The sequence below is a fragment of the Bacteroidales bacterium genome (assembly GCA_016707785.1).
Lineage (GTDB): Bacteria > Bacteroidota > Bacteroidia > Bacteroidales > UBA4417 > UBA4417.
On record JADJGZ010000017.1, the window covers coordinates 1 to 57,671 of the forward strand.

At 41.7% G+C, this 57,671-nt stretch carries 45 protein-coding genes and 1 pseudogene (1 of these 46 running past the window's edge); 30 read left to right on the forward strand and 16 right to left on the reverse strand.

Translation table 11 applies throughout. The features are described from left to right. Positions 1-117 precede the first annotated feature (117 nt). Both IPH84_11020 and IPH84_11025 read left to right on the forward strand, forming a co-directional pair. Complete coding sequence (locus IPH84_11020; GenBank protein MBK7173740.1) at positions 118-591, forward strand: AAA family ATPase; 474 nt, start codon at positions 118-120, stop codon at positions 589-591. After that, positions 572-1,189, forward strand: coding sequence for a DUF4143 domain-containing protein (locus tag IPH84_11025; GenBank protein ID MBK7173741.1), 618 nt, complete (start codon positions 572-574; stop codon positions 1,187-1,189). Before IPH84_11020 ends, IPH84_11025 begins: the two co-directional genes overlap by 20 nt. Positions 1,190-1,250: 61 nt before the next feature. On the opposite strand, the gene IPH84_11030 is transcribed toward IPH84_11025, so the two are convergent. The 5 genes from IPH84_11030 to IPH84_11050 all read right to left on the reverse strand — a co-directional run bounded on the left by IPH84_11030 (position 1,251) and on the right by IPH84_11050 (position 8,065). Then, positions 1,251-1,928 carry a WD40 repeat domain-containing protein gene (locus tag IPH84_11030; GenBank protein MBK7173742.1) on the reverse strand — a complete coding sequence of 226 codons (678 nt, stop codon included), beginning with the start codon at positions 1,926-1,928 and terminating at the stop codon, positions 1,251-1,253. Between the two features lie 259 nt (positions 1,929-2,187). Then, positions 2,188-4,389 (reverse strand): hypothetical protein, encoded by a 2,202-nt coding sequence (locus IPH84_11035; GenBank protein ID MBK7173743.1) that lies wholly within the window; start codon positions 4,387-4,389, stop codon positions 2,188-2,190. A gap of 49 nt (positions 4,390-4,438) precedes the next feature. After that, the gene (locus IPH84_11040) at positions 4,439-5,347 is read right to left on the reverse strand and encodes a MoxR family ATPase (GenBank protein MBK7173744.1); all 909 of its coding nucleotides are present in this window, start codon (positions 5,345-5,347) and stop codon (positions 4,439-4,441) included. A gap of 11 nt (positions 5,348-5,358) precedes the next feature. After that, the gene (locus IPH84_11045) at positions 5,359-6,651 is read right to left on the reverse strand and encodes a PQQ-binding-like beta-propeller repeat protein (protein ID MBK7173745.1); all 1,293 of its coding nucleotides are present in this window, start codon (positions 6,649-6,651) and stop codon (positions 5,359-5,361) included. A gap of 34 nt (positions 6,652-6,685) precedes the next feature. Beyond that, a complete protein-coding gene (locus tag IPH84_11050; protein ID MBK7173746.1) occupies positions 6,686-8,065 on the reverse strand; it encodes a hypothetical protein in 1,380 nt (459 codons plus the stop codon). 405 nt (positions 8,066-8,470) lie between these two features. On the opposite strand from IPH84_11050, the gene IPH84_11055 reads away from it, so the two are divergent. Further along, positions 8,471-10,144: a sigma-54-dependent Fis family transcriptional regulator gene (locus tag IPH84_11055; GenBank protein MBK7173747.1), complete on the forward strand. Its 1,674-nt coding sequence runs from the start codon at positions 8,471-8,473 to the stop codon at positions 10,142-10,144. A gap of 220 nt (positions 10,145-10,364) precedes the next feature. On the opposite strand, the gene IPH84_11060 is transcribed toward IPH84_11055, so the two are convergent. Continuing rightward, positions 10,365-12,323: a TetM/TetW/TetO/TetS family tetracycline resistance ribosomal protection protein gene (locus IPH84_11060; protein ID MBK7173748.1), complete on the reverse strand. Its 1,959-nt coding sequence runs from the start codon at positions 12,321-12,323 to the stop codon at positions 10,365-10,367. 231 nt (positions 12,324-12,554) lie between these two features. Between IPH84_11060 and IPH84_11065 the strand changes: the two genes are divergently transcribed. From IPH84_11065 to IPH84_11100, 8 genes are all read left to right on the forward strand, one after another. Beyond that, a complete protein-coding gene (locus IPH84_11065; GenBank protein MBK7173749.1) occupies positions 12,555-14,120 on the forward strand; it encodes a M20/M25/M40 family metallo-hydrolase in 1,566 nt (521 codons plus the stop codon). Positions 14,121-14,536: 416 nt separating this feature from the next. Beyond that, positions 14,537-14,992 carry an OsmC family protein gene (locus tag IPH84_11070; GenBank protein ID MBK7173750.1) on the forward strand — a complete coding sequence of 152 codons (456 nt, stop codon included), beginning with the start codon at positions 14,537-14,539 and terminating at the stop codon, positions 14,990-14,992. Between the two features lie 5 nt (positions 14,993-14,997). Continuing rightward, complete coding sequence (locus IPH84_11075) at positions 14,998-15,663, forward strand: hypothetical protein (GenBank protein MBK7173751.1); 666 nt, start codon at positions 14,998-15,000, stop codon at positions 15,661-15,663. 24 nt (positions 15,664-15,687) lie between these two features. Further along, positions 15,688-16,320: a YIP1 family protein gene (locus IPH84_11080; GenBank protein MBK7173752.1), complete on the forward strand. Its 633-nt coding sequence runs from the start codon at positions 15,688-15,690 to the stop codon at positions 16,318-16,320. 167 nt (positions 16,321-16,487) lie between these two features. Then, the gene (locus tag IPH84_11085; GenBank protein ID MBK7173753.1) at positions 16,488-19,055 is read left to right on the forward strand and encodes a PAS domain S-box protein; all 2,568 of its coding nucleotides are present in this window, start codon (positions 16,488-16,490) and stop codon (positions 19,053-19,055) included. Positions 19,056-19,090: 35 nt separating this feature from the next. Beyond that, positions 19,091-19,507, forward strand: a complete 417-nt coding sequence (locus IPH84_11090) for a response regulator (GenBank protein MBK7173754.1) — start codon at positions 19,091-19,093, stop codon at positions 19,505-19,507. A gap of 5 nt (positions 19,508-19,512) precedes the next feature. Beyond that, complete coding sequence (locus IPH84_11095) at positions 19,513-20,298, forward strand: response regulator transcription factor (protein MBK7173755.1); 786 nt, start codon at positions 19,513-19,515, stop codon at positions 20,296-20,298. Positions 20,299-20,604: 306 nt separating this feature from the next. After that, positions 20,605-22,734 (forward strand): elongation factor G, encoded by a 2,130-nt coding sequence (locus IPH84_11100; GenBank protein ID MBK7173756.1) that lies wholly within the window; start codon positions 20,605-20,607, stop codon positions 22,732-22,734. Positions 22,735-23,044: 310 nt separating this feature from the next. On the opposite strand, the gene IPH84_11105 is transcribed toward IPH84_11100, so the two are convergent. From IPH84_11105 to IPH84_11130, 6 genes are all read right to left on the reverse strand, one after another. Beyond that, entirely contained in the window at positions 23,045-23,338 is a 294-nt protein-coding gene (locus IPH84_11105; GenBank protein MBK7173757.1) for a GIY-YIG nuclease family protein, read from the reverse strand. Positions 23,339-23,638: 300 nt separating this feature from the next. After that, positions 23,639-29,680 (reverse strand): hypothetical protein, encoded by a 6,042-nt coding sequence (locus IPH84_11110; protein ID MBK7173758.1) that lies wholly within the window; start codon positions 29,678-29,680, stop codon positions 23,639-23,641. A gap of 414 nt (positions 29,681-30,094) precedes the next feature. Next, the gene (locus IPH84_11115) at positions 30,095-30,919 is read right to left on the reverse strand and encodes a DUF3108 domain-containing protein (GenBank protein MBK7173759.1); all 825 of its coding nucleotides are present in this window, start codon (positions 30,917-30,919) and stop codon (positions 30,095-30,097) included. Between the two features lie 494 nt (positions 30,920-31,413). After that, a complete protein-coding gene (locus IPH84_11120; protein ID MBK7173760.1) occupies positions 31,414-31,650 on the reverse strand; it encodes a (4Fe-4S)-binding protein in 237 nt (78 codons plus the stop codon). An 81-nt stretch (positions 31,651-31,731) separates the two neighbouring features. Then, positions 31,732-32,520: a (Fe-S)-binding protein gene (locus tag IPH84_11125; protein ID MBK7173761.1), complete on the reverse strand. Its 789-nt coding sequence runs from the start codon at positions 32,518-32,520 to the stop codon at positions 31,732-31,734. A 160-nt stretch (positions 32,521-32,680) separates the two neighbouring features. Beyond that, positions 32,681-33,145: a nucleoside deaminase gene (locus tag IPH84_11130; GenBank protein ID MBK7173762.1), complete on the reverse strand. Its 465-nt coding sequence runs from the start codon at positions 33,143-33,145 to the stop codon at positions 32,681-32,683. 300 nt (positions 33,146-33,445) lie between these two features. Here IPH84_11130 and atpB point away from each other — a divergent pair, with 300 nt between their 5' ends. The 7 genes from atpB to IPH84_11165 all read left to right on the forward strand — a co-directional run bounded on the left by atpB (position 33,446) and on the right by IPH84_11165 (position 39,550). Next, positions 33,446-34,555, forward strand: coding sequence for a F0F1 ATP synthase subunit A (gene atpB / locus IPH84_11135; protein MBK7173763.1), 1,110 nt, complete (start codon positions 33,446-33,448; stop codon positions 34,553-34,555). A gap of 40 nt (positions 34,556-34,595) precedes the next feature. Continuing rightward, on the forward strand, positions 34,596-34,859 hold the full coding sequence (gene atpE, locus IPH84_11140; protein ID MBK7173764.1) for an ATP synthase F0 subunit C: 264 nt from the start codon (positions 34,596-34,598) through the stop codon (positions 34,857-34,859). 127 nt (positions 34,860-34,986) lie between these two features. Next, positions 34,987-35,481: a F0F1 ATP synthase subunit B gene (atpF, locus tag IPH84_11145; GenBank protein ID MBK7173765.1), complete on the forward strand. Its 495-nt coding sequence runs from the start codon at positions 34,987-34,989 to the stop codon at positions 35,479-35,481. Positions 35,482-35,530: 49 nt separating this feature from the next. Continuing rightward, entirely contained in the window at positions 35,531-36,088 is a 558-nt protein-coding gene (gene atpH / locus IPH84_11150) for an ATP synthase F1 subunit delta (GenBank protein ID MBK7173766.1), read from the forward strand. Between the two features lie 65 nt (positions 36,089-36,153). Further along, a complete protein-coding gene (locus tag IPH84_11155; GenBank protein MBK7173767.1) occupies positions 36,154-37,737 on the forward strand; it encodes a F0F1 ATP synthase subunit alpha in 1,584 nt (527 codons plus the stop codon). A gap of 41 nt (positions 37,738-37,778) precedes the next feature. Next, on the forward strand, positions 37,779-38,678 hold the full coding sequence (gene atpG / locus IPH84_11160; GenBank protein MBK7173768.1) for an ATP synthase F1 subunit gamma: 900 nt from the start codon (positions 37,779-37,781) through the stop codon (positions 38,676-38,678). Positions 38,679-39,022: 344 nt separating this feature from the next. After that, positions 39,023-39,550, forward strand: coding sequence for a ferritin (locus IPH84_11165; protein ID MBK7173769.1), 528 nt, complete (start codon positions 39,023-39,025; stop codon positions 39,548-39,550). Between the two features lie 52 nt (positions 39,551-39,602). On the opposite strand, the pseudogene IPH84_11170 reads toward IPH84_11165, so the two are convergent. Beyond that, positions 39,603-40,162: pseudogene (locus IPH84_11170) on the reverse strand (DUF3109 family protein). A gap of 213 nt (positions 40,163-40,375) precedes the next feature. Between IPH84_11170 and IPH84_11175 the strand changes: the two are divergent. Continuing rightward, a complete protein-coding gene (locus IPH84_11175; GenBank protein ID MBK7173770.1) occupies positions 40,376-40,891 on the forward strand; it encodes an RNA polymerase sigma factor in 516 nt (171 codons plus the stop codon). Next, positions 40,884-41,435, forward strand: a complete 552-nt coding sequence (locus IPH84_11180) for a hypothetical protein (protein ID MBK7173771.1) — start codon at positions 40,884-40,886, stop codon at positions 41,433-41,435. The genes IPH84_11175 and IPH84_11180 overlap by 8 nt, the downstream gene beginning before the upstream one ends. Here IPH84_11180 and IPH84_11185 read toward each other — a convergent pair whose 3' ends face one another. Further along, complete coding sequence (locus IPH84_11185; protein MBK7173772.1) at positions 41,436-42,140, reverse strand: Crp/Fnr family transcriptional regulator; 705 nt, start codon at positions 42,138-42,140, stop codon at positions 41,436-41,438. Positions 42,141-42,398: 258 nt separating this feature from the next. On the opposite strand from IPH84_11185, the gene IPH84_11190 reads away from it, so the two are divergent. The 6 genes from IPH84_11190 (at position 42,399) to IPH84_11215 (ending at position 47,809) form a co-directional block, all read left to right on the forward strand. Then, positions 42,399-42,569, forward strand: coding sequence for a hypothetical protein (locus IPH84_11190; GenBank protein MBK7173773.1), 171 nt, complete (start codon positions 42,399-42,401; stop codon positions 42,567-42,569). Positions 42,570-42,584: 15 nt separating this feature from the next. Next, on the forward strand, positions 42,585-42,902 hold the full coding sequence (locus tag IPH84_11195) for a TusE/DsrC/DsvC family sulfur relay protein (GenBank protein ID MBK7173774.1): 318 nt from the start codon (positions 42,585-42,587) through the stop codon (positions 42,900-42,902). Then, positions 42,826-43,515, forward strand: a complete 690-nt coding sequence (locus IPH84_11200; protein ID MBK7173775.1) for a hypothetical protein — start codon at positions 42,826-42,828, stop codon at positions 43,513-43,515. Before IPH84_11195 ends, IPH84_11200 begins: the two co-directional genes overlap by 77 nt. Before the next feature lie 8 nt (positions 43,516-43,523). Beyond that, positions 43,524-44,813: a (Fe-S)-binding protein gene (locus tag IPH84_11205; GenBank protein ID MBK7173776.1), complete on the forward strand. Its 1,290-nt coding sequence runs from the start codon at positions 43,524-43,526 to the stop codon at positions 44,811-44,813. Positions 44,814-44,891: 78 nt separating this feature from the next. Next, the gene (locus tag IPH84_11210) at positions 44,892-46,055 is read left to right on the forward strand and encodes an aminotransferase class V-fold PLP-dependent enzyme (GenBank protein ID MBK7173777.1); all 1,164 of its coding nucleotides are present in this window, start codon (positions 44,892-44,894) and stop codon (positions 46,053-46,055) included. A gap of 233 nt (positions 46,056-46,288) precedes the next feature. Then, positions 46,289-47,809 (forward strand): glycine--tRNA ligase, encoded by a 1,521-nt coding sequence (locus IPH84_11215; protein ID MBK7173778.1) that lies wholly within the window; start codon positions 46,289-46,291, stop codon positions 47,807-47,809. 44 nt (positions 47,810-47,853) lie between these two features. Here the strand turns inward: IPH84_11215 and IPH84_11220 are convergent, their stop codons facing one another. Continuing rightward, positions 47,854-48,906, reverse strand: coding sequence for an ATP-binding protein (locus IPH84_11220; protein ID MBK7173779.1), 1,053 nt, complete (start codon positions 48,904-48,906; stop codon positions 47,854-47,856). A gap of 490 nt (positions 48,907-49,396) precedes the next feature. Between IPH84_11220 and IPH84_11225 the strand changes: the two genes are divergently transcribed. The 3 genes from IPH84_11225 to IPH84_11235 all read left to right on the forward strand — a co-directional run bounded on the left by IPH84_11225 (position 49,397) and on the right by IPH84_11235 (position 54,914). After that, entirely contained in the window at positions 49,397-51,853 is a 2,457-nt protein-coding gene (locus IPH84_11225; GenBank protein MBK7173780.1) for a glycyl radical protein, read from the forward strand. Positions 51,854-51,861: 8 nt separating this feature from the next. Then, entirely contained in the window at positions 51,862-52,776 is a 915-nt protein-coding gene (locus IPH84_11230) for a glycyl-radical enzyme activating protein (GenBank protein MBK7173781.1), read from the forward strand. 134 nt (positions 52,777-52,910) lie between these two features. Beyond that, the gene (locus tag IPH84_11235; GenBank protein MBK7173782.1) at positions 52,911-54,914 is read left to right on the forward strand and encodes a glycoside hydrolase family 127 protein; all 2,004 of its coding nucleotides are present in this window, start codon (positions 52,911-52,913) and stop codon (positions 54,912-54,914) included. A gap of 33 nt (positions 54,915-54,947) precedes the next feature. Here IPH84_11235 and IPH84_11240 read toward each other — a convergent pair whose 3' ends face one another. Beyond that, positions 54,948-55,379: a hypothetical protein gene (locus tag IPH84_11240; GenBank protein ID MBK7173783.1), complete on the reverse strand. Its 432-nt coding sequence runs from the start codon at positions 55,377-55,379 to the stop codon at positions 54,948-54,950. A 103-nt stretch (positions 55,380-55,482) separates the two neighbouring features. Between IPH84_11240 and IPH84_11245 the strand changes: the two genes are divergently transcribed. Continuing rightward, positions 55,483-57,671, forward strand: the beginning of a protein-coding gene (locus IPH84_11245) for a hypothetical protein (GenBank protein ID MBK7173784.1). 2,299 nt of this gene lie beyond the right edge of the window; only the first 2,189 of its 4,488 coding nucleotides appear in the window; its start codon is at positions 55,483-55,485; the stop codon falls past the right edge of the window.

A 57,671-nucleotide genomic window follows, 5' to 3' on the forward strand; every position in this document is an offset into this window, starting at 1 on the left:
AACCTATTCCGTCAGGCAGTTGGCGAAGAAGTTTACCTCTTACCTCCGAAATAAATTTCGAATCAGATCGGTTGGTTCACACTTTTTTGAAAAGGATCTTAATCTGAAGAAATCTGCATGAACCTGTCGGTCTACTATAATATTCCTGTTCGGGATGGACAAACACTTCTTTTTCTGGATGAGATCCAGGCATGTCCCCAGGCTATTTCTTCACTTAGGTTTTTTTATGAAAAGAGGCCCGCGTTGCATGTAGTTGCAGCGGGTTCCCTGTTGGAGTTTGCCTTACAGGAACTTCCGTCATTTGGTGTCGGGCGAATCGATAATCTCTTCATGTTTCCCCTCTCCTTCGATGAATTTTTATTAGGAATGGGTGAAGAGCGGTTATATCAACTCAAAAAAAGTAATGGTTTTGATGCTCCTCTGTCGCTCCCCGTCCATGAAAAATTGCTGGAATATCTCCGGAAATTCCTAGTACTTGGGGGCCTTCCTGAAGTAGTTCATTCATTTGCAGAGAACAAGGATTATCTTCAGGTACAACAAATCCTCGACAGATTGATCAGCGGGTATGAAGATGATTTTTGCAAAATTTAAAAAACGGGTTCCTGTATCACGATTAAAAGAGGTATTTCAATACGCTGTATTCCAGGCAGGAAAGAAATTCAATGCATCTAAAGCATCCGATTCATCGAACCATGCCAGATCAAAGAGGCTCTTGACTTGCTGGAGATGGCCGGATTGGTGTATCGTGCAGCACACAGCAGCCAATGGTATTCCTCTAGGGGCGGAAGTGAATCCCAAAAACTTTAAGATCATCCTTTTCGATCATGGAATTTTTCAGCGTATCCTGGGTCTGGAGCTTTCATCTTACTTGACAGAAACAGATTTCACTTCGGTAAATAAAGGAACTCTGGCAGAACAATATGTAGGTACAGAAATCATTAAAAACCATGCCCGAAATAGCCGTCCGCAACTCTATTACTGGCATCGGGAGAAAAGGGCAGCAGTGCCGAGGTGGATTATCTCCTTCAAAAGAATCATAAAAAATTCCCAATTAAAGGGAAAATTGGAGGGGAAAATGCAAGGTTTGCGATTATTTCTACAGGAAAAAAGATCAGGAGGAAGACACGCATTTTCCTTTGGAAAACTTTGGCAATCGACATACCCGGGTACCCCCCTGCTTATGCGGTAAAAAATCTTTCCTCCGATAAGTAAGAATTTTTGAATTCCCATAGTTCCCCCTGGAAACCAACTCACTTTGCCTTCTCCACCACCTCCTCCTCACTAAACCCAATCTCGCCCGACTTAGTCCTGTGCGGAAATTCAATTTTACACTGTCCATCCCCTTCATCATAGTAGAAGGTTATCAGTCCATTCTTTTCTTTCCAGTCAAAATTGTTGCGGTATCGTCCGAGGTAACCGGTTGCGATGTATTTCAATCCGGGCCATTGAAGCATCTCAACCGCTGATTCTGCATAATCAACCATAAGCAGATACTTGCCATCTTCACTGAAACTGATGTGATTTCTTTGCTCATAATATTCATCATTGTATTCAATACAACTACCACTGATATAATCATAGGCAGAGAGGATATTCATATTGTCCAATACCAGGAAAATAGGGCTTTTGGGGTGAAACTCGAGTTGTTTTATACCCATATCAAGGGATTCGGCTGAATAGTGGATATAGAAATCGCATACTTTTTCACTGGAACGTACATTCCACACATGCGCCATCGTATCAAGAACGATCCTGTAATTGCTGTCCGGACTCATTATCTCATAAGGTTCTTCATTTTCTTCCATCGGAGCCTCAGTAATCTCAGGAGCAGGAGCAGGTTTATGATTCCTGCATGCCAGTATGCCAGCCATCAGGCATACCATTACAAATCCAATTACCAGAAGAATGTTTCTGTTTTTATTTTTCATAAAATGAGCTATAAAATTATGTATTTCTGAAAATTAAAACAGTAAAGGCAGGTTCCATCCACCAGTTATCATTACAAATTCAAAGACCCAAAATCCAAAATCCAAAATCCAAAATCCAAAATGCAAAGTGTAAAACCCAAAAGTCCCCTTGGTTTATATTTTCAAATCCTCAAATCTTCACATTTTCACATTTTCACATCTTCTAATCTTCACATCAAACATCCGACATCAAACATCCGAAATCAGACATCCGAAATCCTCACCTTTTCCCTAACTGCATCCTCATATGTTTTGACAACATTTCGAAATAAGTATCCACTGCTTGCCCCAGTTCAAATTCCACTTCAGGCGCAAATTTACAACCATGACGATCGAGAGAGCGCACCGTGAGACGATGGCGCATCTCCTCAATTTTCCCGCCAGGGAAGTATCCTAATGGCACTATGCTGAGAACAACTCTCCTGGCGTTTAACATCCGCTGAATTTGTAAGGAAGGCTTATAGGTCTCAGGAGCAATTACAAGAAGTCGCTCCTTTACAAACGGAATGGCAAGTATTATCAGTGCCGACTGCCAATCGTCCAAAGAAATTTCCAGGTTATATCTTTCCCGGTAAGTTGAGATCAGCGTTGATACACTACTTGACTTTACCACCGGGCAGCATTGGTACTGATTGGACTCTACCCAATCTGCAGCCTGGATGGAATTGATGCATGGATTCCCAAAAATGGTAATCCCGGATAATAGCGTGGAGGATTCCACAATTTTCCCCAGATGAACTGGAATCTTTTCTTCAACACCAAAAGTGACATTAGCAATAAAAACATGTCCTTTCTCCCTGGCAACCTCCTCAAATCTCTTCCTGTCTCTTACATGGTCCCCAATTGAAGATCCTCCGATATAGGTTGTCCAACGGGATTTATTTGTTTCAGGGGACGAAGGAAACAGAAAAACGGCAGGTTCCGGGTTTTTATCATCGGAAATGAAGGTCTGTCTTCTCAACCTGGGTTGTTTCACATAGATCCGCGGAGATCCCTGAATAATGGAACGAGTGGTAGCTTTTATATCCACTCCATCATAAAGAGATCCTTCAAATACAGTATTTGTTGTATCATTATTACCCTCCATTGCAATGCGTGAGGCCTGCTGAGCCGTCCCATAAAGAAGTGCTTCACAGGGCGGCCAGATCCAGGAATTATAGGTGGCTATTTTCTGCTTTGGGGGCATCCCTTCCTCCCAAAGCCATAAGGATTGTAACAAGTTCATCTGTTCCTGTAATTCCGGTGTTGCGGGCAGAAAGAAGCTGTATTCATTTTTCAGTATTTCAAAGAAGTGATCAAGAGCAGACGGTTGATAACAGGCATATATCCCTTTCACTTCTTTCTTTTCGGAATTCATTGAAGTATCCGGGTAAAGAATGGAATATCCCGGGAAGTTTTCCTGCGATGCCCAGGGCCTTTGAATATCCATCAAAGAGCTGGCAAGTACCCTGTTATAATTCCTGTGCATCATGGTATGAGCAGTTGTCAGCACATTGTTCATCCCCGCCTGTTTCCTTTGACTTACCAGGCATTGGTTAAAGAGAAGCCGCTCGAACGCCTGAACTGTTCCCATGAAAGTATCATATTGCAAGCCTCCCATCTTTTCTCCGTAATGCTTGTAGGATGAATCCAGCACAATTCTGACAGCTTTCCTGTAGTGGAAGGAAAGCTCCTCTGCAGCAGAGTTTCTATAGTTTTCATAAATGGTAGTGTTTACCGGCAGGCTATCCACAAACATCAATGCAAGTTGAGGATGGATGATGACTCTATGAAAGGAAACAGACCTTCCGGAATTTTCAGAATTATCCGGGTAGATCAGGGGATTTTGAAGGAGCAACTTTATTTCTTTCCAATGGGCCAACCCTCCTGTATAAAGCACCCTGGAGTATTTTGACAATATCCACTTTAGTTTTGCCACCATAACCTGTTCTCTTTTTGTATCAATAGCTTTGTCGCGGGTCAGATGCGCTGCAGATTCATTCCTTTCTATGTAGCCACTAAAGCATTTCCAGGCATCCACAGAATCTTCAAGTAATTGTTCCGGCATTGTTGGAACCGGGAAATCAGGGGTATCAATTCCATGTACAGGTATCCCCAGTTCAATGGAAAGTCTTACTGCTTCAATGATGGAATCCGTAGCACTGAGGGCAAGTACAGAGTGTCCCTTAGCCTGAACAGAATTCGTGGATATCAATCCTAGCATACAGGGAAGCTGGGTTTGGCTGCCTTCTCTCACTCCTAATGCCTTTAAAAAAAGGATCAATGCTTCCAGGCTTTCCGGATCTAATTCAACAGCAATAGCATCAGGCCTGGATACCTGCTGCAGGCATAACCGGTGAACCTCCGCTGCAAAAACAGCCTTGTAATGAATTGCAGGAACAGCTAGCAAAATGCTTTCTTCATGCTGAATTTCCAATGCCATCTTATGTGTTTTTAGGGTGAAAGAAATATGAATAATTCGATCTTAGTTGCTAATTCTGGTTGGAATGACTGAAGAGTTGACGGAAAGCAGTTTCAAGATGGGAGGGTTTTATTCCACTTATAGAATTGATTTTCAGGTCAAACGGATGATCCATACTTGTTTTCATCAACGCATCTCCCCCTCCCGCATTTTCAAATGCACTCAGGTTTTCAGCCAGGCTGAACAGGTAGATAGCATCCCGGGGCGATAGTTTGTGAGATGAATTGTACTGTACCCACAAAAGCCAGAAAATATCCAGCAGTTTGCTGATCTCCTTCTGCATACCTGTAAATTGTGAAAGGATGATTTTTTCAATTTCAGCCCTTGGAGGGAATTCGATGGTGATGACAGGTCTCATTCTCGAATTGATAAACTCAGGAAGCAGGTTGATTTCTGCTGTATTGGTTGCCGCTATAAACCGAAAAGCGGGATGGGCAATTATCCTTTCTCCTAGAAGTGTGGAATCTATATATCTTCTTTCATCGAGTACACTTACCAGCAAGGCAAGGGCTCTTGGCCTGATCTTGCCGATCTCATCAATGAATATGATCCCACCAGTGATCATGGCTGTAACCAGGGGAGACAGAATATAGTCCATAACAGCATTATTCTGATCACTAAACCGGACTGCACAAGCCAGGTCTTCAGCGGTTACATCTTCATGCCCCTGGAAGATATACAGGTCGCGGCCGGTTTTTTGGGCTAACTCATAGATGATCCTGTTTTTCCCCATGCCGGGTTCTCCAACCAATAAAGGACTCAGGGGTAAACTTCTATCACTTGCCATCCAGGCTGCTGTTATTAACCTTAACTCTTTTTCTCTCCCGATAAATTCGGGGAGAACATTATGTTGGGGGACAAAAGGTTCGCTGAAGTAGACAGCTTTATTACCCAATGTCATTTTACGTCTCTCTTTCATTTTGGGAGGATTTAAAGGTTTTGCAAATTTTCACGGGAGGATCCGGGTAGTTGAGCAAAAAAGTTTTTGGATTGCCCAATCAGGTTGAAAGATTCATCAGGCAAGCCAAACATATCGTATAGGATGGTTTGGGAATTACTTGTATTCAAAAGATATTCTGAATTTTTCCCGGTAATTGGCTCAGCTGTTTCGAGAGAGATTACTTCGAAGTTATCAATACAATCGGTGAAGAATTGCCTGGAATTTTCAGGGCAGACCGCATAAGAATCATCGAAAACGCACATTTTCCCCAGCAGAATGCAGTTTTTAGGATCACTGGCATCATAAATCAATATTTCATCTTCATATCCCCCGGCAAGAAGGATGTTCTTCTTCAGAATACAGGACCAAAGCGAATTCTTTGTAGTGATGGCAGACAATTCTTCCAGGTAGGGCAATGACATGATCTTAACACTCCCGTCGAAACTGCTGCTGGCTACAATATCGGGTTGAAGGGGGAACTGAACTATGCTGGTTACGTCGCTCAGGTGACATTGAAGATAATAGGTGAATTCCATCAATTCCAGATCATACCTGTGTATGTAGCCATCCTGGTCAGTTACCAGAAGGCAGTTATGCTCCTTTACCACGATCAGCGACCGGAGGCACCTGGGAATAAAACTCTCCTTGAGCCATTCTCCTGATTCAGCATCGAAAACCGTAAGGTAGCCACTATCAGAAATAGTATACAAGTATCCATTATAAACAACACATTCAGCACTGCTCAATGTAGAAAGATGCTCGCCAGTTTGAGTTATCACACCTTCTACTGTTCCATCCTTCAAATCCCACTTACGAACGGAATTACTTCTGCACAATGGATTGAGGTCAGAATCATAACTAACACCAAACACATAATCTTTATTCCCGATGCGGGCGGTAGCCGACTGGGGACTCCGGCCCATTCCGGCATCCGTAAGAACAAGCCTTTGCTTCAATGTATAGAAGTCGACAACTCTAATGGTCCCATCCCAGCTTGCTGAAATGATCTCATTATTGTGAACATACACATGTCTGACTGTTTTCGAATGAAAATTATGGTAGCGCATCTTCCCTGTAGTCAGGTTGATCAGGTGCACACGGCTTCCGTAAAGGTGAGTTACCAGAAGCGTGTTTTCCTTCTCATGATACCACAGACTTCGGATGCCTGAACCGCTGAGGTTCTTCTTAAGTCGAACCGAGTATTTATCCAATACCGATTTTATGAAGTCGTTTTTATATGCAACGATCAGTTCATTGTTTCCGTTATAAATTATTGGTTTCATAGCTTGGGGTTTAGGGAATAAATCAGTCTCTATTTTATACAAGATTTAATTTTGCATGGATGACTTCATCTATTTCTGAAATCAGTTCAGAAATGCGCTCATCGAGGAAAACCAGTTCCTGCTTGAGGTATTTGACATGTATCTCAGCCAGTTCCTCATCTGCAATATGCTTGGCCTTGAAGGACGTATGATTGATGAGCATGAGTGCACCGATCTTATTATCCAGTTGGCGGGCCAGGTCGAGCAACTTCTCAGGATCAGGCCGCCCCTTGTAATTCATCATTTTCCCACTAGTAAAATCAGTGAAACTAATCAGCAGACCTTGATTTTTCCTGTAAATGACTACTTTCAACAGTATCTCCAGCAGTTCTGATTGTTGGATCAATACATCACTGGCATCGCTGGTCTGACGGTTATAAATATGATTTGCCTGGATAAAGAAATCATCCAGTTCATGAAGTGATGAGTTCGGGTCTGTAGTAATATGGGATTCCCGGCAGTTTTTTGAGATAGACCGATACAATTGCCTGAGCCTGTATTCCACTTCTTCAGATGATTCATTGTCATAATTGTCGGAAAATACTGGCTTCTGATTTGATCGGCGAGGAGCCGGGCTTGAACCCGACTGAACATTAATCAGGAAATTAAAGTATTTCCTTTCCAGGTCCTCGGCAGACTTAACCTCCGGGTCGTTTGCGATGGCAAGTTTTGAGATAAGTTGCTTGATAACCTGTTCTTTAGATCCAATTTTCAGGACATAAATCCTGAACCTGGCTTTATATTGTTCATTTGTATCATCAATCCCCTTGATAAATCCATGCCTGGAAGCCATTATTGAGCTTAGTTCAAAGTTAAGCCTGTATATTTCAGCCTTTTTAGAACTAAGATTACTGAACATTTTGATATCAAATCCCGCGAGCACTGATACAGGGAACATCCATAATTGATTGGATAAGATGAAGTATAACATGGACTCAAATCCAATAACGGATTTTTTACTTCCGGATTGATCAAGAAGCTGAAAAGCTTCTTTAAGTCCATCCGTATAAAGGAGAAGGTTTTCATAAAAGGAAGAGACAAGACTGTGGTCAGATCCATGGTTCTCAATTATTTCTCTTTTACATAAATCATCAGGCAAAAGATTAGCAGTTAAATAAGCATGTCCTTCAAAAACACTCTTGATAAGCAGTATCATGGTTTGAAAAGGAGATAATCCATTCAACCCTGATTGAATAATGAGGTCTTCAAGGTTCTCTTTATCACGGCTTGTTTGAATAGATTCCCCCGGGAAATCCGGTTGTGATGAAGTGCCTTCAATAAAGGGCTCTGACGGAAGGGGATTATCCCTTTTTTTGAAATCCCGGATATCCAGGAATAAAGGGTAGTAGTCACTGAAGTGGGCTTTCTTTTCCATAATGTTTGGTTATTAGGTTTCTTTGATTTCTTTCACTGATGCGTTAATAGTTTAGATTCTTTACAAATTGTTACTAGCCATATTTGTATTCATCTGATTTTAAATTATATACAATTATTAAAACACACAAATGCACTTCTTTTATTTCCATCTTACTTAACTTGAAGTGACAAGAATAAGAGTGGATTGCATTTTTAATAATTTTACATAACCTATCCCATACTTATATACCAACTGGTTGACATGCTCAAGCAATGGAATTTCATGCCAAGCTTAAGCTGTCGGCCATAAGAATCTGATTTAAAGTTTTTTATAAATTTTTTGCTATTGACTTACCCGGATTGATTTGAAGGAATGAAGTGCTTCATAACCATTTTCTTAGTATTAACCTTGTAAAAGAAGACCATGCAACTCATTTCTTATTCACAAGTCAACCAGGAAGGCAGTCGTCCAAATATAATTGACTGGAATCCAGATCATAAGAAAATTATTATTGAGATAATCCTGTCAAAAGGAACCCTTAATATCCTGGGTCAGTCAAACCTGAGGCTTTTCACTGCATCGATGGATCATGCAGACATCATCAACTGCAAGGAAAAAAAGGACAAGATTGATTTATTCCGTTCATTTGGTTTAGCTTCAGATGAACTAGCTGATAAACCCCGTAAACTGCTTTTTAAAAGCAATAATCTTGGAGCTGTTAAACGATCCATCAATGCATTTGTTAAACGCTTGCTGCCTTCGCATCCTGCCTGCATTCTGATTATCGATGATTCTTACCTGCAATCGCTGATTGAGGATTTGCGTGTTATTAAAAGTCCGGCATCTGGTCAGAAAAAACCATTGGAGAAAAATCCCATTAAAAGGCTCATTTTAGATTCCCGTAAAGACTCAAGGATGAAAGAAATCAGCCAGCATTTTCTTGGAACTTCACCTGATGTAGAAATTGTCAGGGCAATGATCCTGAAAGCAGCCGAATCGAAATTGCCGGTATTAATTCTAGGGGAATCAGGTACAGGTAAAGACGTGATCGCCAGGCTTATAAATAAGTTTTCTACATTTAATAAGACTCCGTACAAGGTGCTGAATTGTGCTGCTTTGCCTGAAACGCTGGCAGAATCAGAATTATTTGGAGCTAAAAAAGGTAGTTTTACCAACTCTATTGCTGAAACCATCGGGCTGTTTGCAGCTTCAAACGGAGGTACTATTTTTCTGGATGAAATCGGGGACCTTTCTCTGGCAATACAAGCCAAGCTGTTATTAGCTGTTGAGAACCAAAGTATAAGACAAATCGGTTCTACGGAATCAAAAGAGAACCTGGATGTACGTGTTATCTCTGCAACCAACAGGAATATCGATTATATGGTGATGCAGCATACTTTTCGCGACGACCTCCTGTTTCGCCTTGATACCATTCGAATCAATGCTCCTCCCCTCAGAAGCCATCCGGAAGATATTCCCCTGATTGCTAAACATATCTGGTCAAAGCTGAACAGTCCTCATGAGTTATCACCTGAATTTCTTGATTATCTCAAGACTTACTCATGGCCAGGAAATGTCAGGGAAATGAAAACATTACTTAACAGCATCAGGGATATTTTTGGAGATGAAAGCCCGACAAGGGATAGCATAGAATCGCTCAGGAACTACCGGCAGGAAGGAATAACGCAATCATTCAGTGACGGCATTCAGGATCAGGCTCGTTTTATCAGGCTGGAAGCATATAACAGGCTTATCAAGGTTCAGAATATTCTTCGGGCCATCAAGATTAATCTTCGTCCATATATCAACGCAAAATCCACCGGTAAAAAAAATATCATGAGTCCGGATAATTTGAAGTCCTTTGTGCGGAATCAAATCAATCTGCTGGAAGACTTATGCCGGGAACCAATCTATTTTAAGGATTTAAATCTCTTCCAGGAAACTACACGATATCGTTATCTGTTGGACAAAGCCCTTAACCATTGGCCGTCATCATTAAAAACAATGGATAAATTGTGGAATGCGGAACTTCATAAACTTGATGAGAGTATTAATTTAAGCATTTTCCGCTTCATCTGGGGGAAGGTTGATATGTAATTTTTGGTTGTAAATAAGCTGGAGTGCCTAAAGTGAGCTAGAGTGAGCTAGAGTGCCTAAAGGTAAAGTGAGCTAGAGTGCCTAAAGTAAGGGCGAGACGCAAATTAATCAGGCCGGGGTCGCGTGCCATTGCGCTAAGTGCCTGGAGTGAACTAAAGTGCCTGGAGTGAGCTAAAGTGAACTAGAGTGAAACCTTACTTGGAAGATTAGAAATAGCAGATTATTGCAATGCTTTCCTGGCTTTTAAAATATACTTCGCAGTATCCAATGGACTTATCCCTCTAAAAGGCCGGATGACTCCTAATTCATCGGGACATTCCTGGTAACCATGAAAGTGAGTGGAAATCCGGGCTTTGCCCCCGGAGCGGGAACTTAGTTTCACCGGGTAATCCAGGGAGGTGGAAACCGGTAACAATCCATGAAGGATGAACCGTCCGTTATCCATTTCCGGACTTTCAAAACTGCCCCGCATTCGGGTGATATCGCTGGTAATGGCACCCAATAAGTCTTCGGTAGCCTGGATCCTGAACCTGATCATGGGTTCCAGGAGGGTGGTACCGGTATTTACCAGTCCATCCATAATGCCCATAGGGGTTGCAATAACAAAATCGCCCGGACGGGAATGCATTTCATGGTCTTCGCCTTCAATGAGGGTGATTTTTATATCGGTTACTTCCCAGCCTTTGATCCCCTGTTTTAGTGCTTCAGGAATAGTGCGTTCCACCTCATTCTGGTACTTCTGCAAAACATCGTTCACTCCAATGGCACTGGAATAGTTCACTCCGCTACCCAGCTCACCGGGTTCGATGAGGAATTTCAGGATAGCCCAGCAGGGTTTGGGCATCCAGTATCTGACAAAGCCCTCAGCGGTTGAAGAAGGGGTTTCCTTATAGATTACCGTTGGGTTTTCGAACCTGGCTGCAATGGAAAACCGGTCGAGTAGGATCTTCTCCATTACCTCCATTTGTATCCAGCCCATCATTTTTAACTGCAGTTCCGCTTCTTCACGCAACCATTCAAACTCAAGGGAAGGATCTTCTTCAGCCAGTTCCTGCAAGGCTGCTGCAAGTGCAGGATAGTCTTTTTCATTGATTGCTTTCACCTGGACAATGAACAGAGGCTGCTGAATCCTTACTGCAGGTGGAAGCTGTAATGGTTCAGATCCGAGGAAATCACCAATTCTCACGTTTGAAAGTCCGCAAAGTCCGGCAATATTTCCCGCATCAACAAAACCTATTTCTTCATGTTTACCTGGTAGCACCTTCCTCACTTGTATCACCTTCGAATCTTCAGCTGTTCTCACATTTTTGAGTACCTCACGGGTCGAAATCTTCCCTTCTAGCACCCTAACCAGGGCCACTTTCCCCATAATCCTGTCATGTTCAATGCCATACACCAGGGCAGAGAATGGATTCGATGCACTTCCTGTTGGAGGGGGAAGATAAGAGATGACGGCATCCAGTAGGGCTTCAAGTCCTATCTCATACTTTGCTGATCCAAACAATAGAGGAATAAAATGCCGGGAATGCACTAACTGCCTGAGTTGTTGATCCAATTCAGCAAAAACGGGAAGAGTCCCTTCAAAATATGCATTCAACAATCCTTCATGTGTTGCAACCAGTCTTTCAAGAAGATCTTCTCTGGTTTTGGCATTCGACCATAATGGGGAAATATGAACCTCCGCTTCACCTTCATCAGAACAGTGCTGCAAGACAAAGGGATCCACCCTTAATTCCTTCCTTATTTCATCCAGGACCCTATCAATGTCAGCCCCGAGCCTGTCGATTTTATTGATAAAGATGATAACAGGAATACCGGCATTCTCCAAAGCCCTGTAAAGTGCCTCTGTATGAGCCTGCACCCCTTCAACGGCTGAGATGACAAGAATTGCCCCATCTACAGCCCTGAGCGTGCGCTCAACATCTGCCGAAAAATCCACATGGCCGGGAGTATCGATCAGGTTAATCTGTATTCCTTTCCAGGAAAATGTAACCTGGGCAGATCTGACTGAAATCCCCCTCTCCTTTTCAACGGGTAAAAAATCAGTAAATGCAGATCCATTATCAACATTACCCGCCTTTTTGATCACCCCTCCAAGCAGCAGCATTTGTTCAGTAATGCTGGTTTTACCGGCATCAGCATGGGCAAGGATGGCAATATTGCGAAGGGTTTCAGGCATGGGTGGATTTTCGGGGGCGAACTTAAGCAAATTTACTATGAATATGGCTTCCCGGCAGTTTGTGAAATAATCCTGCATATATAAGATTCTTTCTTTTAATTTGTGCTTTTATGCACAGTGCCTAATTCAAACCATTGAATCTGATTAAATAACCATTAGTAAATCTCTTCACCATCCGAGAATGATATTATGGCCCATTCCATGTAACTTTTAAAAACTAATGAATAACACATGAAAAAAAGTGTCCTTTCGCTTCTGCTGTTGATTTCACTTACCTCTAACTTTTCACTTTTCGCTCAAACCGACAAAGTAAACAGACGAATCATCGAAATCGGCCAAACCGATAACCAAACCATGCAGCATCTCGATGTTTTATGCAATCGCTTTGGTGGCAGGCCTATTGGTTCCGATGCCTATGACAATGCTGCTGAATGGGCAGCCAGTAAGTTCAGGGAATGGGGCATGCAGGTGGAAATGGATGAAGCGGGAACATTACCTGTAGGGTTCAACAGGGGGCCCTGGTTCGGCAGAATGCTGGGTGGAGATGGAATGATCCTTCACTTTGCGACCCCTTCCTATACTGCCGGGACAAAAGGGGTTCAAAAAGGGCATGTGCTGATTGAACCCAAAACAAAAGCAGAATTTGAGCGAATGAAAGGCAGGCTGAATGGGGCCTGGGTGCTGATATCAGGTGAAAGTGAAGGCTGGCCGGTAGATTACTCTGTAGCTGCCGATCAAAAAAGGACAGAAATTATCGCAGAAAATGAAAAAATCGATAAACTAAATGATTCAATCCGTTCTTTAAACTGGAGAAACAGGGATTCCGGCAAAAAAGCCGAACTACTTCCACTTAAAGAAGCTCCTGCCCTCTTCTATAAAGAAATGGTGGAAGCAGGAATACTGGGAATTATTCAATCATCATCCGTGCCTATCAGGGCGCTGTATGACCGGAAAAACATTGATAGCATGTCGTTTGACAGACTGCCCACCGTCCCGGATATCAAGCTCGATGAGCATCAGTTTAAAGTTATTGAGCAAATGACAAAAGAGCGTCAACGTTTTGAACTTGAATTCGACATCCGGAATCATTTCAAAATGGGGCCCGTGAAATACCATAATGTAATCGGCATTATTCCCGGAACAAAATATCCTGATGAATATGTGATTATGGGCGGACATCTCGATGCTTACGATGTTGCCACAGGAGGTGTTGATGATGGATCTGGGGTAACCCCTGCCATGGAAGCCGCACGACTCATCATGAAAGCGGGAGGCAAACCTAAAAGAACCATCCTGGTGATCCTGTGGGCCGGGGAAGAGTTCGGATTACTCGGTTCAGAAAGCTGGGTGAAACGAAACGAAGATAAATGGGGAAAAATCTCGAATATGTTTAACCGTGATGGGGGACCAACGGTTGCAAATAGTCTGAGTGTTACAGAAGCAATGTGGGATGATATGGAGAAAATATGCAAGCCTCTGAATGATATAAATCCCGATTTCCCTTTCACGCTTAAAAAGCGGGAACCCAGGGAAATGCCTAAAAAAGCTTCCGGGACTGATGCAGGCTCGTTTGCGGTGAAAGGAATCCCAACTATGACATTCGGAACAGAAGATACAAAAGGATACGACTTCAGTTATATGGAAATATGGCATACCGAGCGCGACACTTATGATAAAAGCATTGCCGAATACCAGGAACACACCTCAATTGTTACAGCCATTGTTGTGCTGGGTGTCGCCAGTCTCGACCATCTCCTCCCCGCACAGGGTTTTATCTCCCTCCGAAAAAAAGAATGATATAAATGCAAAATGAAAAATGAAAAGATTAAAATGAAAAATTTAGACTGAATCACTTATAAAGTGTTTGATTTTCTGATTTAACAATTGTCAATTTGCATTCTTTACTTTGCATTAAAGTCTGCACCTGCCGCTGATCATTCTGCATTCTTTATTATGCATTTGATTTTCAAGGGGATTTAAACATTTTCACTCTGCATTTTCATTTGTTTTACGCAGCGGCGGATTTGATTTTGGATTTCTTGCATTTCTTTTGCCCCAAGGGCCTTTGCTTTCATTTCTGCTTTTGCATTCTTTACCCTCCTCCCTCACCAATCATATTTCTCCATTCACCCACTAAAATTCGTCATTCAATAAATCAAGTTTTCCAGCTATCACATTCCTGGCTTATTTCGCAGCATAAAAAGCAAAAAGTCATGAATAATACTCAAAACAAAAGCGATGAAGGAAACCTATTGGAGGTCTCTTTAAATCTTGTCAATGAAAAAATGCATATCATCGGACAGGCCGGGAATAATGAACCTATCCATACTGACTATATTCCACCCTATGGCGACAATCTCGGCTATATGCCCCTTCAACTTTTCCTGATCAGCCTGGGAGCCTGTGCATCCGGATCTGTGCTTGTCCTTCTGCGCAAGCTGCAGAAGAATATTAAAGGATTGGAAGTCAAGGCCTATGGAAAAAGAAGAACCCTGCATCCCACATCCTTCGAAACCATTACTCTCGACTTTCAGATAGTATCACCTGATGTGAAGCCCGAAGACATGGACAAAGTTATTGCGATGTCAGAAGCAAGTATCTGCCCGGTTTGGGCAATGATCAAGGGAAATGTTGATGTGGAAGTTAAGTATCAGATTTCTTTAAGCTAAGCAAGATGAAAATTCCCTTTACAGCTGAGCAATTTTTTAAGGTTTTTGAAAACTATAACGTTCAGGTATTCCCTGCTCAGGTTATTCTGGTTCTTCTGGGGATAACAGGTCTTGTATTGGCGCATTCAGCAAAGCCTTACAGGGATAAACTTATTGGTAGTATTCTTGGATTAGTTTGGATATGGGCAGGAATAATCTATCATATCGGGTTCTTTGCATCCATTAACAAGGCAGCCAATTTTTTCGGCATCGTCTTTATTTTGCAGGGGCTATTAATAATTTGGAGCAGTTTCAGTGGAAAATGGACAGGAATTTCACTTAAACCAACATTAAGTGGGTATATCGGAGAAATTCTGGTGATTTTTGGTTTGCTGATATATCCCATAATAGGATTAATCCTTGGCACTCCAATTAAACATATAATTTCTTTTGGACTTCCATGTCCGTCAACCATAGCCACTTTTGGATTCTTTCTGCTTACATCAGGTAAACTTCCCAGATATCTGTTACTGATTCCTTCACTATGGGTTTTGATTGGCTTTATGGCTGCTCTGAACTTTGGAGTTTACCAGGATGTAATGCTGCTCATCTCGTTATTGGTTTCACTTCCTTTTATCCTATTTAAGAAAAAACCCAAATCTGAAACTATTGATTCCGTTACAATCAATTGATAATCAATTCAAAACCCAGATAAAATGAAGAGTGGTTTTAATAACTATTTTCTGACGATCACCCATCCGGGCAAGTCATTTGAAAAGCTGTTGAGTAATGAAAAATCCATGTCGCTTGGATTTATATACATCCTGGTTCCAACTCTTGCCTACACTTTGATGTACATATTCTTAACCATCGGTCATGGTGCACCATCGGTATTTACTCCATGGCTGAACATCCCAAAGGAATCGTATTATTCAATAAACAGGTTCCTCCTGGCACCAAGTATGATTTTATGCTGGCTGGTAACAACTGCTTTTATTCAGGTGATGAGTAAAATAATGAATGGCAAGGGCTCTTTTGAACAAACACTTTCTGTACTGGCATTGAGTATAAGTATTTCTATGTGGGGAGGACTTATCCATGATCTGCCCATGAGCTTTCTGAGTGCTATTGGAGTGATTGATGCCCGGCAGCATGAAATAGATATGAATTCTCCGACCATTTTCCGCACATTACTCTGGATTTGTTACTCAATATATTTCCTGGCTTTTAGTATACTATTCCCTAAAACAGTGCAAGTAGTCCATCAATTCAGCCGGATAAAAAGTTTCCTGATTGGACTTTCAGGCTTCATAGTTTTTCAAATGATGTTTCTTTTATTTAACCGATAAACCCAACATAAAAAGTACTTTCTGGCTGAAATTGAAATAATTCAATCCCTTAGGCATGTCATTCAAGATACAATATCAGTCATTCAATCATTTTTCACTACCTGTTTTTGAAACTTGAAGGTATATTTGAAGGCCTTTTCAATGAATGAATAATTCAAGCCCTACCCATGACTGAATCTGAAATCAATCCTCCAAAACCCTTACAGCCTGAAGACTTTGACCTCTATCGAAGAATGGTGGAGAATTCCCGTGATGGTATTTGTATAACACAAAATGGAATGTTCAGGTATGCTAATCAGGCCTTTTGTGATATGTTGGGATATACCCTGGAGGAACTCACCTCGGTTACCGGGCCTGATCTTCTGGCTGAAAAGGATAAGGAAAGGATTGTCGCCCAGCATTATAAAAGAATGGAAGGAGAACAGGGCAAGAGCATAGATTATATTACCATGATCCGCAAAGATGGCACTCTTATTGACATAGAGATGAGCGCCAATGCCATCCAGCTGGAAGGTTACTGGGCCTCATTTATTTCTGCACGCGATATCACAGAACGCAATAAGATGCAGGAAGCGCTGGAAAAGAGTGAGCAGAAATACCGAATGCTGATTGAGAACGCCCAGGATGGAATCATCATTACCCAGGATGGACAATTCAAACTCGTTAACAAAGCCTTCTGCGAAATTATTGAATATGCTGAAGAAGAGTTAATGAACATGAGTTTTCTGGATGTGGTTTCCAACGAAGATAGAGACAGGCTCCTGGAGTATCATAAACTAAGGATGAGCGGAAGCCGGCATCATATGATCTATGAAGCGAAAGGAATATCAAAATCCGGCAAAATAGTTGACTTTGAGATTAACACTACTTTCATTGAATACAATGATCGCCCGGCTACTTTCATCATTCTTCGTGATCAAACTGAACGCAAATCACTTGAAGTAACTGTTAGAAACAGTGAAAGAAAATATAGGAAACTTTTTGAGGCAGAGTCAGATGCTATTTTCCTCATTGAAAAGGAAACGGGGAGGATTTTGGATGCTAATCCTGCTGCTTCTCACATCTATGGCTATTCACATGAAGAATTTCTCCGGCTGAAAAATATTGATGTTTCGGCTGAACCAGAATCAACACAATCTGCAACATCCCATGATGCCGGATATGTTCCTGTTCGATACCATAAGAAGAAAGATGGCTCTGTATTTGCCGTGGAGATTACTGCTGGAATCACGGATCTTGACAATAATGTGGTTCACATAGTAACGGTCCGTGATATTACCGAACGATTAAGAATACAGGAGACGCTGAAAGCAAGTGAAAGAAAATACCGTGAATTATCCGACTTCCTCCCTCAAACCATTTTTGAACTGGATACCGAAGGCCGATTGGTATACCTGAACAAAGCAGGGATGGAAACCTATGGTTTTACTCAATCACCGGTAGGTGTTCCTGCTATTGAAGGGGTAATACCCGAAGATCAGGAAAGAATGCTTGATAATATCAGGAAAGCATTTTCTGATAATCGCACAATGATTGCCGATGAATATACTGCAAGGCGTATCGATGATACTACCTTCCCTGTCATGATCTATGGCTCACGAATGATGGACAATGATAGGTTTGTTGGATACAGGGGATTGATCATTGACATTTCTGAACGCAAAGCCATGGAAGAGGCTTTAAGAAAAAGTGAAGAGCGCTATCGCCGTCTGATACAAAGCTTGCAGGAAGGCCTTTTTGTTATTCAGGATGAAAAGTTCATTTTTGTAAATAAGGCCATTGTGAAAATTCTTGGTTACAAGGTTGAAGAAATGCTTGGCCGTTACTTTTATGAAGTCATACCCCCCGACCGACAGGAGGAAATGAAATCAATGCATCTGCATCGGATAGCAGGAGAAAAAGGATCATGGAGTTATGAATTTACGCTAATGCATAAAGACCAGAAAACCAGGATCCCGGTAATTCTTTCAACCAACCTTACCGAGATTGATGGAAAGATGGCAATAGTAGGTACTGCAAAGGATATTACTGAAAGAATTAAAGCTGAAGAAGAACTACGAACAGCCCATAACAGACTGGAAGAAATCAATCATAAACTGGAGGAAACCATTGCCGATCGAACCAGGGAACTCACCGAGGCCAATACACAATTACTCAAGGTACAGAAAGAAAACCTGCAATCCCAGTTTGATGTCCTGAAACAACAGGTAAACCCACACTTTCTCTTTAACAGTCTGAATGTACTTACTTCCCTTATAAGAATTGAGCCCGAACTGGCTGAAAAATTCACTGAACATCTCTCAAAAGTTTACAGGTATGTGCTTGAAAATAAAGACAATGAGCTTGTAAAGCTGAGCACAGAACTCGACTTTCTCGATGCTTACCTTTTCCTGCTGAATATCCGTTTTATGGATAAGATCAGGGTAAACATCAATATCAGTGATCAAAGGAAAGAGGCAATGGTTATCCCCTTAGCCATGCAATTATTAATTGAGAATGCGATCAAGCATAACTCAATGTCGAAAAAATCACCCCTGGTCATCGACATTTTCGTTGATGAACAATGCTATCTGAATATCATTAACAATCTGCAGGAAAGGGAAGCCCATATGACCTCGACCGGGGTTGGTCTGAAAAATATACAGAACAGGTACCTGCTACTAAACAATACATTGCCTGAATTTGAAAAAACGGCAGATCGTTTTATAGCCAGGATTCCCCTGATTTGTGAATAGCTAACTTGATTGAAAACTTAATAAAACTGTTGTAAATGAAAGTGTTGATAATTGAAGATGAACAACTGGCTGCTCGTCGACTCGAAAAAATGATGAAGGAATTTGATCCGGGAATTGAAGTGATCGCCAGGCTTGAATCGGTGTCAGAGTCCATCGAATGGTTTAAAAAGAGCCCTGAACCGGATTTGATTTTCCTGGATATCCATCTTGAGGATAACGTGAGCTTTGCAATATTCAATGAGATTTCAATACAAAGCCCGATAGTTTTTACAACTGCTACAGATGAACTCTCTACCCGGATTTTTGCGCTGAGGAATATCGACTATCTGCTCAAACCCATCATACAGAAGGATCTGAACCGGATGCTTATAAAATATAAGGATTTTCCCGAAGAAGAAAAGTTGCAGATCAACGCTGAGACATTCAAGGATTTCATCAACCGAAACAAATAATCACCATGAAAGTTGTTATAATTGAAGATGAGCAATTGGCTGCCCGCCGACTCGAAAGTATGATTCTTTCCTATGATCCGACAATCGAAATCCTGGCTAAACTTGAATCCGTTGAAGATTCTGTAAACTGGTTTAAAAAGAACCTTCATCCCGACCTTATTTTTCTGGATATACACCTGGAAGACGACCTGAGTTTTGCAATCTTCGAAAAAGTGAAGGTTTCCTCACCTATCATCTTCACCACTGCTTTCGATGAATATGCCATTCGAGCCTTCAAGATGAAAAGCATCGACTACCTGCTTAAACCCATTATTCAGGAAGAATTGAACAATGCCATCCGAAAATATATGGATCTTGTAAATCCTCCTCAGAGAGATATTGACCTTTCATCTCTTTATAAGCTGATCAGCCTTCAGAGTGCATCATACAAAGAGCGCTTCTCCATTACGATAGGGCAAAAGATCAAGACCTTCAGCACCACGGAAATAGCGTATTTCTATTCAACAGAAGGGATTTCATTTATGGTTTTGAAAAACAAATCCGAATACCCGGTCGACGACAGCCTTGAAATCCTTGCCCAGGAACTTAATCCTAAAGAGTTTTTCCGCATAAACAGAAAATACCTGGTAAAGATTGAGGCCATTCAAAATGTACATATTTACCCAAAAAGCAGGCTAAAACTTGAACTATCACCCCTGCCACAAGAAGAGGTATTTGTAAGTATCGATAAGGTGACCCCCTTTAAAAACTGGTTGGATAATAAAATAATGTCGGATGTCGGATGTCTTTAATGTCGGATGTGGTCTTGCCGTGGGCTGGTCCTGGATTTGGGATTTCGGACCTTAGATTATCACCGGCGGATTCACCTTGTGCTAGGCCTGATGTCGGTCTAATCCCGTAGTCACTAATTGCTAATCCCTAGTCGCTAGTTACTAGTCACTAATCGCTATTTTCCAGTCGCTAGTCACTAGTAACCAGTCACTATTCACTCCCCTCATATCCTTTTTCTCCACTACTTTGGAAATCTAAAACCATTTTTTAACTTTGCAACCCTTTATCGAGGAATAACTATTTCACTCACAATAAATTCAGCACCAATGAAGGTTTATAAAACGAACGAAATTAAAAACATTGCCTTGATCGGAGGCGCGAAGTCGGGCAAGACTACCCTCGCGGAAGCTATGCTTTTTGAAGGAGGCCTCATCAACCGCCGTGGATCAGTTGAAGATAAAAATACTATTTCCGATTATCGCGAAATTGAATTGGAAAGGCAGAATTCTGTTACCTCCACAGTTCTCTATGCAGAGTATAAAGGAAAGAAAATCAACATATTAGATTGCCCGGGGTTTGATGACTTTATTGGTGAAGTTGTTGCAGCTCTCAAAGTTGCCGACACCGCTGTTATGTTGGTCAATGCTCAGAATGGAGTTGAAGTAGGAACAGAAATTAACTGGAGACATACTGTTAAAAATAATACTCCCGTCGTTTTTGTTGTAAACCAGCTTGAACATGAAAAAGCCAATTTTGATGAAACCATCCGCCAATTGAAATCACAATTCGGTGGTAATATCACTGTTGCTCAGTTCCCGGTTGGTGATGGACATGCTTTCCAGGGTATTGTTGACCTTCTCCAGATGAAAATGTACAAATTCTCAGATGGTAAAACGGAAGTGGTCGATATTCCTGCCAGTGAACAGGATAAAGCCGAAGAACTGCATAACGCCCTCATTGAAAAAGCTGCCGAAAGTGATGAATCACTTATGGAAGCTTTCTTCGAAAATGGCACCCTTACTATTGAACAGATTGAAACAGGTATTAAGACCGGGATCATTACCCGCGGACTCTTTCCTGTTTTCTGTGTCTCTGCAAAACAAAACAAAGGAGTTGGACGCCTCATGGAATTCATTACTACCACAGCTCCTTCTCCAAACGAAATGCCTGCCACCAAGACTACCGGTGGAAAAGAACTGAAGTGCAACATCGCTGATCCGGCTTCTTTATTTGTTTTTAAAACTTCTATCGAAGAACACCTTGGTGAAATCGCTTTCTTTAAGGTTTATGCCGGTGAAGTGCACGAAGCCATGGACATGATCAATGGACTTAATTCCGGTAAGGAGCGTCTACCTCAGCTATTTGCCATTGCCGGTAAAAAGCGTGAAAAGATTGAAAAAGTATCCGCTGGTGACATTGCCGCCACAATCAAACTGAAAAATACCCGCACCAATGATACTCTGAATTCTCCTAAGAATTCTGACGATGTTATTACTCCAATTGAATTCCCTGCACCAAAGATCAGCTTTGCTGTAAAAGCCAAGAACCAGGGTGATGAGGAAAAGCTGGGTGCACGCCTGAATGAAATGCACAAAGTTGACCAGACTCTTGAGGTGGAATATTCAAAAGAACTCAAGCAAATCCTCCTAAAAGGCCAGGGTGAACTTCACCTGAACATTGCTAAATGGCACCTCGAAGTTTTGGATAAAATTGCTATCGACTATATCGCTCCAAAAATTCCTTACCGCGAAACCATTACCAAATCTGCAACAGCCATGTACCGCCACAAGAAACAATCAGGTGGTGCCGGACAGTTCGGTGAAGTACATATGCTGATTGAACCATACACAGAAGGTATGTCATTCCAGAATTCCTATCCGGTTCGTGGAACAGATGAGCACTTACTGCCATGGGGCGGGAAACTGGTTTTCAATAACTGTATTGTTGGTGGATCTATTGACGCCCGCTTCTTACCTGCTATCCTCAAAGGTATCATGGAGAAGATTGAAGAAGGTCCGCTTACTGGTTCTTATGCACGCGATATCGTTGTGAATGTTTATGACGGTAAAATGCACCCGGTTGACTCCAATGAATTGGCTTTCAAACTGGCTGGCCGCCAGGCTTTCAAAGAAGCTTTTAAAAATGCCGGTCCAAAAATCCTTGAACCAATTTACGATGTGGAAGTTATCGTTCCTGCTGACCGCATGGGTGATATCATGACCGACTTACAGGGCCGCCGTGCAATCATCATGGGAATGGAAAGTGAAGGGAATTACCAAAAGATTAAAGCCAAGGTTCCCCTTGCTGAAATGAACCGCTATTCCACAGCCCTCAGTTCAATTACATCCGGTAGTGGTACCTACTCCCTCAAATTCGGAGAGTACTCACAGGTTCCACCCGATGTTCAGAACGCATTGCTCAAAGCTTACGAAGAACAGGAAAAAGACGAAGAATAGTCTTTCCTGGATATTTGAAAAAAGGCTGCCTTTGGGCAGCTTTTTTTTATGCCCTTTTTGAAATAGTATGGACAAACAACGTTTTTCAGGAATAATGCTCTGAAAAAAAGACTTATAACAAGATTCAGCTTAATCCAAAAATTCAAACCCAAACTTCTCTTCCCCACTTGTCACATTGAGACTGTCGAAATGGATGACCTGCCTCCAACCACTCAAACCTCTCCCCCACTTGTCACATTGAGCCTGTCGAAATGGATTACCCTTTCTGCTATAGAACCCTAAAACTTGCCATCAGGCTGTTTTTCATTTTTTAATTACGACTTTTTGACAACAATACTAATCTGTCAAAATCCTGATCTATTAAAGCCTCCTTTTTCGCCCTCGACCAACCTTTTACCTGCTTTTCAAATGCAATTGCTTCCTTAACATCCAAAAATGACTGAACAAACAACAAAGTAACAGGGCGTCGCTTAAAAGTATAACAAGATCTGCTTTTACCTGATTGGTGTTCGGCAAATCTCCTTTCTATATTGTTGGTTATTCCAGTATAATAACTTTCATCTGAACACCTAAGGATGTATACAAAATAACACTTCTGATCCATCAACAAATTGAATATTAAAAGATAAATTTTATTTTAAAGATTCAACGCAGGAAATAGAGTCTTAAGTTCAATATGTATATGCTTCGACAAGCTCAGCATGACACGCTTGAGAATTTTATCTAGCCTCAACAAATCCAAATTTGGACTATATCTGCATAATAGAAACAATTATAGGTACTCATTGCAATCCTTAAATTAATTCTTAATTATGCATTTCCTACTAAGTCCTCTCTATCCTGCCTGTCACATTGAGCCTGTCGAAATGGATAAACCATTCTGCTCATTATTTCAATAACTTACTTACTCCACCTTCACCCTTATCCCTTCTGAATGTGCCGAAAACTCAGGGGCATACATACACTGAACACTCGTGATCCCATTGGAGAAATCACCCTTCTGAGTGGCAAATAAGCGGTACTCAAATACATAGGTGCCCTTAGGGAGGTAACTGATAAAGAAATTTGAGGAGGCATCCCGCGTGGATTCATAATAACCTAATCCATCCTGCCAGCGATAACCACTCAACACATTCAGAGGCTCAAATGCCGAAGCGCGCATATCTTTCAGGTGGACATACTCCATATCCCTGTCCGTGCGGAGTTCTACCCTCACTACAATCTTATCTCCCACCTTTAATGCATGCTGCTCATCAACAGGTACAATTACCGGCCCTGTTGCAGTATTGACTTCCCTGAACAGCTTCTTGCTCAGGCTTAGCGGTGTTTGAGCAGGAGTAATCTTATCCAGTTGCTCAAAATATTGCCAGTACAGTGAGCCCCAGGCAACAGTAGGATTCGGATTGGTAATGGTTACCTTCCCCATTTCCGGTCTGATTTCTGAACGGCTCCAGCTGGTCTTGAAATACCCGGTGCCTGCTTCCGGTTGAGCATTGCCCTCCAGTTTACCAGGATCAACCTTTTCACTCCCTAATTGAATGGAAACAAGTTTATCACTGCTTAATAAATCACTGCCTCTTAATAGTAATGCATAAACAGCTTCTGATGTGGCTTTGGTAGTTTTCCAATCCTGGGTCTGCTTTTGCTTCAGCAGCCAGATTTTTAACTCCTCAACAGATTCCTGATCATTTAATACTTCATCATATGCTTCAATCAACAGTGCTTGCGTTTCAATGGGAGCCTGGTACCAAAACCATCCACGGGTTTCATTTCTCCAGTACATTCCCATTTCCTCATTGTGAAGTGCTGTCTCGGAAATAGAGCGCATAATCAATCCTGCGGTTTTTGTTTCCGAAAACCTGTGTAATGCCAGTGCCAGCATACCTTTCAGATAGTTATTCCTTGTTTTCCAGTAAGTCCCGGCCTGTGATTTGAAATAATTAAATGCCTCCATCTCCTGCTTTTCAAGAGGGATGTCAACCATAAAATAACTCCTGGCATAGAGGTATTGTACCACTTCATAACCCAGGTGGTCATTTTTAAGGTAATCCTTATCCTCCTTTACAATCTTGTCAAAATCTTCCTTTATCCTGGCATCGAGGTACCGGATTGCTGACTGCAGCATCGCCAACGACTTACTATCCTGCCTAAATTCGGTGACACCAAGGTGGTCGAGGTGCCCAAGTCCGGTTACAATGTGCTGGGTGATATACCTGTTATCGGGCATACCCTTGAACCAGGGCCAGCCTCCATTGGGTGCCTGCATTTCATTCAGCTTTTTCAAGGCAGATCCAAGTTCATTATTCATTCGGTTCAGGTCGAAAAGAATGGCTATCCTTTGTTTGCGTTCACTTTCATTTGAAGCCTCCTGCACCCATGGACTCTCTTCCAGCAATATGCTTTTTAATTCCTGATTTTTCTCAAGGTTCGATTTTAAGGCATCCGGTGAAATACTCTTCCAACTTTCGAATACAGCCTTGATCTTAGGATCGCTATTGGCAATATGCGATGCCAGGCTGTTGGCATAATACCTGCTAAACACCTGCTCTGCACATTCATAAGGATATTCCATCAGATAAGGCAGGGCTTGAACCGCATACCAGGCTGGGTTGCTGGTATATTCAAGTGTTAAACGGTAATTTCTGAGCGTTGAACTTTCTTTCCCTGAACGGATAAGCTTTTCAAAGTTGAACTTCCTGGTTTGATTGCCATTTACCGGCAATGGCAGGCTTTCTGTTACCAGCATGCGGTTGGTTAAAACCGGGATAACAGCTTCTTCTCCATCTGAAAATATTCCTGAACTTGCTGTTACTCTATACACTATTGCCTGGAGATCTTCCGGGATGCTTAATTTCCAGCTGATTACTGTATTCCCTCCTTTGTCAATTGAAAATTCCTTTGTAGCAGTATCTGTCAGAACTCCCTCGCCAACTGGTTTCATCGTAAAAGCATCAAAAAGCTGAAGCACTGAACTTCCCTGTATCCTTGTATCACTCAGATTGGAAATTTTACAACTGAACTCCATTTTATCGCCTTCACGGAAAAATCGTGGAGCATTAGGAAATACCATCAGTTCTTTCTGGGTAACCAACGATTTTTCAACCTGTCCAACCTTCAGATCTTTACTGACAGCCAATCCCATCATCTTCCATTTGGTGAGCGATTCAGGCATTTTAAAACGAATCTGCAAATCACCGTTTTCGTCGGTGGTAAGATGAGGGTAAAAGAATGCTGTTTCCTTGAAATCAGAACGCACTTTTGCGGGTTGTGTAACCTGGGGCTCAGTTACACCGGAAACAGGAGGAGGAACACCTTTGGCTTCCACGTTTATGAAGATAGATTCATTCTCCTCCCTGGCTGGCAGTTTTTCCTTACTCATTAAAGGTGATTCGTCAGCGACAGCCATATCTGCCATTTTGAGTCCTTCTGCCCTCCTGATCTGATAGCCTCCATAATCCTCAAAACCAAACCAGTTTAATCGGTCGTATGTCCTGCTTTTCAGACTTGCACCGGATCCCGGATACCAGTTTTGTATACTGCCCCGGTTGCCAAATGCTGAATTCACATCCCAGGAATAATGCATGTTAAAATAATTCAGGATATTGAAATTCCAGACATTCGGCACAAAGGCATCCAGTGATGCATCATACATTCCGGCCAGCATTTCAGCCCAGGCTTTCTCACCCTTATGATCCCTGATAGAAATCAGCCACTCTTCATCCTCTCCCGGTTTCAGCTTCGAACGGAATGAAGCAAATCTTATATCCAGTTTCCGGTTTGTCCAGGGGACTTCGATGGTCTTGGTCGATTGCCAGCTTCTGTTCATTTTAACAAAAGCCATATTTACGGTAATGTTACCACGATGTTCCTCCAAAACAGGGATTGTTTGTATCAGCTGCTGCTGGTTGATCTTAAGCACTTTGCGACTTAGTACTTTTTCATTCTGCATCACCTCATAAATGGCTGTCACATCCTTTGCCGACGACCCCATCAGTACCAATGCATTTGATCCTGGTTCGAGCCGGGTTTCTGGTATTACAAACCATGAAACTTCCCCGGCCGGGACCATTAACGATTTAGGATCATAAGCAAGGAAGTACCCTGTTTTTGTCACAATAGTTCCAAATGCATCTTTACTTTCAATAGCATAGAAATACCTTCCTGGTTTCCAACCTGGCATTCCTTTTAATTCAAGAAGGGAGTCGTTTTGGGAATCATAACTATAAGTATAAACCAGTTTTTCCTTTTCCCACGATTCATATTGATCTTCCTGGTCATATACATCATTGGGAAATTCCTTTTCGAATTCAGCTCGGCTCATGATAAATTGATCCGGACGGCTCCAACTCCTGCTCTTAAATACTCTTTGAGGGTCTTTCAGTTTCCAGATATTTATACTGCCTTTCGAATTCTCCTTCTCTCCATTCAGATTTGTTGATGTTAGGACAAAAGAAGTCTGTTTGCCCAGGTTCAGCTGTTCAGGCAGGCTGAGGTTAAGCAGCAAGGCCTGATAACCCACCGAAACAGTGGTTTCACTTTCATGGGTCTCACCGTTAAGATCGGTAACAGTAGCCAATACACGATAACTGAATACCGGAGAATATTTTGCTTCTAAAGAAGCATCAGCAATTGCTTTAAAATTGATGTCAAACTCACCCTTATCATCGGTAGTTGACACACCATTCGAAATTTCAATCTCAGGTGATTCAGGCATCCACTCTCTCCAACCCCACCACACATATGGGAACCGGGCGGTTCTAACCACCCTGTAACTCACTGCTGCATCGGTAATATTGCTCCCTGCATATGCCTGGGCTTTTCCGGTTACTTTCACCATTTCCCCCAGTTTATAGGACCCTTTTACAGGTGTAAAACTCACTTCAAATTTGGGCCTTTTATACTCCTCCACTTGCACTACCATTGCACCCGACTCATTCTGCAGTGTCATATTCCCGGTTAAGACAGATGACGGAATAGTAAATGATCCTGAGAATGATCCATATTCATTACTAACAAGGTCGAGGGAGGATACCTTCTGATAATTAACATCATAGAAAGTTAATGTTGTCTTGTAGTTTGGCTTCAGCTTGACATCCAGCTTGCTTCTTTCCGTTACAATGCCTTTAAAGTAAAGCGTTTGTCCGGGACGATAAATGGCCCGGTCAGTGAAAAAATGTGATAATACCTGCTTTCTTGAATCATCTTGTTGATAATAGTATCCTGAGAAATAGCTTTCCGTGATAAATTTATCCCCATCAAGGGTAAATTCTAAATAATACTGGTTATAATTGTCCTTCTTTATTGAGGGAATATTCAGGTAGCCTTCCTGATCAGAATAAAACACATTCCCGGGATTACTTTTGTATGATCGGGTTTTGTAATCATATTCTTTAAAAAAACTCTGCACTTTAACTTTAGGAACAGGTTTTCCTTCCTGACTGTCGAGAACAAATAGCTCATAGGATCCATTCTCATTCCTGCGATCGATATAACTAATCCGTGTCCTCCAGAACCGGTTCAACGACACCTGGTTATCATTGGTAAATTCAGCATTAGCGCTGGCCAAAAGCACATAGTATCCTGGTTTTAGAGCCGGAAGCCTGAGTTCAGACCTGTGAAGTTGATAATCACCATCATCCGGAAGCTTTTGTGTCCATTCCAGGTCAGCCTTTTTCTGAAGATATGCAGCAATCAGGCCGGCTGTGCCATTTTCATTGATCTCACTCTCTGTTGAAGGGTCTGCCTTTATTAACCGAAAGAAAATTTCCCTGGTGTTTTTATAACTGAGCAAGGCCAGCGCAGGTTTATCAGGTAAAGCAGCATATTCGCAGGTAATTTCATGCGAATTTCTGCGTATCTGTTCCTGCAAAACCTTACAATTATGGGCTCCTAATGACTCCGGGAAACGCAGTATCGCATCTTCAGTAAGCTTTAATGCATCCCTTAAATCCCAGCGATTTTTTTCCGACTTTAATGGATCATAACTACCTCCGCGGGTTACCATAAGTTGAGCCATATAAAAAATCACCTCAGCAGAGCAGGGATTGAGCCTGTTGGTGTTTTCCAGCACCTTGAGTGCCGACAGGTAAAGACTGTCTTTTTCAGGCAGTATACAATGCTGGTGCACAAACGACAATCGTTTAAGATCTGCTTCAACAAAAGCTTCCGGATTTGTATCTTCTTGATGGAACTTAAGAAGCGACTGTAAAATTTGTATTGCTTTCAGATCAAAGGATAGGGTATCAGCGGAAGTGATAGTCAGCTTGTTAAACAACACAGCTTCACTGAAGTAATTATCCTGGTCAACAAGGAACTTATCAGCAGGTTGCGTGAGTCCTGCTTCTGAATTCATATAAAAATCAACAGCTCTGTAGGCCAGAAAATCGAAAAGTGTCGGCCTCAGACTCCGGGACTCAGGATAGCTGACAAGTATAGGTTCATAATCACTTAATGAAATGGACTGTATCAGGGATTCATTTTCAAGAGAGAGGGTATAATGCCGGATACATTGCTGTACAATTCTTTTCAGATCCCAGGTAAGCATATCAGCCGGATCAAAATCACTGGTAGCAGTGCGTTCGTAGAATCGGTAGCGGTTATTCTGATAGTATCTCCAGTACAATTCAGCCAACATCGAATGCTGGATATTGCTGACAGCTGGCTGTGGTTCCTTCAGCTCTTCCTGTAATGAAAGGATTGCTTTTACCAGCATATCTTCTTCAAACTTCGACATCAAAGACAATCGATAAAGTGAGGCTTTCAGGAATTGGGAAGTATTTCCATCCAACCTGGTTTCTGCATAGATAGGTTCAACAGTTTTCAATGCTGTTTGAGCCTGGCCCAGATTGAAGAGGGAATCGACCTGTTTCCATTCAACCTCATATTTTTTCTGTGAGAAAGCCATCAAGCCTGACATAATGATTAAGATAAAAAGGAGGTATTTCATTTTAGGTGCTTTTTTTATTCTTGTATAAATATAACAACGAAGGTGATACTTAGATGCCATTCTTTGAAAATTCCATAAATTCTGTGCTGAGTGCCCCGAAGGGGAGCCTTTGGCTCTGGGTGCTGGGTGCTGAGTGCTGAGACATTGGCCATGGGTGCTTCGAAAGGAAGCTTGTGGCTCGAAGTTTCGGGCCCATAAAGGCAAATTCCTCTTTTCAGGAATAATCTAATCAGATTGCAGCATGTTCAGGTAATTCGCTATGTACTATTTACTAGCCTCTATGCTCTATTAACTAGTCACAATGCACTATTCACTAGTCACTAGCTATTCACTAGTCACTATTCACTATTCACTATTCACTATTCACTAGTCACTAGTCACTAGTCACTAGTCACTAATCACTATCCACTAGTATCATTTCTTTGGCTCAAAATTAAGGGGATTTGCAAGTCCGGAATAAGAGACAAGTTCCACCCGGGCACTCCCAACAGCCAATTCTGTTTCAATAAGGACTGGAATCCGATTCTTATCATCCGTCACCCAGATGGTAACCGGAAAAGGGTCATCGAATACATATCCGGTAGCCACCATAGGTTTGATTTTCAGGCAGGAAAAAATACCCAGCTTGATTTTAACGGTTTCTTTCCCCAAATAGCGAATCTTTGATTGATATACAGAATCGTCGAGCATAAAAGGAATTGGAAATTCTTTTCCCGGCTTGGCACCTTCCAGGTTTAAACAACGGGCATAATAGAAAGCAGAGATGATATCCTGAATATTCTCAGGAATAAAAGTTACTTTTTGCGGACTAACTGCAATTTTATCCTTGTGACGAAAAGTGATATTATCGTTCTTAATATACTTGTTCTCCCTTGATCGCTTGCTGAAATACCAGGGCAAAATTGACTCCTCATCAAAGAAACTCTCAAAACGTTCTTCTACCTGGTAAAACATCTCAATCAGACCGGTTGTCTTACCATAGCCCACAGCATGGAAGGTGTTTCTTCCATTAATTAATTTATTCTCCTTTGTAATTTCCAGGGTCGCGGAGCCTGCTGTAAGATTTCCGGTAAGCGCCGAATGAAAAGCTACTCTGAAATTCAGTTTTTCTCCTCTTTTGAAATAATCATTCTCAACAGACCGGAATTTTTGTGCAGATACAGCACCGGACATGATTAAACAAGAAAAGAGAATGGAAATGGCATAAAATCTCATTCGGGAAAGTTCATCTATTATCATATGATTAAACAGCAAAGTTCAGGGTTTGTCGGCATAACGCTCAAATTATGTTCCAAAGTGTTGAAACCTGCCAAATATCAGAAAGGATTTAAGTACCAAGAACCAAAATCCAAGTCCCAAATCCCATCCGCCAGCTGGCGGACCAAGATCCATCCGCCAGCCGGCGGACAAAGTCTCAAATCCAAAGATCCTCAAACAAAAATCCGCAATCCCACATCAAACATCAGACATCAAACATCAAACATCAGACATCAGACATCAAACATCAGACATTCAACATCCGAAATTATCAGTGCTGGGTGCTGGGTGCTGAGTGCTGGGTAATGGGTAATGAATCAAATATCCCAAAATCCAAGTCCCATGATCCATGCGCCGGTTGGCGGACCAATATCCGCAATTAACATCCCACATTAGACTTCCAACATCCGCCATTCCTAATCCACAATCCACAATCCCACATCAGACATCAAACATCAAACATCAGACATCAAACATCAGCCATTCACCACCTTCAAGGCTCCACCAGGGCAAAAACGGGCCTGACTCATTAAAATCGTAAACTGCCTCTCGGAAACAGGAATGCTGTAAATACCAGGTTTTTCGATAATGGGAGGGATTCCCTTAAGACATTTACCGCCATGAAGACAGTTTTCTCCATCCCAGCGTATGGTGTGGGAAGAATATGTAAAATATTTTGTGCGATTCACCAGGAAGGAAGGTAAAAAAGTCAATACAGTTCGTCTGTCTCAGGCAAGTGATTGATCTTATTGAGACAGCTTCTTTTCGGAGCACAAAATTACTTTGATTCTTCCTTAAATTCCTAATGAAATTACTATTAATTCTGCGAGATCGTAGTTTTTTATTTCTTCGCTTTTATCCTTGTACTTTAATCCGTCAGTGAGCATGGTCATACAGAATGGGCAGGCTGTAGCAACGATTTCAGCACCGGTAGCTATCACTTGTTCAGTTCGTTCAGCATACACCTCCTTTTTGCCGGGTTCTGCCTCTTTAAACATTTGTGCTCCACCAGCTCCGCAACAAAGGGCAAAGCTCCTGTTTTTCTCTATTTCAATCTTTTTAGCCGGCAGGGAATTCAAAATATCTCTCGGAGCCTGGTATTCGCCATTCCCTCTTCCAAGATAACAAGGGTCGTGGTAAGTGATGGTCTGGCCGGCAAAAATATTCGGATTGATCGGTATCTTGCCCGAATCCATTAGTTCTTTCAGAAATTGGGAATGATGATAGACCTCATAATTCCCGCCCAGATCGGGATACTCATTCTTGAAAATATTATAACAGTGCGGACAGGTAGTGAGTATTTTCTTTACTTCATACATTTTTAAAATTTCAATTACTTGTAGTGCCTGCATCTGGAAAAGCATCTCATTTCCTGCACGCCTGGCCGGATCACCATTACATGTTTCTTCAGTGCCGAGTACGGCATAACTGGTATTTGTATAATGTAATAGCTTGGTAAAGGCGCGGGCTACTTTCTTGTATCTGTCGTCGAATGCTCCTGCACAACCTACCCAATACAAGTATTCCGGACGTTCGCCAGATGCAAAAACATCGGCCATAATGGGAACATTGATAATAGCCATAGAAACTGGTATTAATTAAAACTGATTTGTAGTTTGGAAAACAAGCTCCTGTCAGAGTCGCTAAAATAGGAATAATTCAGTAAAGCCTGGACTGCCTTAACGAATTAGACAGACGATAAATTAACAGATTCTTGTAGATTTTGTATGTACGTGCAAGAGGTCAATTCTGGCTGGATTTCGGAAATCTTTTACGCTGGAAAAATTCTTTCATAAGTGCTGCACATTCTTCTTCCATTATCCCTTTTACAACAATAGTCCGGGGATGAAGCACCGGACTTTTTAAAAGAGTATAACCCCTTTTTTCGTCACCGGCTCCATATACTACTTTGCCAATCTGAGCCCAGAATGATGCCCCTGCACACATTGGGCAAGGTTCAACAGTTACATACAATGTGCAATCCTGCAGATATTTTCCTCCTAAGAAATTAGAAGCAGCAGTGAATGCTTGCATTTCGGCATGAGCTGTAACATCATTCAATCGCTCCGTAAGGTTATGTGCCCTGGCGATGATTCGGTTATCACATACAATCACGGCACCAATCGGAACTTCGTCTTCATCAAAAGCTTGTCTGGCCTCCATCAGGGCCGCTTTCATAAAGTGTTCGTCTGAAAAAACGCTGAACATAACCATACTATATCCGGCAAAGATAATTTTTTCAAGCAAAAAGTATTTCTTTTAAAATACCGTTTTCCCAATTCAGTATAGTGAGAGTTTATGGCTCTATTATTCCATTTTCCTGCATCTTCATTCATTTGTGAATGACTCATATAAATAATTTACATATTTGCATAAATAAATAAGTAAGAACCATTTTAAATAAATACAAAAATTAGTAATATTGCACTTTCATTTACAAGAGGACTAATGATCAGAAAGTTACTCAATAGACCAAAGCATTTTATAGTATTTCTTGGGATATTCCTGATGTTTGTCTTTTCAGTGCAAGCCACTGAAAATGATTCAGTTGTTAGTCATGACCAACCTTCTGCCGAAGCTGCTGGTGAACATCATGCTGATGCTGAAGAATTCAATGCAGGGAAGATGATTATCGAGCATATTATTGATGCTCATGAGTGGCATATCCTTACCTGGAAAGGCCATCATGTTTCCATCCCTTTACCGGTCATTTTGCTGGATAATGGCAGTCTTGTCACCTTTTGTTCAAGCCGGCTGCATCACGGGGAATCTTATAATGGATATATTCTGGCTGAAGAAGGACCCAATAAAGGTCGTATAGTAAAGGTAAATGCTGACGGTCATATAGATGAACAAGCTACTGTTCCTATTGATTTCTCAATTACCAAAACAGTTCTTTCCCTTTTCATAGGAGCAGCACTTCTTCTGATTATCTTCCTTTCAGCAGCCAGGCGCTATAAAGCCAATCCCAACAGGGCACCTAAAGGCATTCAATCATTGGTTGAACCATTGATACTGTTTGTCAGGGATGATATTGCCATTCCCGCTATCGGCAAAAAGAAGTATATGAAATATATGCCTTACTTGCTGACCATTTTCTTCTTTATTTTCCTGAATAACCTCATGGGGTTAATCCCTTTCTTTCCAGGCGGCGTAAATCTAACCGGTAACCTTGCTATTACAATGGTATTAGCCATATTTACCTTCATTATCACCACCTTTAGCGGAAACAGGAGTTACTGGGTACACATCATCAACACCCCCGGGGTTCCCTGGTGGCTAAAGATTCCTGTTCCCCTTATGCCTGTTGTTGAAATCATCGGACTGATCACAAAGCCTTTTGTGTTGATGGTCCGTCTCTTTGCCAACATTACAGCAGGCCATATTATTCTTCTGGGCTTTATGAGCCTTATCTTTATCTTCGGGAGTATGTCGCCCTGGATTGGCGTTGCTGTTTCCCCGGTATCCATACTCTTTGGAGTATTTATGACCCTTTTGGAATTGCTGGTCGCCTTTATCCAGGCTTACGTATTTGCTTTACTATCAGCCATATATTTTGGAATGGCAGTGGAAGAGCATCATCATGAGCATGCATCCGGTCACGAACCTCAACATTAAAAAGTAATTTTTCTTCATTAACAACCATAAATTCAATCCTATGTCACTATTAGCCGTATTACTCCAGGCAGCAGCCAACCTGGCCCCAGTAGCAATCATGGGTGCCGGTATCGGAGCAGGAATCGCAGCTATAGGCGCAGGTATCGGAATTGGCCAGATTGGTAAGGGTGCGCTCGAATCAATCGCTCGTCAACCCGAAAGCGTCGGCGATATCCGTTCGAATATGATCGTTGCAGCAGCTCTAATCGAAGGGGTAGCCTTCTTCGCAATTGTAGTTTGTCTGCTTATCGTATTTCTTGCCTAACAAGCTTATTCAGTTCATAACATCCCCGCGACTGGCAGGGATGTTATGAATTGTTTATTTGACATTCTCATCAGAAAATAACGATGGGAGTATGGAAGGTTTTAGGGAACAAAAAAGTTAAAGAATTATGGAACTGGTAAAAGTAGATATTGGCTTATTATTCTGGATGACACTGACCTTTGGAACAGTGCTTTTTATCCTGGGTAAATTCGCATGGAAACCAATCATGAAAATGCTTCACGAAAGGGAAGAATCCATCGAGAAGGCTTTACATGCAGCTGAAGAAGCAAAAAAAGAAATGCTCAAACTTAAAGCTGGTAACGAACAATTATTACTTGAAGCAAAGGAAGAGCGGGATGCTTTGATGAGAGATGCAAGAAAAGTGAAGGAAGCTATTATCGATGAAGCCCGGTTAAAAGCAAATGAAGAAGCTAATAGAATCATTGAGAATGCCCGGGAAAGTATTCAGTTTGAAAAAATGGCCGCCATCAATGAGCTAAAAAATCAAATAGCCTCGATTTCTATTGAGATTGCCGAGAAACTGATCGGTCAGGAACTGGCAGATAAGGAAAAACAAAACCAATTGACTGAAAAACTTCTTAAAGAAGTTAAGATCAACTAAATTCTAAAAAGTCTGCATCCCAACTTGCCAAATACGATAGCATTCCAAAATGAATCAGTCCCAGATAACCCTACGTTACGCCAAAGCATTGTTTGATCTTGCCCAGGAACGAAAAATTCTTGAGAAGGTAAAGGCTGATATGGCCCTGATTGACCAGGTATGCCACGAGAATAAAGAACTCAGGGGCATGTTACATAACCCTGTTATTAGTGTCGATAAGAAACAAAAAGTATTACACCAGCTTTTTGAAAAACATATTGATAAACTCACTCTCCAATTTATAGATATCATATCAAGGAAAAGAAGAGAGAGCTATATTGATGGTATAGCATCTGCTTTTGTTAGTCTTTATAAGGAATTCAAAGGGATTAAAACCGCTTATGTTAAATCGGCTGTTTCCCTTACTGTCAGCGATAAAAAAGAAATGGTCGGAATGCTTAATAAAATGACAGGAAAGGAAATTGAACTCATAGAAGAAATCAAATCTGATTTGATTGGAGGGTTCGTACTCACGATGGATCAATACCAGATTGATCAAAGTTTGATGACTAAAATCAAACAACTTAAAAAAGATTTTGAAAAGAACCTCTATGTCAAAGGGTTCTAACTTTCAAATGAATATTCAAGCCTTTCATTCGATAATTTTCACCCAAAACATAACAATTACAGCATATGTCAGAGATTAAACCCGCAGAAGTTACCGCGATTCTAAGACAGGAATTAGCCGGATTTAAAACGGAAGCTGAGATCCAGGAAGTAGGTTCCGTTCTCCAGGTAGGTGATGGAATTGCCCGTGTTTATGGACTCACCAACGCTCAAAGTGGTGAATTGGTTGAGTTCACCAAAACCGGGGTAAAAGGAATTGTTCTTAACCTTGAAGAAGATAATGTAGGGATCGTACTCCTGGGAGAATCCAACAATATCAAGGAAGGAGATACCGTTCAAAGAACCCGTCGCATTGCTTCTGTTAAAGTGGGTGAAGGCCTGTTAGGTCGTGTTATCAATACCATCGGCGAACCTATCGATGGGAAGGGTGAAATTAAGGGCGATCTATACGAAATGCCCCTTGAACGTAAAGCCCCGGGTGTAATTTTCCGCCAACCTGTTACTGAGCCGTTACAGACTGGTATAAAAGCTATCGATGCCATGATTCCGATCGGAAGGGGTCAAAGAGAGCTGATCATCGGCGACCGCCAGACAGGTAAATCTGCCATTGCAATCGATACTATCATCAATCAGAAGGATAACTTCGAAAAAGGTAAGCCTGTTTATTGCATATATGTAGCTATTGGTCAAAAGGGATCAACGGTAGCCAATGTTGTAAAAACGCTTGAAGATAATGGGGCGATGGCTTATACCACTGTTATATGTGCTACCGCATCCGACCCTGCCGCTATGCAGTTTTATGCTCCTTTCACCGGTGCTGCTGTAGGAGAATTCTTCCGCGACTCAGGCCGTCCTGCTTTGGTTATTTATGATGACCTTTCGAAACAGGCTGTAGCATATCGCGAAGTTTCCCTGCTACTGCGTCGCCCCCCCGGACGTGAAGCCTATCCCGGTGATGTATTTTACCTGCATTCACGCTTACTTGAAAGAGCCGCAAAGGTGATCAAGAGTGATGAAATTGCAGCTAAAATGAATGACCTTCCTGATACTATTCGTCCATTGGTTAAAGGAGGTGGCTCACTCACAGCTCTGCCAATCATTGAAACCCAGGCTGGTGACGTTTCAGCCTACATCCCAACTAATGTGATCTCAATTACTGATGGACAGATCTTCCTCGAAACCGGTCTGTTTAATTCAGGAATCCGTCCAGCTATCAATGTTGGGATTTCGGTATCCAGAGTTGGGGGGAATGCCCAGATCAAGGCCATGAAAAAGGTGGCCGGTACTTTAAAACTTGCTCAGGCCGAATACCGCGAATTAGAAGCTTTTTCCAAATTCGGTTCCGACCTCGATTCAGCTACCAAGAATATTCTTGACAAAGGTGCCCGTAATGTGGAAATTCTGAAACAAGACCAATACTCCCCTGTACCTGTTGAAAAACAAGTTGCCATCATCGCATGTGGTACCCGTGGATTACTCCAGAGGGTGCCTGTTAAAAGTATCAGGGATTTTGAAGCCGAATTCCTTCATCACCTGGAAGTAAGCCATGCTGATATTCTCGATGATCTCCGCCAGGGTAAACTCGACGATCAGATCCTCGCACGCATCGACAACATTGCTAAAGAAGTATCTGCTAAATACATCAAATAGTCGCTTCGTTTCTGAAATCAGTATACGATCAATTGTAGAATATGCCAAGTTTAAAAGAAGTCCGCATCAGGATTGCTTCGGTAAAATCGACCCAGCAAATCACCAGTGCCATGAAAATGGTAGCTGCATCAAAACTGCGCCGTGCACAGAATGCTATCCTGAAAATGCGTCCCTATGCCGCAAAACTTAAGGAGATCCTTCAAAACCTCTCTGCAAGCATTGAAACCGGCAATGATAATCCTTTTGCACGACAAAGTAATCCCGAGAAAGTGCTGATGATTGTCTTAACTTCCAATCGCGGACTTTGCGGAGCCTTCAATTCAAACATTATCAAGACGACCCTCCAATGCATGAATGACAAATATTCTTCTGCTAACCAAAGCGGAAATATCCATTTTATGACCATTGGACGAAAAGGGACAGAATTCTTTTCGAAAAGAGGCTTTCATGTTATCTCTTCCCATGACTCTATTTATGACCAATTGACATGGGACAATGCATCTGCCATTGCAACAGGATTGATGAAATCATTCGCTGCACATGAATATGACAGAATAGAAATTGTATACAACCAGTTCAAAAATGCAGCAGTTCAAAAAATAACCGTTGAACAGTTTCTTCCGATTGAACCACCTAAAAAGGATCCTGCAGAGGTTGCATTAAATCAACAAAAAAGCCAGGTAGATTATATTTTTGAACCTTCCCAGGAGCAGATTGTTACTGAATTGATCCCTAAATCACTAAAAATTCAGTTCTATAAAGCATTGCTGGACTCATTTGCCTCAGAACACGGTGCCCGAATGACCGCCATGCACCAGGCCACTGATAATGCCCGTGAACTGTTGAAGGATTTAAACCTGGCCTATAACAAAGCCCGCCAGGCATCCATTACTAAGGAAATCCTCGAGATTGTTAGTGGCGCTGAAGCTCTGAAAGGATAGTTAAACACCTGCAAGGGTATTGACAGCTGAAACTAAGTTCTTTTGGTCACACTTTCTGCTTGTATCGACCAGATGTCTGTTCAACACTGCTAGTTCTTACATTAAAATGTCACTTCATCCGACATTATGCACCCGCCTGACCGAAATAACCCTTGCTAAATATAGATAAAGATCTCAGTCTGACAAGTCTGAATTCCAAGCCAAACACTTCCCTTCTGAGAAATCAAACACCCGACATCAAACATCAGACATCCAACATCCAACATCAGACATCCAACATCCAACATCAGACATCCAACATCAGACCTCAGACATCAGACATCCAACATTAAACATCAGTTCCCATGATCAAAAATAAAGTTGAAAAAGTCCTCGTAGGACAGATCAAGAATGAAGAGCACTCATCGAGACTCTACATGGCAATGGCATCCTGGTGCCAGGTGAAAGGTTTTCCGGGAGCATCACAATACCTCTTCAACCAATCGAATGAAGAACGGACACACATGCTGAAGTTTGTAAATTATGTGAACGAAAGAGGAGGACATTCTCTTTTCTCAGCTTTGGATAACCCAACAGCTGATTATAAGTCATTGGTCGACATTTTCGAAAAAGTGCTGAAACATGAAGAATTCATCACTGAACAAATCAATAAACTTTATGAAGTAGCACTTAACGAGAAAGACTATACAACCGGAAGTTTCCTTCAATGGTTCATTACCGAACAAATTGAAGAAGAGGCTACGGTTCATGGAATCCTCGATAAAATGAAACTTGCAGGAAATGAAGCGGGTGGTTTATTCCTTATTGACAAGGATCTTTCAGCCCTTGCTGCAACAAAAGCTGCTGCTGCTAAAGCCGGACAAGCTACCTAATCATTTGATCCGTTTGAAATTTTATTATTGAAGGCTGTCAGAACTGGCAGCCTTATTTTTTTACTATTGTTTGTTCCAATTCCCGATACCAATTTTCCCCATACTTTCTAATAAGGGCATCCTTCAGAAATATATATAAAGGGACATTATTCATCTTCCCATTTTTAAGGCTTCATGGCAAATATGCCATTCATGGTAATTGAGTGCATCAAAATCCTTATACCCACTCACCCTTATAGGATACAAGTGACAGGAAATGGGCTTGGCAAAGGAAATCTTCCCTTCCTGGAAAGCTTTCTCAATAGCACATCGGGCCGTTCCATTCTCAAAATAGACAAAAGCACATTCCTGGTCATTCACCAAAGGTGTAACAAAATGACCAAACATATCATAATCGAATACCCCGTTTTTATCAATAGCTTCAATTCCTTCTGTCACCATAAAAGGCTTAATTTCATCTATCGAATCTTCTATCCAGGCGATTTCTTCTTCCTCTAACGGAGCCCCGGCATCACCTTCCACGCAACAGGCACCATGGCATTTTTCGAGGTCACAGACAAACCTAATATCACGAAGGTCATCCGAAATCAGGGTGTTTTCAATTGAAATCATGCTGTAAAGATAGGTAATTGACCTTTTGTGGAACACATTACCAGATAATCCTTCCTTTAGAAAATCTTATGCCAAATGCATCTCTTATAATCAGATATTCAACGACTTCAGCAATAGAAATATATTCATTTGAAAAGTAATATTAATCTTTCAACTAACTTTATTGTAACAAAATCGGATCACTATCGACAAAATAATATAAATCACATTCGAATGGATGAGCGAGAGCGCCTGTTCAGGCAAATGATAAATGAAAACAAAGAAAAAATTTACCGGATATGCATCTATCATGCTTCCTGTCGGGAGGATTGCGAGGATATGTTCCAGCAAGTGCTGATCAACATATGGTCTTCCCTACCGAATTTCCGGGGAGATTCAAAAGTAAGTACATGGATTTACCGTATTGCACTTAACACTACTATCGACTTTAACAGGGCGGAATCGAGAAGGATGAAAAACCACCAACAGTTAATGCAGGAGTTCCGGTTGGTTTCCGGCCAGGATGACCGATGGGAAAAACTAAGAAAAGAAAAGATGCTGGATGAAATTCATTCTCAGATCATCCAGTTGTCAGTTATCGACAAACTCATTATGTCCTTATTCATGGAAGAACTCAGTTCCAGGGAAATCGCGGGAGTGGTGGGCATCAGTGAGGGAAATGTCAGGATCAAGATCCACCGTATCAGGGAAAGTCTCAAATCAATACTCGGAGGGCAAAATCATGAATGAAATCAATCAAAACTCCGGTTCCACCGGCAGTAACCTGGAGGGATTGCTGGAAAAGCTTCGCAACATGGAATCAGAAAGCCTCCGGGAATTGCGACGGTGGAAAATCATCATCAGTATCCTTGGAATAATCATCATTCTGTCAGTTATCCTGGATCCAAACCTTGTGATGATCATTGAAGGAATCTGCCTCTCCGGCCTGTTTATTCTCTACACCTACACCATCAGACGGATTCGTTTGAAGCCCTTCGATCTTTCGGTAAAGGAACTCTTACAGTATAAACTAAAAGAATCAAGGTTCATCCAGCCTTTGACCATCCTTGCTGCTTTGTTCGCTGCACCACTCATTTATATTGGAATCAGCATTCTCATCACACGATACCTTAATCTCAACATCCAGGGATGTACTATGTTCTGCCTGACCAATATAATATTTGCCGTATTCTTTGTCCTTGTATTATTGCTGGCTTACTTTGTTTGGTACAGGAAAAACAAGCCGGTAATCCTTTCAATTAAACAATGTCTCGAGGAACTTTCCGGAGTGTGATCAGCCGTTTTTGCTGATTTTTTTTAGAATTTCCTCCTTCAGAAGGTGAATATGATCCTTTGACACTTCAATAATACCATCCTCCCTGAATTTTGTCATCACCCTGGTCAGGTTTTCTCTTGAAACTCCAACCAGATCAGCTATCTCCTGCCTGGTTAATTGTAAGGGAAACCGTTCATTCTCATAAATCTTTTCTGCGAGGTAAAGCAAAATGTCAGCAAACCTTCCATCCGTCTTTTTATGACTATTGGATATAAAACGATAGTAATTATAAAGGTTTTCTTTACCCACTTCCGAAAGTATCTGGAAAGCAAAATTCCCGTTTTCCTTTACCAATTGCTTAAAGGTATTGATGTCGATGTAGCAGATTTTCAGGTCTTCCAGGGCTGCGTAAGAATAGTGGTTGATCTTATCCCCAAAAAGCGAATGAATGCCTAAATAGGTGTGCGGCTTCAAAATCTGGATGATACGTGACTTTTTACTGGAACTAACAACAAACTCCTTAACATATCCTGTTTTCAAGTATATAATATTGGAAATCAACACATCTGATCGAATAATTATCTCCCCTTTCTTGATTTCTGATTCTATACTATGATTACTGAGTAGCTCAAATTGTGCCTTGTTCAATAAGGATACCGCACACGACATATCAATACAGTCACAACAGCTGCTCTTATTGAGTTCATCAAAGGTTTTTAGCATATACTTCAGAGATTTCGGCACAAATCTATGTATAAGATGTGATAAATATCACATTCATGTGGTATCAAATATCACATAGCTGGAATATTTCCTGTATTGCAGGGTGATACATTTGCACGGTATCCAACAATGAACGGACAGTTGCTGCTTTCCGAATTACAAAAGATGTTTCACTACTAAAAATTTTTTGATTTGGATTACTCAACATGCCCTTCAAAAAAAAATTGCCAGGTTTTTACTATCCAGGGATTTGTTCCTTTGGAAAAAAAAGTCTTCTATGCCGGAAATTTTTGTGATGCAGGAGAGCCATCATGGAAACAATGCAAAAGGTTCAATACTAAATTGGAGTTGAACCTATGTCCGGATTTTGTCCTTCCTGACTCAGAGTTTACAATAGATGAAATACTGGACCGGCTTGAGAATGAATAACTAATCAAATACGATATGCCTACATTAGAATTACAAGGTAGAAGCTTTGAAGTAGATGGAGATGGATTTCTCTCTACCCCTGAATTATGGAATGAAGAAGTGGCTCGTTTATTCGCTGAATATGATGGGCTTGCCGATCTGACCGATAAGCACTGGGTTGTCATCAAGTTCATCAGGAGAAATTTTGAGGAAAAGGGAAACGCCCCAATGATTCGCAGCATCTGCCAGGAAACAGGGGTTAAACTCCGGGAAATCTATGAGCTATTCCCTCTCGGTCCTGCCAGAGGCGCCTGCCGGGTTGCCGGTTTACCCAAACCTGACGGTTGTGTATAATATGAGCTGGTATATCTTTCTTACCCTGCTTTCACTAACCCTCTGTTTAGGCTCCTGCCTCTTTCACATCGGCAAATTGGTTTCTATGGGCAAACCAGCTGATCATTCTGATCCGATTGGAAATGAAAAGGAGGGTATCCTTTATTCATTTACCGGAGGAATGAGCCCATCAAAAAAGGAATCGGCATTTTTGCATCTTCCTACCTATATAGCAGGATTACTATACCACATTGGAACATTTCTTTCCTTTGGATTACTCCTACTGATTCTTGCCGGTATTTCATTACCCGCAATTGTCAAACTGATTTTGGGTGGCTTTTTAATCCTGACTGCCAGCTGTGGTCTGGGGATTTTTGTTAAGCGATTCATTAAACCTCATCTGCGACAGCTTTCAAATCCGGATGATTACATTTCAAACCTTCTGGTTACTGCTTTCCAGGTAGTCACGGCTATACAGCTTCATATTCCCATTATCGCTTACTTCATGATCAGCAGTGCGTTGTTACTGTACTTGCCACTGGGGAAACTCAAACACATGGTGTACTTTTTCGCCGCCCGCTATCAACTGGGCTTCTTTTATGGACGGCGTGGTGTATGGCCACCTAAAAACTGAACTACATTATGGCCATCTTATCAGAGAAAAATATAACAAAGGGTCTTTCCATCCTTCAGAACTACACAGACAACAAACTACTTACTCATCTGAATAGCTGTGTACATTGCGGACTGTGCGCCGAGAGTTGTATGTACTATCTCACTTACAAGGAGGCTCGATTCGTCCCTGCCCAAAAAGTGGATTTTATCATGTCTGTTTACAAAAGGTACTTCACCTTCCTGGGAAAACATGTTCCTTTTCTCTCAAAAGCCAGAGATTTGAATGATGAGTCATCCTCTGAAATGGTGGATTTGTTCTTCGGTGCCTGTACACTATGCGGAAGATGCACAATGCATTGTTCCATTGGAGTGGATATAGCCTTTCTGGTAAGAACCGGAAGAGTGATGCTGGCTGAAATGGGCATGATCCCGGCATCAATACAAAGTACTGTTGACGCTTCAATCCAGACAGGCAATAATATGGGTATTACAAAGGAGGAATTTGTGGATACCATTCAATGGCTTGAAGATGACCTTAAAGATGAGCTTGAAGACCCGGAAGCTCGAATTCCTCTGAATGAAAAAGGCAAGAAAATCCTCTATACCTTAAATCCCAGGGAGCCAAAATTCTTTCCGCTGTCCATCTCAGCAATGGCGAAAATATTCCATTTTGCCAAGGAAAGCTGGACACTCTCAACTGAGATGTATGATGTAACCAATTATGGATTTTTTACCGGAAATATTGGTGAAGCAACCACTATTACCAAGCGCTTGCATGAAGAGGTTAAAAACCTTGAAGCTAAAGAACTCATACTGGCAGAATGCGGACATGGTTCAAGGGCTTTCCGGTGGGAAGGGCCTAATTATCTGAACCAATCCTTCGAATATACTGCCAGAACTTCTGTGGAACTGATTGCAGATTACCTGAAAGAAGGAAGAATCAGAGTTGACAAGAACCGGCTGAAACAAAGAGTCACACTTCATGATCCCTGTAACCTGGTTCGCAATGGTGGTATCATTAACGAACAACGATACATACTTCATCAGATTGCCAATGATTTTGTAGAAATGACACCTTATGGGGTGGATAATTTCTGTTGCGGCGGCGGTGGTGGCCAATTGGCTATGAGTGAGTACAACGAAAGACGAATGGGTATAGGGGGCCGGAAAGCAGATCAGATAAAAGATACTAAAGCCAATATTGTGGTCACTCCATGCCACAACTGTGTAGACCAGCTCATCCAGATCAACGCTCATTATAAACTGAATGTACAAATCAAGACCCTGGCTGAGGTTGTTGCTGATGCTTTGATTTAAGCGCGGGTAAACATCAGATTGTAACCAAAACAAGACTATTCTTCAAATAAACCCATTACAAATTCCAGCAAAGCACTTATGGAAAACCTCATTTATCTCGACAATTCAGCTACCTCCTTTCCAAAGCCAGACCCAGTTTATGATTTCATGTTCAATTTCTATCGGACAAAAGGTGTGAGCCCGGGAAGAACCGGTTTTGATGCAGCCATTGAAACCGAAGAAATGGTCACAGATACCCGTAAAATGCTAACCAGTCTTTTTAACGGGGATGGAGATTTCAACAGGCTGACATTCAGTTACAATGCCAGCGATTCACTGAATATGATTATGCAGGGACTTGCAGTGGAGGGTGATCATGTGATTACTACAATGCTTGAGCATAATTCAGTGTTAAGGCCGCTTTATCATTTAACCCAGGCCGGAATCATCGATACAACCTATGTAGCCTTCGATCCGGTAAGCGGGTATGTGGATCCACAGGAGATAAAAAAAGCCCTTCGAAAGAATACCAAATTCGTGATAGTTAACCATTGTTCAAATGTAATAGGCACGGTTCAGCCTGTGGAAGAAATTGGCAGGATCTGTAAGGAAGCCGGGGTATATTTCATTGTTGATGGGAGTCAAAGTGCAGGAGCTGTCAATGTGGATATGCAGAAAATGGGAATTGATGCTTTCATTTTTACCGGCCATAAGTGCCTCATGGGCCCTACCGGAATAGGAGGCTCCTATGTGATGAAAGATGTACCTGTTCGGTATACCCGATTTGGAGGAACCGGTGTGCGTTCGGCTCAGCTTACCCATCTTGAAGAGTTTCCATACCGCTTGGAATGCGGCACCCTTAATTTACTGGGAGTTGCTGGTCTCAATGCAGGGGTAAAATGGATAACTGAACAAGGCATTGATGCTATCCATGAAAGGGAAATGGATCTGTGGGATAAACTTCGTAAAAGTGTTCAAAGCCTGGATAATGTTACAACTTATTGTGCCCTCGACAGGGCAAATAAGAACCCTGTCCTGAGTCTGAATATTAAAGGCTTTGAATCGGGGGATGTGGGCACCATGCTGGATGTGGATTATAATATCGCCTGCCGGACTGGTTTACAATGTGCGCCAAAGGTTCATGAGATGCTGGGTACTGATAAGATACATGGCACTGCACGCCTAAGCATTGGACCTTTCAATACAGAAGATCATATCGACAAAGCCATACTTGCCATCACTGAAATTGCAGGCCTGAGATAGATTAAACTGAAAATGTCAATTGTAATCAGGTATTGACAATTTATACTCCGGCACGCTGAACTCCGATACCCAGCACATGGCACGTCGGTACATCGGTACGCACTCCGGCACTCCGGCACTTTGGCACTCCGGCACATGGGCACATGGAGCCAAGGGCTCCCCTTCGGGGCACTCAGCACCCAGCACTCAGCACTTACATTGGCTATTTCAAAGGATTTCCTTACCTTTGCCCTATGGCACAGAACGAAGAAGTTTTCAAAAAAATAATTTCCCATGCCAAGGAGTATGGGTTTGTATTCCAGTCGAGTGAAATTTACGACGGATTAAGCGCTGTTTACGATTATGGTCAGAATGGTGCAGAACTTAAGAATAACATCAAACAATACTGGTGGAAAGCCATGGTGCAGCACCATGAAAACATTGTAGGCATCGACTCTGCAATTTTCATGCACCCTACCATCTGGAAAGCATCCGGTCATGTGGACGCTTTTAATGATCCCTTGATTGACAACAAGGATTCAAAGAAGAGGTATCGGGCTGATGTGCTTGTTGAAGATCACCTCGCTAAATGGCAGGATAAAATTGATAAAGAAGTTGAAAAAGCCGAAAAACGTTTTGGCGAAACTTTTAATAAAGAACAATTCCTTTCCACAAATCCCAGGGTTCTCGAATACCAGGCTAAAATTGAAGCTGCCAGCAAGCGCTTTTATGGTGCAATGGAGCAAAACGATCTGGCTGATGTTAAGAAACTTATTGAGGAACTGGAGATTGTTTGCCCGGTAAGCGGTTCCAGGAACTGGACAGAAGTCAGGCAGTTTAACCTGATGTTCAGCACACAAATGGGATCGGTAAGCGAAGAAGCAAACACTTTGTACCTCCGCCCTGAAACCGCCCAGGGAATTTTTGTGAATTACCTCAATGTCCAGAAAACCGGGCGCATGAAGATTCCTTTTGGAATTGCACAGATCGGAAAAGCTTTCAGGAATGAGATTGTTGCCCGCCAGTTCATTTTCCGTATGCGTGAATTTGAGCAGATGGAAATGCAATTCTTTGTCAGGCCTGGTACTGAGCTTGAATGGTTTGAAAAATGGAAAGAAACCCGTTTGAAATGGCATCTTTCACTTGGGATTCCTGCAACAAAATATCGTTTCCATAAACATGAGAAGTTGGCTCATTATGCCAATGCTGCTGTTGATATTGAATTTGATTTCCCGATTGGGTTCAAGGAACTCGAAGGTATCCATTCCCGTACTGATTTTGACCTTTCTTCTCATCAGAAATACTCAGGAAAAAAGATCACTTATTTCGATCCTGAACTTAATGAAACATATGTTCCTTATGTGATTGAAACATCAATCGGTCTTGACCGCACCTTCCTTGCTATGCTCAGTCATGCCTATACTGAAGAAAAGCTGGAAGATGGTTCCGAAAGGGTGGTTTTAAAACTACCTGCAGTGCTGGCACCAATAAAATGTGGCATTCTTCCTTTAACATCCAAAGATGGCCTTCCTGAAAAAGCAAGGGAAATCATGGATACACTGAAGTTTGATTATATGTGTCAGTATGAGGAGAAGGATTCCATCGGTAAGCGCTATCGCAGGCATGATGCTATCGGAACTCCTTATTGCATTACTATTGACCATCAAACACTTGAGGACAATACAGTAACTATTCGCGACAGGGATAGTATGCAGCAGGAGCGAATCGGAATCGATAAAATAGATAGCATCATCCGGGCAAAACTCAGGTCCTGAACTCTTTAAATTTTTCCAGCATACTAGGTATTTCTATACCCGGATCAGAAATACCTTTGCAACCATCGCATCAGGAAAACTTCCTGGAGTATGTATTTCCCATCTTCCTGAAATATCAGGTTCTTATTCAGCAGGGCTTCCAGTGAACGTTGCACGCTACTGGCAGCTCCCAGATTATGCTCAGCCAGAAAAGCTGAAGATGAGGGTTGATCTGCATATACCTCTTTTGATAAGGCTATCAGCACATTGAACTGGTGCTTGGTTAGCAAATCTCTATATACCAGGTATAATGGTGTTCTTTCTTCCATTATCTGAAGGAGAATTGCATTTACTTCCGGTACATCAATCTTTTTTGCCTGTGTTGCATACAGGCGGTTACAAACTTCCTGAACATAATAAGTAATCCCTGTAGTCCAATCATAAAGATAATTCAGTGCAGTATGGGAGATAATCCTGTTAACAGATTTAAAATGACCTGAGATAAAACTGAAGTAGATCTCCTTATTAAGGCGTTCAAGAAACAGAAAGCCTGAACTTTGGTAAAAAGGTCGGGCATAATCATTAAAAAGATTAGTCAACATATGCCTGTTGCTTCCTGAATAAATCATGGAAATATTCTTGCTCCCTTGAATATGTGAACGCAATATTGCTTCCACATTAGATTCGGGATACTGAGTAATTTGCTGAAACTCATCAATTGCAATCACCACTTGTCTTTCTTGTTCTGAAAGGTAATTAAACAGGGAAACTAAACTGTGACGTGTTTCTGTTTCTGTTTGTAAATCCAGCTCTATACCCGGTTTCCCGGAGAACTCATCAAGGGTAAGTTTTGGACGGAATTGCCCCAGTACTTTCACTAATTTCTGTACGACCTTTTCAGGTTTTGACTCAAAGTACCCGATCAATGAATTACAAAGCTGATTGGTAAAATCCTTTAAATTTTGGGTAGGGTAAATATCAAAATAATGAACTGATACATCATTTTTTGTATTTAATGTATGAAATAGGTGTTTGATAAGGGCAGTTTTTCCAATTTTTCGTTGAGATATTAACGTGGTATGTCGTTGATTTTTGATGGCTAAAAGGAGCTGATCCATTTCGCTGATTCGATCACAAAAGTATTCTGGACCTATATAATCTCTTGTAGGAAAAGGATTTAGTTTCATTCTTGTCTCTTTAATGGATCCCACAAAGGTAATAATAAATTATTTAATTTACGCAAAATGCGTTACGCAAATTGCGTAACGCATTTTGCGTAATCAACTAGAATAGTTTAACCCATGAAAAGGACATTCTTTTCTTCAGTTAACCATTACCAGCACCGGAATCATTTTGAGGATTAATATTAGAAGCTACTGCTATATGTATAATCTTCCTTAAATTTGTCTAACACAATTAAAGGAATGAGTACACTTTTCATTTCCACCCTCTTCCATAATAACGGCAAAGGTCTCTACTGCTGTTGGATGAATTGATTTCCCTCCCCGGAACTGGATTGTTTTCCCCGGATATCATAATCAATGGGCTCTGATTATTTATCAGATGCTCTTTCAAACAATTGAATCCTGAATATTCAATCATTGAATCATGTTCGAAAAACTTAAAAGGCATAATGAGGATCCTGAGCGACCGGCAGGTGTTGAAGGAAATTTCTACCCTGAAAAAGGAAATTTGCCGGGAATGAATACGCGGATTCAAAAGCTCAGGGAGGAGAGTGTTAACACTGCAACCTCTTTATCTATTGAAAGAGCTTTAATTGAAACGGCCTTCTACAAAGAAAACCAGGGGAAATACTCCATACCTGTAATGAGAGCACTTAACTTCCTTGAACTTTGTAAGAAAAAGAGCATCTATATCGGTTCTCATGATCTCATTGTTGGTGAAAGAGGAGAAAAACCAAAGGCTGTCTCTACCTTTCCGGAACTTACCTGTCATTCGGTTGAAGACCTGGAAGTCCTCCGTAGCAGGGAACAGCAGAACTATTTTATCAGCGACCCTGATATTCAACGCTATGCACATGAGGTGATCCCTTTCTGGCAAGGACGCACCCAAAGGGAAAGGATATTCAGTCATGTTCCTGAAGAATGGAAGGTGGCTTATGAATCAGGTGTTTTCACTGAGTTCATGGAACAACGGGCCCCTGGTCACACCTGTCTCGATGACAAAATTTACCATAAGGGAATGCTGGATTTTAAAAGAGAAATTGAACTTGAAATTTCAAGGCTCGATTTTTTCAATGATCCGGAAGCCACTGACAAGGCTGAACAACTAAAGGCAATGGCTATATCCTGCGATGCCATCATCTTACTTGCTGGTCGTCATGCTGAAAAGGCAGCTGAATTATTAGTTACTGAAACTGATCCATCCAGGAGAAATGATCTGGAAAGCATCATCCGGGTTTGTCGCCGGGTGCCTGCTCATGCCCCGGAAACCTTTCATGAAGCTATTCAGATGTATTGGTTTGTACATCTTGGCACCATCATGGAATTGAATGGTTGGGACGCTATGAATCCCGGTCATTTCGATCAGCACCTTAGTCCATTCTATGAAAGAGATATAGCAGAAGGAAAGCTCTCCCGAGATAAAGCCAAAGAACTATTATCCTGTTTCTGGATAAAGGTAAACAACCAGCCTGCTCCTCCCAAAGTGGGCATTACTGCAAGGGAAAGTGGCACTTATAATGATTTTACCAACATTAATATTGGAGGTGTAAAGGCTGATGGCAGTAATGGGGTAAATGAAGTCTCTTACCTGATGCTTGAAGTAATCGAAGAACTTCATATCCTTCAACCTGGTAATTCTGTTCATATTGCCTCAGTTACCCCGAATCGATTTCTGCATGCTGCCGCCAGGGTAATCAGGCAAGGACACGGATATCCTTCCGTTTTTAATCCCGATATCTATATCCAGGAGATGCTCCGATCTGGTAAAAGTCTGAAAGATGCAAGAGAAGGAGGGTGTAGCGGATGTATTGAAGTAGGTGCTTTTGGCAAGGAAGCCTATATTCTGACCGGGTATTTTAATGTGCCCAAAGTACTGGAAATCACACTGAACAATGGCTTCGACCCGGTTTCAGGCAAGCAGGCAGGACCAAAAACAGGAGATCCTGCATTATTTACAAATTTTGAATCCTTTTACGCGGCCTTTCAACAGCAGCTTAAGTATTTCATTGATTTAAAAATCAGGGTGAACAACTACATCGACCGGATGTATGCCCTTTATACACCCGCAACTTTTTTGTCAGTTGTGATTGATGATTGCATTAAGAAAGGGAGGGATTATTACAATGGAGGTCCCCGGTATAACACTACTTATATTCAATGTACTGGCCTGGGCACCGTTACCGATAGTCTTTCTGTACTGAAAAAACATGTTTTTGAAGAGGGTTCCGTTAAAATGGATCATTTACTCTATGCTTTACAATCCAATTTCGACGGAGAGGAACCTCTCCGGCAAAATATATTGAACCACACTCCCTTCTACGGGAATGATGATGCATATGCGGATCAACTGGCACTTCGTGTATTTGACGACCTGTTCGACCTGATTGATAACCGCCCCAATGGAAAAGCTGGCGGGAAATATCACCTGAATATGTTGTCTACTACTTGTCATATTTACTTTGGAAAGGTTCTGGGAGCTACACCCAATGGCAGACTGGCAGGTAAATCGATTTCTGACGGAACATCTCCTTCACATGGCTGCGACACAAACGGACCGACTGCTGTAATTAAATCACTCACAAAGCTCGATCATGTAAAAACCGGGGGAACCCTGCTTAACCTCCGCTTTCTTCCAGGTTTATTGAAAAGGGATGAAGATATAGCTAAACTTGGGAGCCTGATCCGAAGCTATTTTGCATTGGGCGGCCATCATATTCAATTCAACATAGTAGACACTGCAACCCTGCTGGCAGCGAGGGAACATCCTGAAGAATACCGCGATCTGCTGGTCCGTATGGCAGGCTATAGTGACTATTTTAATGATATGAATGATGACCTCAAGCAAGAAGTGATCGAACGCACTGAAAACGAATCCTTTTAATACTATCTATGGCGGAACCGGGACTTATATTCGACATTAAACGCTACTCTATCAACGATGGCCCCGGAATCCGTGTAACCGTTTTTTTGAAAGGCTGCCCTTTATCCTGCACATGGTGCCACAACCCGGAAAGCCAGTCTTCAAAAGTTCAGAAATTATATACAGCTTCAAAATGTATTGGCTGTAAGAAATGTATTGAAGCCTGTCCTGAAAATGCATTGCACTTGACGTCGAAATCAGGTATTATAACCAATTTTGAACTTTGCACGCTATGTGGCAGTTGTGCAGATGTTTGTCCCTCCATGGCAACAGAAATGAGTGGCAAGAAAATAAGTGTTGACCATATTATGAATGCCATCAGGAAAGAAACCTTATTGATGGATACTTCGGGAGGCGGCGTCACCTTTTCCGGAGGGGAGCCCCTGCAACATCCAGATTTACTGCTTTCATTACTCAAAGCTTGCGGCCTGGAAGGAATTCACAGGGCTGTTGACACTTCCGGCTATGCTAAATGGGAAATACTCGAAGAAGTCTCTGTCCATACAGAACTGTTCCTTTATGATGTTAAGCACATGAATCCGGAAATTCACAAACAATTTACCGGTGTTTCGAATGAGTTAATTCTTGAGAACCTCCGTTTACTTTCCGGAAAGGGAAGTAAAATTGCTATCAGAATCCCTTTGATTGAGGGGTTCAATACCGACGAATTTAACATCTCCAGGACCGCCTCTTTCATAGCTGCTTTACCCAAAAATGCCAATACTGTTCACCTCCTCCCCTACCACTCCATTGCTTCAAAAAAGTATGAGAAGCTGGGCGGTCTGTATGATCCGGGTAGTCTGGGAGAGCCATCAGCAGTTACAATAACAGGCTGCATAGAAATATTCAGGCAACATGGTTTAACAGCTGCCATTGGGGGATGATTATTCCATCATCACCTTCTCCGACCTTCACAAAAATCAAAAATGTCATTTGATCAGAATATATTTTTATCCGGGGAACTATCCGGAGCTATATCAACCTATATTTATTCTATAAAACCAATCCGGGAATCAGGATGAAAACTTTTTTTCTGCTATCGCTATTCATTTTGGGGATAAGTTTTTCCCATGCACAAAAGTCTAAAATCCTTTACACTGAAAACCGGCTTCCTCTTCAACCCGTAAAATATCTTCAGCTACCCCTGGGAGCCATAAAGCCACAGGGACATTTGTTGAAAATGCTTGAACTCCAGAGAGATGGCCTGAGCGGACACCTGGATAGCATTTACAGCGTCGTATGTGGTCCTCAGAATGGCTGGTTAGGAGGTAAAGGCGATTGCTGGGAAAGAGGTCCTTACTGGATAGATGGACTGGTTCCCCTGGCCTACATTTTAAATGATGATGCCCTGAAGAAGAAAGTGAAGGACTGGATGGAGTGGTCAATAGCAAACCAGAGGCCTGATGGATATTTCGGACCTTATGCACTTCCTGAAGGTTTTGAAAAAATCAAAGGCACTCAACAAACAAACAGCGAAGACTGGTGGCCAAAAATGGTCATGCTGAAAGCTATGCAACAATACTATTCAGCAACTGCTGATGAAAGGATTCCCCGGCTATTGACTGCCTATTTCAGGTATCAGTTAAAAATGCTCCCGAAATATCCTTTGGATCACTGGACTTTCTGGGGTGCACAAAGAGGGGGCGACAATCTGCAGGTAGTACTTTGGCTCTATAACCTGACCGGAGAAAAATTCCTCCTTGAATTGGCAGAACTCATCCATCAACAGACCTTTCACTGGACAGATGTATTTACCGACAACACCCTCAGGAATGTAAATCCTTATCCCGACTTACATTGTGTTAATATCGCACAAGGCTTAAAGGAACCGGTGATTTATTCGCAACTGAATCCTGACAGGAAATACATCTATGCTGTAAAGTCGGGGCTTGATGCCCTCAGGGATGTGCATGGTTTTGTAAATGGGATGTATGGCGCGGATGAAATGTTGCATGGGAATGACCCCATTCAGGGATCAGAGCTTTGTTCGGCGATAGAATTGATGTATTCACTGGAAAGCGTTTTACCAATCTCCGGTGATCTTTATTATGCCGACTATCTGGAAAAAATTGCCTACAATGTTTTACCCACCCAGGTAGATGATCATTTCACCCGCAAACAGTACTTTCAGCAAGTTAACCAGGTCTTGATCACTGATGATTGGCGCCATTTCGATTGTGATTATAATGGCAGAATTGTTTTCGGAACCACAAGTGGATATCCTTGCTGCCTTGCAAATATGCACCAGGGGTGGCCAAAGTTTGTAGGTAACCTGTGGTATGCAACTTCTGACAAGGGTTTGGCGGCATTGGTCTATGGCCCTTCAAGCGTAAAGGCCATAGTAGGTGATGGAACATCTGTGGAAATAACCGAAAATACAACCTACCCTTTTTCAGAACATCTGACATTCAACATAAAGCTAACCAAGCCTACGGATTTTCCGCTATATCTTAGAATCCCCCTCTGGTGTAAAAATCCCCTGGTGAAAGTAAATGGGATTAGCTGGGGAACATTTCATGAGGGAGAAACCGTTAAGATTCATCGAATATGGTCAGAAAACGATAAAGTAGACTTACAATTCCCTATGGATATCCGATTGTCGAATTGGTATGAACGATCCCTGGGAATAGAGAGAGGCCCATTGGTATATGCTTTGAAAGTAGAGGAATTATGGAAAGAGGTGAAAGCTGATAACAGGGATGACACATTTTTTGAGGTATTGCCATTGTCGGCCTGGAATTACGGAATTACTGCAAAAGCTGTGAAAGAACTAGATTTTAAAGTTCAGCAGGATAGTTTGAAAAATGACATGCCCTGGAACCTTGCAAATGCCCCAATTCACATCAAAACTAAAGGCAAAAAAATCCCACATTGGACCTTATATGAAAATTCCACCGGGAAACTGCCTTATCCAGCCTGGCCACATCGTGAACTTGATACCCCTGAAGAGGAAATTGTTCTAATACCATATGGATGCTCAACGCTAAGGATTGCTGAGTTTCCAATCGTTGATCTGCATTAATGGAGCCCAAAACAATTTGATTAAATGCTTGTTTCATTTTGAAACATCTTCCGCAATTGGGTTTTTTTTCATAACTTTATATCCCGAATTGCCCACTGCTGAAAACTCTAGTCCGGCATGTCTGCTCCTAAGCTCCGATTCACCTAAACTCCTGAAGTATTTAGTTCTTCCGGGTTGTAATATTTTTTGTTTATATTTCACATACAGAGGATGGTTTATCTGATGAAGTATGAAATTCTCTAATACATTTTTTCTGCTCTTTTTCATCTTGGTTGCGAGTACCATGCCAACCGCAGTGCGGGGAATTAATACAAATAGTAGTTGTAACGGTAACAAGACAAATAGCACCAATCCTTCTGGCGTATTAAATGAATTAAATTCGATTTTATGTGGAAACACTTTTGAATTTACAATAGCAAATGATATCCAGGTTTCAGATAAAGTTTTAGAATTCGATTTGAACATCTTAAGTCTGGACAGTCTTCATCCCTTTGAACTATCTTGTATAAAGGCAGGGATTTATGTTAATCCCGCAATAATAAACGGTGGACAAATACAGTGCCTGATCATGTGCAATTCATCCACACTCAATTACTGTCAAAAGCCCACCAATATTGCTTTCAATACTACCACCAACAGTATTGAACTGTTTCCCATGCCATTCCCTTTACCAGGACAGGGCACTATTCTTTCTACAGATTCTCTGAATCCGACCAGGGTTTGTCGCATTCAAATAATCAACAGTGTTCCATGGGCGACAGGCACTCCGGACCTGGGTTTTATATTCTCTCCATCAGGATTTAGAACGGAGGTTTCGAAGTTTATCTGGCAAGTCAGCATCCCCTTAATCACAGATTCTAACAATTGTTTTAGTAAGGCTGCAAACCAGGTATTAAATTATCCACTACCAGAACCACCTTCCATTTTTAATGTTATTGGAAGTGGAAGTTTTTGTCAGGATGTTTTTCCTGTCGAAGTTGGCCTTGATGGGTCTGAATCAGGGGTAACCTATCTCTTATACTTTAATGACTCCTTTCTGGGATCAATGAATGGAAATAATGGACCAATTAACTGGAGTTGTTCCCTGCCTGGTACTTATTCAGTTGTTGGAGTTAATGCTGCCGGAAGGTATGCTATGAATGGGATAGCAATAGTTTCAGTATTCCCGGAACCATTTGTTTCAATAGCACCACCCCAGGTTGATATTTGTCCGGGAATACCCGTTACTTTAAGTGCAGAAGTTCAAAACGCCGGGACAAGTGCCGAATATCTATGGAAGATATTCTCCGTTTCCGGTATTCACTTAACCTCAACTTCAGAACCTTTCTATACTTATTTGCCGGAGAATGGCGATAGTGTGCTGGTCGAATATATGCAACATCAGCCCTGTGAGCGGGTCATAGAGTCATCCCCTGTTTTAATTACAATTAATTCCGGATCTGAAGGTGGCTGGATTAACAGTGATACCAATATTTTCCTTGGAGACTCTACCGGAATAATGACACTGACTGGATATTCCGGGAGCATAATTAAATGGCAACGCTGTTTTGAATCAGGGAACTGGGAGGATTTATCAATATCTTCAATTACTTTTTCCGATCTGCCAGGTAATGCAGGCATATGGAAATATCGTGCTGTAGTCAAACAAGGCGAATGCCCGGAGGCTTATTCAGAAGAGGTCATTATTAATGTTCTATATCGCACATTGGTTTTGAAGTTTTACCCTGAAGGTATTTATAACCCCCAGCATGATTATTTGAATAAAGCCCGTGACTACAATGACGTTAGGTTTCAAAGTGATACTGCTGATCTGGTAACAATCAGGATAAAGAGTGCAAATCCTCCATATGAAGAAGTTTTCAGGTTTCGGGATATTGCTCTTCCTATAAGTGGAATAATTAAAGTGGATTTACCTGATTTTTTGAGAGCATCCTGCTATATTGTCATCAATCACAGGAATAGTATTGAGACCTGGAGCGCATATCCTGTTTCATTTGCAAAGAATTTGATCAACTATGACTTTAGCTCGGCAGCTGAAATGGCTTTTGGGGCAAATCAGGGACGATCAGGACAATCATGGGTAATACTTAGTGGTGATATCAACCAGGATGGCAAGATTAACGAGGAGGACCTTAATCGTATTGAGATTTCATCGGGAGAATTTAGGAATGGCTATGTGCCGGAGGATGTGAATGGTGATGGCACCATAGATGCCGCAGACCTGATCATTATTGACAATAACTATTCAGCCGGAATAGAAGCTGAATTTCCTGTTTATCATGAACCCCCTGTTGTTACAACTAACCCGGTAGATTCAGTTAGTATGACTTCTGCGCGTACAAAGGTGAATATCATTTCCCAGGGAAGTTCTGCTATTATCCGGTCAGGAGTATGTTGGAGTAAATCCGCGTTACCCAATCTAGAAGATTTTTTTGCAGTTCACGAAGGAAATGATTTGATCTATTCAATTGACTTACAAGGTCTTGAAACAGGTTGTCACTATTATTTCAGAGCTTATGCAACGAATGCTGAAGGTACTTCCTATGGACCGGAATATAGTTTCACAACCCTTCAACCTGGTGGAGCAATTTTTTCACTAATGCCACTTATCACTTATGGGACCCAGACCTATAATACAGTAAAAATTGGTACCCAGGTCTGGTTCAGGGAAAACCTAAATATTGGAACCAGAATTGATCAGGCCCAGAATTCCACAGACAATGGTATTATTGAGAAATACTGCTCTGAAGACTTTGA

Bases quoted from the DNA above. Each gene is read 5' to 3' on its own strand.
- IPH84_11020 (MBK7173740.1), top strand. From the start codon at position 118: ATGAACCTGTCGGTCTACTATAATATTCCTGTTCGGGATGGACAAACA.
- IPH84_11025 (MBK7173741.1), top strand. From the start codon at position 572: ATGATTTTTGCAAAATTTAAAAAACGGGTTCCTGTATCACGATTAAAA.
- IPH84_11030 (MBK7173742.1), bottom strand. From the start codon at position 1,928: ATGAAAAATAAAAACAGAAACATTCTTCTGGTAATTGGATTTGTAATG.
- IPH84_11035 (MBK7173743.1), bottom strand. From the start codon at position 4,389: ATGGCATTGGAAATTCAGCATGAAGAAAGCATTTTGCTAGCTGTTCCT.
- IPH84_11040 (MBK7173744.1), bottom strand. From the start codon at position 5,347: ATGAAAGAGAGACGTAAAATGACATTGGGTAATAAAGCTGTCTACTTC.
- IPH84_11045 (MBK7173745.1), bottom strand. From the start codon at position 6,651: ATGAAACCAATAATTTATAACGGAAACAATGAACTGATCGTTGCATAT.
- IPH84_11050 (MBK7173746.1), bottom strand. From the start codon at position 8,065: ATGGAAAAGAAAGCCCACTTCAGTGACTACTACCCTTTATTCCTGGAT.
- IPH84_11055 (MBK7173747.1), top strand. From the start codon at position 8,471: ATGCAACTCATTTCTTATTCACAAGTCAACCAGGAAGGCAGTCGTCCA.
- IPH84_11060 (MBK7173748.1), bottom strand. From the start codon at position 12,323: ATGCCTGAAACCCTTCGCAATATTGCCATCCTTGCCCATGCTGATGCC.
- IPH84_11065 (MBK7173749.1), top strand. From the start codon at position 12,555: ATGAAAAAAAGTGTCCTTTCGCTTCTGCTGTTGATTTCACTTACCTCT.
- IPH84_11070 (MBK7173750.1), top strand. From the start codon at position 14,537: ATGAATAATACTCAAAACAAAAGCGATGAAGGAAACCTATTGGAGGTC.
- IPH84_11075 (MBK7173751.1), top strand. From the start codon at position 14,998: ATGAAAATTCCCTTTACAGCTGAGCAATTTTTTAAGGTTTTTGAAAAC.
- IPH84_11080 (MBK7173752.1), top strand. From the start codon at position 15,688: ATGAAGAGTGGTTTTAATAACTATTTTCTGACGATCACCCATCCGGGC.
- IPH84_11085 (MBK7173753.1), top strand. From the start codon at position 16,488: ATGACTGAATCTGAAATCAATCCTCCAAAACCCTTACAGCCTGAAGAC.
- IPH84_11090 (MBK7173754.1), top strand. From the start codon at position 19,091: ATGAAAGTGTTGATAATTGAAGATGAACAACTGGCTGCTCGTCGACTC.
- IPH84_11095 (MBK7173755.1), top strand. From the start codon at position 19,513: ATGAAAGTTGTTATAATTGAAGATGAGCAATTGGCTGCCCGCCGACTC.
- IPH84_11100 (MBK7173756.1), top strand. From the start codon at position 20,605: ATGAAGGTTTATAAAACGAACGAAATTAAAAACATTGCCTTGATCGGA.
- IPH84_11105 (MBK7173757.1), bottom strand. From the start codon at position 23,338: ATGGATCAGAAGTGTTATTTTGTATACATCCTTAGGTGTTCAGATGAA.
- IPH84_11110 (MBK7173758.1), bottom strand. From the start codon at position 29,680: ATGAAATACCTCCTTTTTATCTTAATCATTATGTCAGGCTTGATGGCT.
- IPH84_11115 (MBK7173759.1), bottom strand. From the start codon at position 30,919: ATGATAATAGATGAACTTTCCCGAATGAGATTTTATGCCATTTCCATT.
- IPH84_11125 (MBK7173761.1), bottom strand. From the start codon at position 32,520: ATGGCTATTATCAATGTTCCCATTATGGCCGATGTTTTTGCATCTGGC.
- IPH84_11130 (MBK7173762.1), bottom strand. From the start codon at position 33,145: ATGTTCAGCGTTTTTTCAGACGAACACTTTATGAAAGCGGCCCTGATG.
- atpB (MBK7173763.1), top strand. From the start codon at position 33,446: ATGTTTGTCTTTTCAGTGCAAGCCACTGAAAATGATTCAGTTGTTAGT.
- atpE (MBK7173764.1), top strand. From the start codon at position 34,596: ATGTCACTATTAGCCGTATTACTCCAGGCAGCAGCCAACCTGGCCCCA.
- atpF (MBK7173765.1), top strand. From the start codon at position 34,987: ATGGAACTGGTAAAAGTAGATATTGGCTTATTATTCTGGATGACACTG.
- atpH (MBK7173766.1), top strand. From the start codon at position 35,531: ATGAATCAGTCCCAGATAACCCTACGTTACGCCAAAGCATTGTTTGAT.
- IPH84_11155 (MBK7173767.1), top strand. From the start codon at position 36,154: ATGTCAGAGATTAAACCCGCAGAAGTTACCGCGATTCTAAGACAGGAA.
- atpG (MBK7173768.1), top strand. From the start codon at position 37,779: ATGCCAAGTTTAAAAGAAGTCCGCATCAGGATTGCTTCGGTAAAATCG.
- IPH84_11165 (MBK7173769.1), top strand. From the start codon at position 39,023: ATGATCAAAAATAAAGTTGAAAAAGTCCTCGTAGGACAGATCAAGAAT.
- IPH84_11175 (MBK7173770.1), top strand. From the start codon at position 40,376: ATGGATGAGCGAGAGCGCCTGTTCAGGCAAATGATAAATGAAAACAAA.
- IPH84_11180 (MBK7173771.1), top strand. From the start codon at position 40,884: ATGAATGAAATCAATCAAAACTCCGGTTCCACCGGCAGTAACCTGGAG.
- IPH84_11185 (MBK7173772.1), bottom strand. From the start codon at position 42,140: ATGCTAAAAACCTTTGATGAACTCAATAAGAGCAGCTGTTGTGACTGT.
- IPH84_11195 (MBK7173774.1), top strand. From the start codon at position 42,585: ATGCCTACATTAGAATTACAAGGTAGAAGCTTTGAAGTAGATGGAGAT.
- IPH84_11200 (MBK7173775.1), top strand. From the start codon at position 42,826: ATGAGCTATTCCCTCTCGGTCCTGCCAGAGGCGCCTGCCGGGTTGCCG.
- IPH84_11205 (MBK7173776.1), top strand. From the start codon at position 43,524: ATGGCCATCTTATCAGAGAAAAATATAACAAAGGGTCTTTCCATCCTT.
- IPH84_11210 (MBK7173777.1), top strand. From the start codon at position 44,892: ATGGAAAACCTCATTTATCTCGACAATTCAGCTACCTCCTTTCCAAAG.
- IPH84_11215 (MBK7173778.1), top strand. From the start codon at position 46,289: ATGGCACAGAACGAAGAAGTTTTCAAAAAAATAATTTCCCATGCCAAG.
- IPH84_11220 (MBK7173779.1), bottom strand. From the start codon at position 48,906: ATGGATCAGCTCCTTTTAGCCATCAAAAATCAACGACATACCACGTTA.
- IPH84_11225 (MBK7173780.1), top strand. From the start codon at position 49,397: ATGTTCGAAAAACTTAAAAGGCATAATGAGGATCCTGAGCGACCGGCA.
- IPH84_11230 (MBK7173781.1), top strand. From the start codon at position 51,862: ATGGCGGAACCGGGACTTATATTCGACATTAAACGCTACTCTATCAAC.
- IPH84_11235 (MBK7173782.1), top strand. From the start codon at position 52,911: ATGAAAACTTTTTTTCTGCTATCGCTATTCATTTTGGGGATAAGTTTT.
- IPH84_11240 (MBK7173783.1), bottom strand. From the start codon at position 55,379: ATGTTCAAATCGAATTCTAAAACTTTATCTGAAACCTGGATATCATTT.